Raw genomic sequence first — 56476 nt, 5'->3', positions numbered from 1 at the left:
CAGCACGACGTGCGTGCCGGCGCCGAGCAGCGCCGGCGAACGGCCCAGGCGGCGAACGCTGTAGACCGTACCCTCGGGAATACGCCGGACCGACACCGCCGCGAGAGCGAAGGCAACGAGGGTCGTGACGATGAGGGCGGTGGTCAACATGGCTGCTACATCAAGGTGTTATCGGTTATTCCTGTCGCACCGCGTAGCGAGACGCCGCATCGCGATGATCGGTGGGGTGTTAATTCTAATTTAACGGTGACCGTTAACGCCAGTTTTACCAAACCCCGATGTTCAGTTAGCGGTCGGGTTGGTCAAAACTTGAGCAGTGGGCAAATTCTGCTCACCGGTCCAAGGTTTTTCTCAGGGGAGCGACCGAGGGTGTCGCCGCGCAGCACACGCCAGCCCGCGGCCGTTTGACCCGTCCGGCGCGAATGATAATAATTATCAATCAGTCACCTGCCCGGCGCGTCCCATGAACATCCTCGGTTGTCTGGCGGCTTTCATCGCCATGGCGCTCGCCTATCTCTGCTCGCGCAACCAGCGGCTTCTCGCGCGCCCCATCGATCCCGCGGGGCGGATCGGAGCGGCCGCCTTCGCCGTCGTGGCGCTGGTCGCCTGGATCGCTGGCGAGACGTCGTTGCCGGGGATCTTCGCCGCGGCGACCGCCCTGATGTTCGGCGCCGTCGCGTTGCCCTATATCACCTGGCTGTTCCGCCCCGCCACCGCCCGGAAGACGCGCTGATGCTGGGCAAGACCTTCGCCGGCATCCTGCTCGGGCTGCCCCTGTCGATGGCCCTCATCTCCTTCGTCATCTGGGTGTGGCCGCATTCGAGCGAATCCGTCTTCATCCCGATGATGGTGGCGTTCTTTCCCCTGTGGATCGGCATCATGGCCGCCACCTATCTCTTCCGCAGCGGTGCCCGCGCCTGGGCCTGGCTCGCCGTGGCGAACGTGGCCGCGTTCGCCGCGCTGTTCCTCGCCAAGCACACGCTGCCCGGGCTCTGACCGATGAAAGCTTCCACCATCCGCACGTTCACCACCGTGCACACCTGGACGGGCCTCCTCGCCGGTTTCGCATTGTTCATCGCGTTCTACGCCGGCGCCCTGACGATGTTCCACGAAGAGATCGACGCGTGGGCGCTGCCGAAGGCCGAGATGGCGCGCGCGGACACGATGGATCGCGCGCACGCCATGCTCGCGGACATCGTCGCGAAGCATCCCGCCGCGGCCGAGCAGATCGGCGTCACCTACCCCGCCGACCACCCGTCGCACGAGGTCGCCGCCTACTGGATGGAAAAGAACGGCGACTGGAAGACGCAGTCGCTTGGCGAAGCCGCGCCGCGCGACTCGGAAGACCACGAGCACGGTCTCGCCGACTTCGTCTACGAACTGCACTACGACCTCGGCATCCCGGTGGTGGGCATCTACCTCATGGGCGTCGTCAGCATCGTCTACGGACTCGCGCTGCTCACGGGCCTGCTGATCCACCTGCCCAACCTGGCGCGCGAGCTGTTCGCGCTGCGCCCGGGCCACAACCTGAAACGCCTCTGGCAGGACGCGCACAACGTCATCGGCATCCTCAGCCTGCCTTTCCACATCGTCTTCGCCATCACGGGCGCGCTGCTGTGCCTCACCCTCGTGACGCTGGTCGCGTTCAACACGCTGACGTTCGACGGCAAGGTGATGGGCGCGTTCGAACGCATGACCAGCGCGCTGCCCGCGTCGCAAGGCAAGGGCGGTAGCGCGCCGATGCTCTCGCCGGCGGAACTCGGCGCGCGTGCGCGCCAGGCCGCGCTCGCCGCTGGCGCCGCGAATTTCGATCCCGACTACATGCGCTACATGCATTACGGTCAGCAGGGCGCCACCGCCGAAGTGCGCGGCACCTCCGCGAAGACCCTCGGCGAATACGGCGCCGTCGCGCTCGACGCCATCGACGGCCACGTGATCAACGTGCAGCTGACGGGCGCGCGCGACGCGAACCACGCGACGTATTCCGCGATCTTCGGCCTGCACTTCGGCACGTTCGGCAGCCTCTCGCTGCGCTGGCTTTACTTCCTGCTCGGCCTCGCGGGCGCGTTCCTGTTCTACTCGGGCAACCTGCTGTACATCGAGTCGCGCCGCAAACGGCGCAGCGCGGAACAGCCGATGAAGGTGCGCGCGATGGCCACCGCCACGGTCGGCGTGTGCATCGGCGCATGCTTCGCGATCTCGACGACGTTCCTCGGCAATCTCGTCGGTCCGCTGTTCGGCGCCGAACCGACCGCGATCGTGCAGCCGGTATGCTTCACCGCCTTCGCCGGCGCCATCGCGTGGACGTTCTGGCGGCGTCCCGCGAAAGCCGCGGTCGACCTGCTCTTCGCCACCGCCGCCGTGAGCGTGGCCGTCGGCGTGCTCGACGTGGTGGTCCACCACGACCGCCTGCTCCGCACGCTGGCCGAAGGCCGCTACACGGTGCTCGGCGTCGATCTCGTCGCCATCGCCACGGGCGCGGGCTTCGCCTGGCTCGGCGTCGCGACGCGCCGCCGTGCGGTCGATGGCGACCCATGCAGCGTATGGTCGTCGCGGCGCGAGCAGGCGAAGCAGCACACTCGCGAGCTGCAGGAAGCCTGATCCGTTCCTCATTGAGGGTTCGGCCCCATGGCAGGCAAATGGCTGCTTCTCGCGAGCACCCGTTCGTGCGCTCGTCAGAGTCTGCATGTAACGCCCGTTACGTGGTGCTGGCCATGGCAGGTATTTATTTGAGTGAAGGCATTGTGCAGGTCCCGCGCTGCGTCGCAGCATCCTGCTACGTACCACTCAAGCGCCTGTCTGCATTCGCGAAATTCCTGGTTCTCATCAAGTGGTCTGCAAGTTCGAGTGAGATAGTTCCGCATCGCAGCAAGCCCCTGTTTTCGAACGCTTTACAAGCTCCTGTGAAAACGTTTACGTTCCGCGCCGTCGAGACCCGGGAGGGGTCGCTTTCAAGGGCGTGTACTGGTGAGTGTGACGATCAAAGACGTCGCGAGGATGGCCAACGTGTCGGTGGCCTCGGTCTCGCGTGCGCTCAACGGACACAGCGGCGTGACCGCGGAAACGCAGAAGCGCATCCGCGAAGTGGCCGCCCGTCTTCGCTACGTGCCCCATAACGCCGCCCGCAGCCTCATCACCCGGCGGACCCAGACCATCGGCGCGCTGCTCCCGGATCTGCATGGCGCGTTCTTCTCCGAACTGATCCGCGGCATCGATCTCGCGGCGCGTGCCCGTGGGCTGTACCTGCTGGTGTCGAGCTCGCACGGCGACGCCACGGAGGCGGCCATCGCGCTGCGCGCGATGCAGGGCCGCGTGGACGGACTGCTGGTGATGTCGCCGCATGCCGACGAAGCGTTCCTCGACGAGAATCTTCCGCTGGTTCTCCCCACGGTGCTGATCAACAGCCACGTGCGTTCGGAGCGCCACGCCGCCCTCGACCTCGACGACTTCGGTGGCGCGTACGCGATGACGGAGCATCTGCTCTCGCTCGGCCGCAAGCGCATCGCCTTCATCAACGGCCCCGAAGTGAACCACGACGTGCAGGAGCGTTGCCGCGGCTATCGCGAAGCGATGGCCAAGGCCGGCCTCGCCGATCGCGCGGTGGTGCTTCCGGGCGACTTCACCGAGGAATCCGGTTATCACGCCGGCAAGCAGGCGCTGGCGATGGTGCCGCGCCCCGACGCGATCTTCGCCGCGAACGACATGATGGCCATCGGCTGCCTCTCCGCGCTTTCCGAAGCGCAGGTACGCACGCCCGCCGACATCGCGGTCGCCGGTTTCGACGACATCCCCATGGCGCGCTATGTCTCGCCGCCGCTCAGCACCGTCCGCGTGCGCATCGCCGAACTGGGCGAGTCGGCACTCGAACGTCTCGTCCGCATGATCGAAGCACCCGACGACGCGCCGCCCGAGCCGCGCACCGTCGTCGGCACCGAACTCGTCGTCCGCGCCTCGTGTGGCGGCAGCGACACGGTACGACGGCGGGCCTGATACCCGTCGGACACGCGGCTTGCCGGGCCGCGGACTGGATTCCCAGGACGGCGCTCGACAGGACTTCGCAGCATGCATCCGTTCCGCCATGCGGAAGGATGAGACATACGGGGCGAATGCTTCGACAAGAGTGGCGCCCGAGCCACCCCGAGAACGACAACAAGTTCGACCACCGTACGTTTCGTCCGTGGATCGGATCACACAACACACAGAAAGAGTTTGGGAGAGGGGAACAATGAAAGCCTCGATGCAGTTGAAGAAGAAGATCCTCGCGGGCGTCATCACCGCGACGGTCGCCGCCGCCGCGGTCGCGCCGTCCGCCTATGCGCAGACCGTCGTCGCCACCCTGCGCGGCAAGGCCACGCCGGGCGCGACCGTCACCGCGTTCAATCCGTCCACGGGTCTGTCGCGCAAGGCCACGGCCGGCGCCGATGGCATGTACACCATCAACGGCCTGCCGCCGGCGACCTATCAGGTCGATGCCGGCCCGGGTACGCAGCAGACGGTCACCCTGACGGTCGCCTCGACCGCCACGCTGAACCTTCCGGCCGCGGCCGCCGCCGGCGCCGCACCGGCCGACGCGTCCGCCGCGACGGCGATGGAAGGCGTCACGGTCAACGCGACCACCCTGACGGAAGTCCGCACGCCGGAAGTCGCGAAGACGATCTCGCTGCACCAGATCCAGACGATCCCGCAGGTCTCGCGCAACTTCCTCGAGTTCGCCGATACCGTGCCGGGCATGGTCTTCAGCGTCGACGCGCAGGGCCACACCTCGCTGCGCGGCGGTGCGCAGAACAACAGCTCGGTCAACGTCTTCATCGACGGCGTGGGCCAGAAGAGCTACGTGAAGGAGGGCGGCGTCGCCGGCCAGGTCAACAGCCAGGGCAACCCGTTCCCGCAGCTCGCCATCGGCGAGTACAAGGTCATCACGTCGAACTACAAGGCCGAGTACGACCAGGTCTCTTCGGCCGCGATCACGGCCGAGACCAAGTCCGGCACGAACGAGTTCCACGGCGAGACGTTCTACACGTACACCTCGGACAAGTACCGCAGCCGCACCGCGGCCGAGGAGGACGGCGAGAAGGCCCGTTCGTTCGAAAAGGAATACGGCTTCGCGCTCGGCGGTCCGATCATCAAGGACCAGATGCACTTCTTCGTGACGTTCGAGCAGAAGAAGTTCGACACGCCGATTACCGTGACCCCGGGTTCGAACGTGCCTGACCGCGCCATCGGCCTGCTCCCGGCCGCGGCGCAGTCCGAACTGGGCCCCGCGAACCTTCCGTTCGACGAGAAGCTGTACTTCGGCAAGATCGACTGGGAGTTCTCCGACCGCGACCGCATCGAGATCAGCACGCAGGTCCGCCGCGAAACGCAGGCCGACAACATCGGCGCCGGCCAGTCGCGTTCGCAGTCGATCACGACCGAGAACCACGATACCCGTGGCACGTTCCGCTGGCAGCATAGCGGCGACTGGTACTTCAACGAGTTCAAGGCGACCTACGAGAACTCGTCGAACGACCCGCTGCCTCTGAACTACGGCAACGGCTACAACTACCAGTGGCGCCCGAACAACGACGCCGCGATCATCGGCATCGGCGCCGCCTCGCCGCTTGCGACGCAGATCAAGGGCCAGGAAGGTCCGTCGATCCAGGACGACTTCACGTTCAACAACCTCACCTGGCACGGCGACCATGTCGTCAAGGTCGGCTACAAGTACAAGGAAGTCACCCTGCACGCCCAGGATGCCCAGGACACGAACCCGCAGTTCTTCTACAACGTCGACGATGGTGGCACGCAGCCCCTGCCGTACAAGGCGCAGTTCTCGAACCCGGTCCCCGGCCTGAACTCGGTCGCCGAGACGAAGAGCAAGCAGTACGGCGCGTACATCCAGGACGACTGGTCGGTCAACGACCACCTGATCCTCAATCTCGGCGTGCGCTGGGACAAGGAGAAGACGCCGTCGTACCTCGATTACGTGACGCCGCAGAACGTCATCGACGGCTTCAACTCGCTGGATCAGAACGCCCAGGCGCAGTTCCCGGGCCAGACGTACGCGCAGACGCTGGCGAAGGGCGGCATCAACTACCGCGACTACATCGGCACCGGCAACAATCGCCACGCGCAGAACCAGTGGGCGCCGCGCCTCGGCTTCTCCTACGACCTGTTCGCCGACGAAGAGCACGTGATCCACGGCGGCGCGGGCCGTTCGTACGATCGCAACCTGTACGACTACCTGCAGCTGGAGCAGACCAAGTCCGCGCTGCCGTACCAGGAGATCTTCTTCAACATCCCGAACCGTCCCTGCGAGGTCGGTCCGAACACGAACTGCGTCGCCTGGGATCCGGCGTACCTCAATGGCCTCCAGAACCTGCAGGCGCTCGTCGCCGGTTCGAACAAGGGCCAGGAGGTCGACATGCTCAACAACGACCTGAAGGCACCGTACTCGGACCAGTTCAGCATCGGCATGTCGAACAAGCTGGGAGACTGGAACACGGATGCCACGGTCACGCGCGTCCTGTCGTATGACGGCTTCGCGTTCACGCTGGGCAACCGCTATCCGGACGGCTCGTTCTTCCAGAACGGCACGCAGCCGTGGAACAACGGCATCCCGGGCTTCGGTTCGATGATCATCGGCAACAACGGCATCCGCACGCGTACCACGCAGGTGCTGCTGTCGGCCGACAAGCCGTACACCCGTGAGTCGGGCTGGAGCGCCAACTTCGCGTACACCTACAGCCGCGCGAAGCAGAATCGCGACATCAAGGAACACTACTCGTTCGACGAGCCGACGATCTTCGCCTATCCGTTCGTCACCTCGAACGCGGTGTCGAAGCATCGTTTCGTCGCCACCGGTTCGCTGGACGGTCCGTGGGGCTTCAGCTTCTCGGCGAAGCTGACGCTCGCCACCCCGCTGCCGTGGAACGGCACGGTGGGCTACGGCGGCGGCTATATCTTCCCGACCGGCGAGGCGAACCGTCCGATGGCGTTCACTCCGCCGGGCTCGAAGTTCCTGGTCGGCGGCAAGATCTGGGGCTATCGCGACATCGACGTGCAGGCCACGAAGGACTTCCTGATCAACGAGAACGACCAGACGAAGTTCTACATCCGCTTCGACGTGCTCAACGTGTTCAACTGGAAGAACTTCGTGGACTACACGACGAACTTCGGTACGAACGGCGTGCCGGCGATGGGTACGCCGGTCGTGTTCAACAAGAAGGGCAACATCCAGTTCGTGCCGCGCACAGCGCGCTTCACGGCTGGTTTCAAGTTCTAAACCGCGCCACGGCGCATCCGGTACGCATGGCCGGATGCGCTTCATTCGGCGCCCGCGATTCTCCCCGCGGGCGCCTTTCTTTGACGACGCCAGCGGTCATCATCCATGAGCCACGCCATCACGAACATCGTCGTCGTCGGAGGAGGCACCGCTGGCTGGATGGCAGCGTCGGCGCTGTCGCGCGTACTCAACCGCCAGGCGACCGTGCGGCTCGTGGAATCGGACGAGATCGGCATCGTCGGTGTCGGCGAGGCGACCGTTCCGCACATCAAGGCGTTCAACAACCTGCTGGGCATCAACGAAGCCGACTTCGTGGCGCGCACGCAGGGCACCTTCAAGCTCGGCATCCAGTTTCGTGACTGGGGCAGCCCGGGGGATTCGTACATCCATGGCTTCGGCGTCATGGGCCACGACATCGGCCTCACGCCGTTCCACCAGTATTGGCTCAAGGGCCGGCTGGCGGGCTGCGCCACCGACCTCATCGACTATTCGGTCAACACGGTCGCGGCGATCCGCGGCAAATTCATGCCGGCGCCGGTCGACGTGCCCGCCAGCAATCCGCTCGGTGGCATCGCCTACGCCTACCACTTCGACGCCGCCCTCTATGCGCGCTACCTGCGTGCGTACAGCGAAGCCCGCGGCGTGCGCCGCACCGAAGGCAGGATTCGCGACGTCGAACTCGATCCGGCGACGGGCCATGTCCGCGCCGTGCTCCTCGACGACGGCGAGCGCGTGGAAGGCGATCTCTTCATCGACTGCTCCGGCTTCCGTGGCCTGCTCATCGAAGGCGCCCTTAAGACCGGTTACGAGGAATGGACCCGCTGGCTGCCCTGCGACCGCGCGCTGGCCGTGCCGTGCGAGCGCGTGGAGGCGCCGACGCCGTATACGCGCTGCACCGCGCGCGAGGCCGGTTGGCAATGGCGCATCCCGCTGCAGCATCGCACCGGCAACGGCTACGTGTATTCGAGCCAGTACATCGGCGACGACGACGCCGCCGCGAAGCTGCTGGCGCGGCTCGACGGAAAGGCGCTCGCGGATCCGCGTCCGTTGCGATTCGTCACGGGCATGCGCAAGAAGTCGTGGAACCGCAACGTCGTCGCGCTCGGGCTCGCCAGCGGCTTCATGGAGCCGCTGGAGTCGACCAGCATCCACATGATCCAGGCGGGCATCTCGAAACTGCTCCAGCTGTTCCCTTCGAACGGCGTGATGGATCCGGTGCTCGCCGACCGTTTCAACGAGCAGACGCGCTTCGAGTGCGAACGCATCCGCGATTTCCTCGTGCTGCACTACAAGGCCACCACGCGCGACGACTCGCCGTTCTGGAATCACTGCCGCACGATGGAGATTCCGGATTCGCTGCAGGCGAACATCGACCTGTTCCGCCACAGCGGACGCTTCTTCCGCAACGGCGAGGAGATGTTCGGCGCCGTCAGCTGGATCCAGGTGATGATCGGCCAGGGGATCATGCCGACCGGCTACAACCCGCTGGTCGACCAGATGCCGGACGACGATCTTCCGAAGTTCCTCAACAGCGTGCGCGAGATCGTGTCGAAGAACGTCGATCTCATGCCTGCCCACCAGCAATTCATCGATCGCGAGTGCCGCGCCGCGGCGGAGGCCGTGTGAAGACGGCCACGGCGATTGCCTTGGGACCATCCGGCCCGTATGGTTCGGAGTTCACGCAAGGCCCTTCGGGGCCTTTATGCGACCCCGCGACGTAAACGTTTACGCAACAGGATTCACGATGCAAGCCAAGACCCTGAAACGCCTCTCCCTCGCCGTCGGCATCATGCTCGCCACCGTCGCCCCCTTCGCCGTGGCGCAGACCGAGGCGGCGAAGCCGAAGCACGCTAGCGCGTCCGCGATCCGCGACGTGCACACCGTGCCGCCGATGATCGCCGATCTGGAGAAGCGGACGTTCCAGTGGTTCTGGGACAGCGCGAATCCGTCGAACGGCCTGATTCCCGATCATTACCCCACCGATTCGTTCGCATCGATCGCCTCGGTCGGTTTCGGCCTGACCGCGTACGGCGTCGGCGTCGAGCGCGGCTACATCACGCGCGACCAGGCGATCGACCGCACGCTGGCCACGCTGCGCTTCTTCCGCGATGCGCCGCAGAACACCGACGAAGACGGCGCGACGGGCTACAAGGGTTTCTTCTATCACTTCCTCAACATGCAGACGGGCGCCCGCTTCGACCGCTGGGTCGAGGTGTCCACCGTCGACACGACGCTGTTGCTCGGCGGCATCCTCTTCGCGCAGAGCTACTACGACCGTGACACGGCGAAGGAAAAGGAGATCCGCGACATCGCCGACGAGATCTACCGTCGCGTGGACTGGACCTGGGCACAGACCCGCGCGCCGCTGATCAACATGGGCTGGACGCCGGGCGGCAAGGCGATTCCGCACGACTGGGAGGGCTACAACGAAGGCATGCTCGTCTACCTGCTCGCGCTCGGCTCGCCGACGCATCCGGTGGGCGACGATGCCTGGCGGGCCTGGACGAAGACGTACGACAAGACGTGGGGCGAGTTCCACGGCCAGACGTTCCTCAACTTCGCACCGCTGTTCGGTCACCAGTACAGCCACACGTTCGTCGATTTCCGCGGCATCCGCGATGCCTGGAGCAAGGCGCACGACCTCGATTACTTCGAGAACAGCCGCCGCGCGACGTACTCGCAGCAGGCCTACGCCGTCGCCAATCCGGGCGGCTGGAAGGGCTATGGCAAGAACGTCTGGGGCCTCACGGCCAGCAACGGCCCCGGCGGCCTGATCATCAAGCAGGGCGACCGCGAGCGCACGTACGCGGGCTACACGGCGCGCGGCGCCGGTCGCGATTACATCTCGGACGACGGCACCATCGTGCCGACCGCGGCCGGCGGCTCGATCGCGTTCGCGCCCGAGATCGTGATCCCGGCGCTGGAAGAAATGAAGAAGAAGTACGGTCAGTACATCTATACGAAGTACGGCTTCGTCGACGCGTTCAACCTGACGTTCGACACGAAGACCGACCTGCGCACGGGCCGCCTCGTGCCGGGCTTCGGCTGGGCCGATTCCGTGCACCTCGGCATCGACCAGGGCCCGATCGTGCTGATGATCGAGAACTACCGCAGCGAGTTCGTCTGGAACGTGATGAAGAAAAACCCGTACATCCGCAAGGGCCTCCAGCGCGCCGGCTTCACCGGCGGCTGGCTCGACGCCGACACGGCCGCGAACCTGTGGTGAAGCGTTTCGCCCGCACGCTTCGCTTCACGCTCGCGCTGGCGCTCGCCACCGCGGGCGTCGCCGGGTGCGCGAAGAAAGAAGAGGGCACGCGGACGCTGCAGTTCTGGACGATCGGCCGCGAGGGCGAGGCGGTGGCGAAGCTGCTGCCCGAGTTCGAGCGTGAGCATCCCGGCCTGCACGTCGAAGTGCAGCAGCTGCCGCTGACCGCCGCGCACCAGAAGCTGCTCACGGCGTACGCCGGCGATTCCACGCCGGACATCACCCAGCTCGGCAACACCTGGATTCCCGAGATGATGGCGCTCGGCGCGCTCGAGCCGCTGGATGCACGCGTGGCCGCGTCGAAGGTCGTGGATCCGAAGGATTACTTCGCGGCGATCTGGGCCACCAACGTGATCGACGGGCGGCTCTACGGCGTGCCCTGGTACGTCGACACGCGCCTGCTGTTCTACCGGAAGGATCTCCTGGCGAAGGTCGGTTACGACCACCCGCCGCGCGACTGGGCCGAATGGCGCGCCATGATGGCGAAGCTCTCGCAGCCGCCGGGCAAGGCCTATGGCGTGCTGCTGCCCACCAACGAGTTCGAGCAGCTGCTCGCCCTCGCGCTGCAGTCGGACGACCCGCTGCTGCGCGACGACGGACGCTACGGCAACTTCCGCAGCCCCGGGTTCAAGAAGGCGCTCGCGTTCTACGTGTCGCTGTTCAAGGACCAGCAGGCTCCGATGATGACGAACGTCGGCATCGGCAATCCGTGGGCGGCCTTCGGCCAGGGCTTCTTCGCGTTCTATCTCTCCGGCCCGTGGAACATCGGCGAATTCCGCCAGCGGCTGCCGAAGGAGCAGCAGGGCGACTGGGGCACCACGCCGCTGCCGGGTCCGACGGGCCCGGGCGCTTCCAACGCCGGCGGTTCGAGCCTCGTGATCTTCCGCCGCTCGCAGCACAAGGACGACGCCTGGGCGCTGGTCGAATTTCTCTCGCGCCCGGCGGTCCAGGCGCGCTTCTACGAGATCCTCGGCGACATGCCGCCGCGCCGCTCGTCGTGGGAGATTCCCGCGCTGAAGAACGACGACAAGACCGCCGCGTTCCGCGACCAGCTCGAGCGCGTGAAGCCGACGCCGCCTGTCGCCGAGTGGGAGCGCATCGTCACCGAGATGCAGCTCGTCGCCGCGCAGGCCGCGCATGGCGACCTCACCATCGACCAGGCCGCGGAAGAGATTGACCGCCGGGCCGACCGCCTGCTGGAAAAACGCCGCTGGATGCTCGACCACGGCAAGAAGGCCACGCCATGACCACCTCCCGCGCCGCCTGGCTGTTCATCACGCCAGCGCTGATCATCCTCGGCCTGTTCTTCCTGCTGCCCGTCGTGGCGGCGCTGGTGCTCTCGGTCACCGACTACGACCTCTACGCGCTGGCGGACATCCGCAACCTGCGCTTCGTGGCACTGGAGAATTACTGGACGCTGCTGCAGCGTCCGCTGTTCTGGTCGGCGCTCGGGCATACCGTGTATTTCGTGGTCGTGGGCGTGCCGCTGTCGCTGATGGCCTCGCTGGGCGCGGCCATGTTGCTGAACTCCCCGCTCGCTCGCTTCAAACCGTTTTTCCGCACCGCGCTGTTCGCGCCCGTGGTCACCACGGTCGTGGCCGTGGCCGTCATCTGGCGCTACCTGTTCAACACGAAGTACGGCCTCGTGAACTACGTGTTCGATGCGATCGGCATCCCCACCGTGGACTGGCTCGGCGACCCGAACTGGGCGATGCCGACGATCATCCTCTTCGCCGTGTGGAAGAACTTCGGTTACAACATGATCATCTTCATGGCCGGGCTGCAGGCGATCCCGGGCGACCTCTACGAAGCCGCGCGCATCGACGGTGCGTCGGCGTTCGCGCAGTTCCGCCACATCACGCTGCCGATGCTGAAGCCCACGATGGTCATGGTCAGCATCCTCACGGTGTCCGGCTATTTCCAGCTGTTCGCCGAGCCCTACGTCATGACCGAGGGCGGCCCGCTGCAGAGCACGACCTCGGTGCTGTACCTGATGTACGAAGAAGGCTTCAAATGGTGGAACCTCGGCTCGGCCTCGGCCGTGGCCTTCATCCTGTTCGTCATCATGTTCGTGGTGACCGCCGCGATGCTTCGCCTGTCGAAGCGGGGAGAGCCGGCATGAGCCCGCGTGTCGCCAAGGCGCTGATCAACGGCCTGCTCATCGGCGCGGCCGTCATCGCGATCGCGCCGCTGCTGTACATGGTGTCGGTCTCGTTCATGCCGCAGGGCCAGGCCAGCTCGCTGCCGCCCCCCGTGCTGCCGAAGAACGCGACGCTCGACAACTACCGCCAGCTGTTCATGAACGCGGGCATGGGGCGCTATCTTTTCAACAGCCTGCTGATCTCGACGGCCATCACGCTGATCTCGCTCGCGTTCAACCTGATGGCGGGCTACGCGTTCGCCAAGCTGGAGTTCAGAGGACGCCAGCGCATCTTCCAGGTGCTGCTGGGTGCGCTGGTGATTCCCGCGCAGGTCGCGATGCTGCCGCTGTTCCTGCTGTTGAAGTACATGGGCCTGGTGAACACGTATGGCGCGGTGATCGTGCCCGCGCTCGCCACGATCTTCGGCATCTTCCTCGTGCGCCAGTACGCCAGCGGCATTCCGGACGACCTGATGGAGGCGGCACGCATCGACGGCGCCGGCGAGTTCCGCATCTTCGCCACGATCGTGATGCCGTTGCTGAAGCCGATCATGGTGACGTTGGCGATCTTCACGTTCCTCGCCGCGTGGAACGACTTCATGTGGCCGCTGATCGCGCTGACCGGACAGGAGCACTACACGCTGCCCATCGCGCTGGCATCGCTGTCGCGCGAACACGTGCAGGACAGCGAGCTGATGATGGCGGGTTCCGTCGTCACCATCCTCCCGGTGCTGGTGCTGTTCCTCGCGCTGCAACGCTATTACCTCGAAGGACTGCTGCTGGGCAGCGTGAAGGGCTGAGCATGCGATCGACGCTTTTCTTCCTGCACGCGCTACTGCTGTTCGCAGGCGTCGCGGGCGCCACCGACCTCGACACCTTCGACACGGCCGCTGGCTGGAAGGCCACGCATACCGACGACGTGAGCGCGTCGCTGCGCGCGGTTCCGGGCAAGACCGGGCAGGCCATCTGCCTCGCTTACGACCTCAACGGCGTATCGGGCGCCGCGTCGATCCGCAGGACACTGCCCATCGATTTCCCGGGCGGCTTCGCGCTGAGCTTCGACGTTCGCGGGCACATGCCGCCCAACACGCTGCAACTGAAGTTCATCGACGACAGCGGCGACAACGTGTGGTGGCTGCAGAAGCCGTCGTTCATGCCGACCGACGCCTGGCAGACCATCGATGCGACCAGCCGTCAGGTGGAGTACGCGTGGGGCCCGATCAAGGACCGCACGCTGCGGCATACGCGCGAGGTGGAGTTCGTCATTTACAAGGAGGCGCCGGTGGCGTCGGGTGGGGTGGCGCACGAATGGGCCGGTGCAGCGAGCACCCGTTCGCGCGCGAGCGCGCTCCCACCCGAGGGCAACCGAGGCGAGGTGTGCTTCGACAACCTGCGCATCGTGCCGCGCCCGCCGGAGGCCGTGCCGGTGCAGCCACCGACGCCGAACGCGGTCTTCGAAGGCCGGGCGAAGGCGGTCCGCCGTGGCCTCTATCCGCGCGGTTTCTCGGGCGAGCAATCGTACTGGACGATCGTGGGCGTCGACGGCGGCAGCCGCGACTCCGCGCTGATCTCCGAAGACGGCGCGGTCGAAGTGACGCGCGGTGGCTTCTCCATCGAGCCGTTCCTGATCGAGCGCGGCAAGCTCGTCACGTGGGCCGATGTCACGACGACGCAGTCGCTGCGCGACCGCTACCTGCCGATCCCGTCGGTGCGCTGGCAGGCCGGCACGCTGTCGCTGACCACGACCGCCTTCGCCCAGGGAAAGGCAGGCGCTTCGCAACTCGTGGTCGGCTATCGCGTCGCCAACGACGGCGACGCGGCGCGCGATGTGACACTCGCGCTGGCGGCTCGTCCTTTCCAGGTCAACCCGCCGACGCAATTCCTCAACGCGCCGGGCGGCATCAGCCGCATCGACGACCTCGCCTTCGACGGCAAGGCGCTGACGGTGAACGGATCGCGCAAGCTGCTGCCGCTCCAGCGCACCACCGCGTTCGTCGCCAGCGCGAACGAACCACGGACGCTGAGCGAGCGCCTCGACGCCGGCGAGCGGCCGACGACGACGTCGTTGCACGACGCCAGCGGTTTCGCGCAGGGCGCGCTGCTCTACGACGTGCGCGTTCCCGCGCACGGTCATGTCGATCTTGGTGTCGTCGTGCCAGTGAATCCCGCCGACGCGGTGGCGATACCGGCCGATGCCGGGCGCTGGATCGCCACGCATGCCGATGCGGTGGCTTCCGCGTGGCGCGAGAAGCTGGATCGTGTATCCGTGACGGTGCCCGCCGTGGCGCAGCCCATCGTCGACACGATGAAGAGCGGCGTGGCGCAGATCCTGATGTCGCGTGACGGTCCGGCGCTGCAGCCAGGCACGCGTTCGTACTCGCGCACCTGGGTGCGCGACGGCGCGATGATGCTGGAGGGCCTGCTGCGCACAGGCCACGAGGATGTCGCGCGCGACTTCATCACCTGGTACGCGCCGCATCAGTTCTCCAACGGCAAGGTGCCGTGCTGTGTCGACGCGCGCGGTTCGGATCCCGTGCCCGAGAACGACAGTCACGGCGAGCTGATCTTCAGCGTCGCCGAGCTGTGGCGGTATACGCACGACCGCGCCACGCTCGCCTCGCTCTATCCGCATGTTCGCAGGGCGGTCGCGTACATGGAGACGCTGCGCGCGAGCGAGCGCCAGCCCTCGCGCCTCGACGGTCCGGATCGCGCGCTCTACGGCCTGATGCCGGCTTCGATCAGTCACGAAGGCTATTCGGCGAAGCCGATGCATTCGTACTGGGACGACTTCTGGGCGTTGAAGGGTTACGACGATGCGGTTCAGCTCGCGCAGGTGCTGGGCGAGCAGGGCGACGCCTCCGCTTTTGGCGGATCGCGCGATCAGTTCCGCGCCGACGTGCACGCGTCGATCGCCGCGGCGGTGAAGGCGAAGGGCATCGATTTCATCCCCGGCTCGGCCGAGCTCGGCGATTTCGACGCGACCTCGACGACGATCGCGCTCTCGCCGGGCGACGAGCAGTCGCGCCTGCCGAAGGCGCTCGTCGATGCGACGTTCGAGAAGTACTGGCAGGGGTTCGTCGCTCGCCGCGACGGCAAGACCGCCTGGAAGGATTACACCCCGTACGAGCTGCGGACCATCGCGAGCTTCATTCGTCTTGGGTGGCGCGATCGCCTCGACCAGCTCGTCGCGTTCTTCTTCGCCGACCGCCGCCCGGCGGCGTGGAACCAGTGGGCGGAAGTGGTGGGGCGCGATCCCCGGGAGCCGCGCTTCGTCGGCGACATGCCGCATGCGTGGATCGCTTCGGATTACGTCCGGTCCGCGCTCGACATGTTCGCGTACGACCGCGCGCAGGATGGCGCCATCGTCGTGGCGGCTGGCGTGCAGCCCGACTGGCTCGCGGGCGAAGGTGTCGCCATCCGCGACCTGCGCACGCCGTATGGACGCTTCGGTTACACGCTGAAGGCCGTGAATGGGAAGGCGGTGCTGACGATCACGCAGCCGGTGAAGGCGCCGGGGGGTGTCGTGCTGTCGCTGCCGTCGGGCGAGGTGAGGGTGCCGGAAGGCGAGAGGTCGGTCAGAGCGGCGCTCTGACCTAGGCACACAGCTTCACCGGCTTCGGGCCCGCTGCCGCGGGATCGCCGATGCGATCGGCTCCCACCGGCATTTAGGTCACGCTGCTACCAGAGGGTGGGAGCCGATCGTATCGGCGATGGGTGCTCGCACGAAGGCCTGACGGCCCGGCCCCTACCGGCATTCGGTTGACGCTGCTACCGGAGGGTGGGAGCCGATCGCACCGGCGAATCAGTGCGTGGCCACGCGCGTCCGTAGCAGCGCGTCCACGGCCTGCTGCCATTCCGCCGAGCCCGGCGCCGCCTGCGGAGCCTCCTGTCCCAGCTTCCGATTCACCGCGGCGCTCCACTCCGCCGTCCCCGGCTGCGGACCATGCCCGTCGTCGCTGACCGCCAGGGTCTTGTCCACCCACGCAAGCCACTCGGCCGATCCCAACGCGGGATTGGCCGGGGCGGTCTTGCCCGGCGCGGGCGAGGCGGCCGTCGTCGCGGCGGCGGGGGCCGCGTCCGACACCGGGGCGGTCGGCTCCGAATGCGTGCAGGCCGCGATGATGAAGGCGGTCGCGAGGGGGACGATCGTGAGCAGGAGGCGCATGGCCAATGAAATCCTTGCGAATGCGTAGGCCTGCGATGCTACGAAGCCCACCCAGACCCTTCCCTAAACGGCGTAGGGAACTTCCTACCTTCGTTCAGCTTCGGGCGGCGACCTCGTCGATGTGGCGCAGCAGGTCGGCCGGATCCTCGAAGACACGGTAGGCACCCGCGCGCTCGAGTTCGTTCTCCCCATAGCCGCCCGAGAGCAGGCCGATGCCCAGGGCGCGGGCGCGCTGCGCGGCCAGCATGTCCCAGATCGCGTCGCCGATGACCATGGCGTCGCGAATGTCGGTGCCGAGCCGCTCCGCGGCCGTCACGAAGAGGTCCGGGTCGGGCTTGGCATGGCGGACCTGGTCCCGGGTCACCACCGGCACCTTGTTCGGATCGACGCCGAGGGCGGCGATGTTGTGCGCCGCGGTCTCCATGCGCCCCGACGTGGCGATCGCCCAGGGGATGTTCGCGTCGGTGAGCCATTTCAGCAGCGCGACCGCGCCGGGCAACGGCTTCACGGCGCCCGCTTCCGCGAGGCGTCCGTACGCCGCGGCGTGGTTGCGGCGCAGGCGGTCGATGCGCTCCGGCGTGATCTCGGTGTTCGTCTCGCGGAGCAGGATGTCGGTGAACAGGCCACCGCTCATCCCGATCTTGCGATGGATCCGCCACACGGAAAGGTCGATGCCCTCCATGTCGAGCGACTCTTTCCATGCGAGGACGTGCTGGTAGACGCTGTCGACGAGCGTGCCGTCGAGATCGAAGAGGAACGCATGTTTTTGTCTGGACATGCCGTTCAGGTTACGCGCCGGGTGGCGCGAGTGGCAACCTCGCGATCAACGTCAGAACTTGCCCGCGCGGAAATCCGCGATCGCCTCGTGGATCTGCGCCGGTGTGTTCATCACGAACGGGCCGTAGCGGGCGACGGGCTCCTTCAGCGGTCGGCCGGCGACGAACAGCACGCGGCTGTGGCCATCGGCGACGAATTCCACCTTCGGGCCTCTCGACAGCACCGCGAGCTCGCTGCGCGCGACGGCTTCGCCACCGATGCGCACCGCCTGGCCTTCGAACACGTACGCGAACGCGCTGTGGTCTTCCGGGACCTCCAGTTCGAACCGCGCACCGGGCTCGAGCGAGATGTCGAGGTACACCGGCGCCGTGCTGATGCCGCTGACCGGACCCGTCTCGCCGGCCAGTTCACCGGCCACGATGCGCACCGTGACGCCGGCGGCGGGATGCACGACGGGAATCGCGGACGGCGCGATGTCCTGGTAACGCGGCTCGACCATCTTGTCGGCGGCCGGCAGGTTCACCCACAGCTGGAAGCCCCACATCAGGCCCTCTTCCTGCTGCGGCATCTCGGAATGCAGGATGCCGCGGCCGGCGGTCATCCACTGCACGCTGCCCGGACCGAGATCGCCCGTGTTGCCGTGGTTGTCGCCGTGACGCATGCGCCCGGCAAGCATGTACGTCACGGTTTCGAAACCGCGATGTGGATGCTCCGGGAAACCTTCGATGTAGTCGCCTGCCTGATCGGAGCGGAATTCGTCGAGCAGGAGGAACGGATCCAGCATGTCGAGGGCAGGCTGGCCGATCACGCGCTTGAGCTTCACGCCCGCGCCGTCGGCGGTGTCCATGCCGGTGACGCGGCGGACGATGTGACGATGAGTGGTCATGGTGGGCTCCGTGGTATGCGCCCAAGATGCCGCTTTCGCCGCCGCCAGAGAAGCTCCCGCCGGTGAACGATGCGTTTCCGCCCTATGCGGCGAGCCGGTGCGGGCGACGCCGTGGCGTCAATGCACCCAATGGCCCGACCGCTGTCTCGGCGGGCCGTCCTCGCCTTCGACGCGCGGACGCGCCAGCGCCTTGAGTTCGTCCTCGTTCGGCGGATTCTCTCGCCAGTAGTTGCCGACCTGGTTGAGCACTTCCGGCAGCTGCCCGAGGCATTCGTCGTATTCGTCGTCGGTGAGCTTCTCGAACTCGGCGTCGGCCTGGAGCACGCCTTCGTCGACCGCGAGCGCCATGATCGGGCCGAGCAGCTGCATCAGGCCCGGATCCTCGGCCAGCCGGGTTTCCCACAGGCCGGCACGCATGTCGATGCCACGGCTGAAACCCTCGCACCAGCCGGCGGCCGACAGCAGCGGGCCTTCCTCGGTATCGATCTCGCCGAGGATCGGCTCGTAGGCGTCGACGTCCAGTTCCGCGCTGATCGAATCGTTGAGCTTGGCGAGCAGGGCGAGCACGCGGTTGCCCTCGTCCTCGTCGTCGAACGCGTCATGCAGCACTTCGTGCAGCCATTCCTCGGGCTTGACCTCGAGCGGGCCGATCGCGATCGCCGACAGGAGCCCATGCACGCCGTCGAGCATGAGGGCGCCGTCACCGCCATGCGCGCGCAGGAAGGTATCGAGTTCTTCGAGTTCCCTGTCGTCGAGGGAGCTCGGCCATTCGGACTTCGGTGTATTCAAAGGTTCAACTCCAGCGCGACGGGCGCGTGGTCGGACGGCTGTTCCCACTTGCGCGGCGCCTTGTCGATGATGGACGACGTCGCCACGGATTTGAGCGCATCGCTGATCAAGATGAGGTCGATCCGCAGGCCCATGTTGCGGCGGAACGCCGCCTGGCGGTAGTCCCACCAGCTGAAAAGGCCGGCATCTTCGGTGAAAAGCCGGAAACTGTCATGAAGGCCGACATCCAGCAGGGCCTGCAGCGCCGCGCGCTCCGGCGGGGAGCAGAAGATGTCCTCGCCCCAGGCCACCGGGTCGTAGACGTCGCGGTCGTCGCGGCAGATGTTGAAGTCGCCCAGCACCACGAGCTTCTCGTGACGTGCCCGCTCCTGTTCGAGGAAGTCGCGGACCTTCGCCAGCCAGTGCAGCTTGTACGTGTACTTCTCGTCGCCCAGCGCCTTGCCGTTGACGACGTAGAGGTTCACCACGCGGATGTCCCCGACCGTGGCGGCGAGGATGCGCCGCTGCGGATCGTCCAGGCCCTCGATGTCGGTGACGGCATCGGTGGGCTCGTCCTTCGCCAGGATGGCCACGCCGTTATAGGTCTTCTGCCCGGAATACACCGAGCGGTAACCCATGGCGGCGATCTCGTCGACGGGGAATTTGTCGTCGGTGAGCTTGGTTTCCTGCAGCGCGACGATGTCGGGCTTCGCCTCCGTGAGCCACTGCTGCAGGTGGGGGAGGCGAACCTTGAGGGAATTGACGTTCCACGACGCGATCTTCATCGCGCCATTGTAAAGGAAGCCGCGCGGCTTGCCGGGGCCGCGCGGCGGTGCCTCAGGCGAGGCCGTAGCTCTTGAGCAGGGCGTCGGGCTCCGGGCCGCGACCACGGAACGCCGTGAACGAGGCCAGCGCCGGACGCGTCGCGCCCACCGCCAGCACCTCGCGACGGAAGCGCTCGCCCGTCGCGCGGTCCAGCACGCCGGCTTCCTCGAACGCCTCGAAGGCGTCGGCCGAGAGAACCTCGGCCCAGAGGTAGCTGTAGTAACCGGCCGAATAACCGCCTGCGAAGATGTGCGTGAACGCATGCGGGAAACGCTGCCAGGCCGGCGGATGCATCACGGCCACCTCGTGGCGGACCTGCTCGAGCACGTCGAGCGGACGGGCTCCGCGCTCCGGGTCGTACTCCAGGTGCAGGCGGAAGTCGAAGAGACCGAACTCGAGCTGGCGGACGAGGAACAGGCCGGCGTGGAAGTGACGCGCGGCGACCATGCGGTCGTAGAGATCGTCGGGCAGCGGCTCGCCGGTTTCGTAATGCCGTGCGAATTCGCGCAGGGCCTGGCGGTCCCACGCGAAGTTCTCCATGAACTGGCTGGGCAGCTCCACCGCGTCCCATTCCACGCCATCGATGCCACCGACGGACGGGATGTCGACCTCGGTCAGCATGTGATGCAGGCCGTGCCCGAACTCGTGGAACAGCGTCAGCACGTCGTCGTGCGTGAGCAACGCCGGCGTGTCCGCGGTCGGCGGGGGGAAGTTGCAGGTGAGGAACGCGATCGGCAGCTGGAGGTGCTCGCCGTCGCGGAATCGCGAGGCGCACACGTCCATCCAGGCGCCGCCGCGCTTGCCCGAGCGGGCGTACATATCGAGGTAGGCACCGGCGAAGACGCTGCCATCGGCGTTGACGACGTCGTAGTACTTCACGTCCTTGTGCCAGGTGTCGACGTCGTCGCGCGGCACGAAGCGCACGCCGTACAGGCGCTCGACCACCATGAACAGGCCGTCGATCGCCGCGGATGCCGGGAAATACGGCTTGATCTGCTCCTCGTCGAGCGCGTACTTCTGCTGGCGCAGGCGCTCCGCGGCGAAACCGACGTCCCAGGGCTCCAGGTTGTCGATCTTCAGCTGCTCACTGGCGAAATGGCGCAGCTCTTCCAGTTCCTTCTTCGCCACGGGCTTCGCGCGCGCGGCGAGGTCGCGCAGGAAGTCGAGCACCACCTGGGGCGAGGCCGCCATCTTGGTCGCCAGCGATTCCTCGGCGGCGTTGGCGAAGCCGAGCAGCTGCGCGGCCTCGTGGCGAAGCGCCACGATCTGCTCGATCCGCTCGCTGTTGTCGAACTTGCCCTTGTCGGGGCCCTGGTCGGAAGCGCGCGTCTGGTAGGCGTAGTAGACGGCCTCGCGCAGCTCGCGCTTCTCGGCGTAGGTCAGCACGGCCTGGACACTGGGCTGCTTGAGCGTGACCAGATACCCGTCCAGCTTCATCTCGCGCGCGTATTCGCGCAGCACGGCGCGGCCGGAGGCGGGGATGCCGGCGAGGTCGCGCTCGTCGGTGATGTGCATGTGCCACGCCTCGGAGGCATCGAGCACGGCGTTCGAGAACTCGGTCGTCAGCTTGGACAGCGCCACGCCGATCTCGCGGAAGCGCGTGCGGGCCGGTTCGTCGAGCGCCACGCCCGAGAGCCGGAAATCGCGCAGCGCGTGCTCGACCGCCGCGCGGCCGGCGATCGGAAGCCCGGAGAAATCCGGGCGGTCGGCCACGGCCTGGACGGCCGCGTAGAGCTCGCGGTTCTGTCCGACCTCGATCCCATGGTCGGTGAGCTTTTCTTCCGCGGCGCCGTGCGCCTTGCGCAGGGCCGGCGTATCGGCCACCGAGTGCAGGTGGCTGACCGGCGACCAGGCATGGGACAGCGTCTGATCGAGCCGCTCCTGGGCCAGGATCACATGGTCGAAGTCGCGGACGGCGTCCGGCGCGGCGATCGCGTCGATGGCGGCACGCTGTTCGGCGATCAGCGCGTCGATGGCAGGCTCGACGTGTTCCGGACGGATGGCCGAGAACGCGGGCAGGCCGTTGGGGTCGAGAAGAGGGTTCGTGCTGGTGTCCATCGCGGATCTCCTGTCAGGCGGTCAGCGTGGTGTCCCGGGCCGCCCAAATCAAGCGGCGGTGTGTCATGGGGCCGTTGGAGCGGACCTCCCACAGCATCGCGGCCAGGTCCGCTCCTACCGGCGGGCGTCAGGCGAGGTAATCGTCCTTGAGCCGCACGTAGTTCGCCGCGGAGTAGTAGAGCTGCTCCACCTGCGCGTCCGAGAGCACCCGGACCATCTTCGCCGGGTTGCCAAGCCACAGCTCGCGCTCGCCGACCACCTTGCCGGGCGGAATCAGCGCTCCCGCGCCCACGAAGCCGTTCTTCTTCACCACCGCGCCGTCGAGCACCGTGGCGTGCATGCCGATGAGGCAGCCATCCTCGATCGTGCAGGCGTGGATCACCGCGCCGTGCCCGATGGTGACGTCCTCGCCGATGAGGGTCGGGAAGCCGCCGGGCGTGTACGGGCCGTCGTGGGTGACGTGGATGATCGCGCCATCCTGCAGATTGCTGCGGGCGCCGATGCGGATGTGGTGGACGTCGCCGCGGGCGACGGCGCCGGGCCAGATCGACGCGTCGTCGCCCAGCTCGACGTCACCGATGACGGTCGCGGCCGGATCCACGTAAACGCGGGCGCCGAGGCGCGGGAGGATGCCCTTGAAGGGTCGGATGGAGTGGGTCATGGCGCCTAGTGTAAACGCCGGCGCCATGACCCCGGCGTTTACTGGAACGACCCGCCGACGATGCGGCCTTCGGCGTCGAGCTTCGGGAAATAGCGGCTGTTGTTCTGGCGCATCTCGCGCGTCGTCATCATGTCCGGGGTGACCAGGAGGACGTCGGGATAGGCGGCATGGAACTGCTCGGGCGTCGGCTTCGTGGCGATGAAGGCGTCGAAGGCCTTCATGTCGGTGACGAATCCGGAGACGGGCTTCGGCTGGCCGGCCGGCGCGGTCTGGCAGGCGCTGAGGGTGGCGATGCCGAGGCCGGCGGCGAGGAAGAGTCGGATGTGGCGGTTCATGGGTGAGGCTCCTTGCCCTGGGGTTGGGCCGCTATCGTAGCGTGATCCGGTGGGAGCGGACCCGGCCGCGACAGCTTCTCGCCCCGAGGCAACCGGCCCTGTTGCGGATCGCGGGCCGCTCCCGGGACAGCTACCCGTTGCGGCGGCGGATCTGCTCGGCCTTCGCCTCGTCCTCGGCCGTGACGACCTGCTGCTGCGCATCGAGCTTGGCGCCGAGAATGATCAAGGTGTAGTTGGTCGGGTCGAAGTCGCGCAGAAGCGCGATTTCCCGGCGTGCCTCTTCGAGCTCGCGGCGGTTGATCAGCCGTTCGATCTCCTGCGACGCGAAAGGCAGCGTCTCGCGAAGGGCGTCGAGCGCCGTGGCGTTCTCCGGCTCCAGCTGCACGACGCTGAGGTAGTACTCGTACGCGTTGTTACCCTGCGGGGCGACGAGGCGACCCTCGCGCGTGGCGTCTCGCGCCAGCCCCAGGAGGATGTCGACACCCGATTGCCCGGCGTCGGAGGACGACGGGCTCGACGTCGTGGCGACGGCGGTTTCCGTGCCGGGATGACGGACACGCAGCGTGGCGTACGCGGCGACGGCGGCGAGCGCGACGACGAGGCCGCCGACGAGGATGACCGCGCGGCGGGGAAGCGCGGCGTTGATTGGGTTGGACATGCATGGATCCGGGGGAACGACCCGCGACCAGGCCAGCCCCCTGTCGGCAGGCCCCGGCGGGCGCGCCATCTTCCCGCCCGATTGTTGCAGTTCCGTGGCGTACTCACGGCGGACCATACGGAGACGCATGGCATGATGGATCACATATTCGAGCGATGCCCCTGCGTTTGGACGTCCAGATGTGACCCGCGTCCCGTTACGCGCGTGCGGCGACGGTTAGCTTTGCCGCACTGATAGCCCGGCGACGGCGTTGGAATCCGCACGGGATTCCGCACGGGGGGAAAGCCTGCGGCAGGGAACTCGGTGGGCAAACATCACTCACGCATAGGGAGCCATCACGATGTCACGCAGGTACCACACCTGGCTCGCGCTCGCGGGCCTGACGACGGGCTGCGCCCTGTCGTTACCGTCCGCCGCGACGGATCTGCAGCAGGCGACGCGATCCCTGCAACCCAAAGCCGTCGCGCGCGTCACGGGTCGCGTCGAGAGCGTATCGACGTTCGCGCTCCCCGGCACCGCGCCCACATCGGCCCTGGCGAAGCACGACGCCGGCGCGATCGCGCCGGCGCAGACGATCGACAACCTCACCCTGCTGCTCAAACGCGACGACGACACGGAGAAGGCGTTCCGCACGTTCCTCGCCGCGCAGAAGAATCCGGCCTCGCCCGAGTTCCACCACTGGCTCACCGCGAAGGAGCTCGGCGAGCGCTTCGGCCCCGCGCCGCAGGACGTCGAAAGCGTGCAGCAGTGGCTGCGCTCGCAGGGCCTGACCATCGCGCGGGTGTCGAGCGACCGGATGCGCATCGAGTTCTCCGGTCCGGCCGCGTCGGTGTCGAAGGCCTTCGGCACGGAGTTGCGCCATTACGACGTGGACGGCCAGCGTCACTTCGCGGCCAACAGCGCGACGCGGGTCCCGGCGGCGTTGTCGACGGTGGTGCAGGGCGTGACGCTGCACGACTTCTTTCCGACGGCGCAGCATACGAAGGTCGGCACGAGTACCTTCGACGCGAAGGCAGGCAAGTGGTCCGGCGCACAGACGGAAAGCCCGTCCTTCACGGTGCCGCCGGGGACGGCGAATCCGCACGTCTCGTACAACCTCGTTCCCGCGGACTTCGCGCAGGTGTACAACGTGAAGCCGCTATGGGAACGCTCGCAGCCGCTGCGCGGCGCCGGCCAGACCATCGCCGTGCTCGGCCGTTCGGACGTGCAGCCGCAGGATGTCGCCAGCTTCCGCAAGGCGTTCCTCCCGCCCGATGCGCAGGGCCGCTTCAGCATCCTCCATCCCACCTGGCGCGGTGAAGCGTGCAAGGCGCCGGGCCTGGCCGGCGACGAGGCCGAAGCCGCGCTCGACGTGCAGTGGGCCGGCGCGGCCGCGCCCGACGCCGACATCGTCCTCGCCACGTGCGCCGATGAGGGCGCCACGTTCGGCGCGTTCCAGGCGGCATCGCGCCTGCTCGAGCCCGGTCCCTACGGCGAGCTGCCGCCGCCCGTCTGGAACCTGAGCTATGGCTCGTGCGAGTCCGCCGATCCGTCCAACGCGTTCCTTGCCGACGTGCTCTGGTCGTCGGCTGCGGCCGAAGGCGTGACGGTCTTCGTGGCCTCCGGCGACGCCGGCTCCACCGCGTGCGACCAGGGCGCGCTGTTCTGGTCGACCTCGGGTGCCGCGGTCAACGGCCTGGCGTCGTCGCCGTCCGCGGTCGCGGTGGGCGGTACCGACTTCGACGATCTCGGCCAGCAGTCGCGGTACTGGACGTCGTCCAACCTCCCGTATTACCAGTCCGCCATCGGCTACATCCCGGAGATGACCTGGAACAACACGTGCGCCAGCAGCCATCTCTACACGCTGCTCGGCTACGAGGACGGCGTGACGGCATGCAACGACGAGTACGGCCCCGGCGCCAGCTACACCCTCGTCGCGGGCGCCGGTGGCGGCGCCAGCATCACGCACGGGCAGCCCGTCGCGCAGATCGGCATCGCCGGATCGACGAACCACGCGTCGCGCACGCTGCCCGACGTCTCGCTGTTCGCGGGCAATGGCCTGTACGGCCATGCGCTCGTGTTCTGCATGTCCGACGCCGCCAACGGTGGCACGGGCTGCAACTTCGGCAAACCCAACGCGGTGTTCGCGAACTCGGCAGGCGGTACGTCGTTCGCCGCGCCGGCCATGGCGGGTGTGCAGGCGCTGATCAACCAGGCCTCGGGCGGCCGCAACGGCAACATGCTGCCGGCGCTGTACGGCGTCGCCGCACGCCAGTACGGCACGGTCGGGTCGCCGAACGCGGACGTGCTGCGCGCGTGCAATTCCAGCAGCGGCGCCACGATCGGCGCGGAGTGCGTGTTCAACAACGTGACCGAAGGCGACATCGTGCAGCCGTGCGGTGCCGGATCGCCGAACTGCGACACGGGCCGCAAGCTCAACAACGTCGTCGGCATCGTGCGCGCCGGCGACCCGACGACCAATACGCTGGTACCCGCATGGCAGGCCAACGTCGGTTACAGCATGGCGACCGGCCTGGGCACCATCAACGCCGCGAACCTCGTCGACGCGGTGGTGGACTGGAATGCTCCCGCTCGCCGCGCTTATACGGCACCGGCGGACTACCTCGCCCTGAACCAGCTCTTCACCGGCGATGGTTACAGCGACTTCGCCTACGTCGATCCGACGCGACACGTGCTGCACTCCGTGGCGATGAAAGGCGCGGTCAGCCTGTTCGACGAGGGCCAGACGCTCTCGGCGGACCTCGACATCGTGACCTATGGCGACGTCGTTCCAGGCCTCAACGCGCTTTCGCTGCATTCGGGCGAACTGCTGCTGGTGGGCAGCGACAACCGCCTGCACGTCTGGGTGTCGGCGGCCACCGGCGGCTACTTCACGTTCACGGTGGCCGACCCGATTCCGGACAACTACCGCCTGCTCGGCGTCGGCGTCCATGACCCCAGCGGCGTGCAGAAGCTGATCTGGTACGACACGAAGACGTCCCGGATCGCGTGGTGGGCGCTCGATCTCGATCCGGCCACCCAGAACGACATCATCGTGGTCGGCAAGTCGTGGCCGGTCGACGGCATCGCGGGCGCGACGCCGACCCTCGCCGACGTGAACGGCGACGGCTATACCGACCTCGTCTGGACGGCGACGAACCGGACCGGCGTGGCGCTGTGGATCTCCAACCAGCACGGTGGATTCTCGAAGCGCGCGCTGGGCGACCGTGCCGCCGGCGACACGCTCTACGGCGTCGGCGACATCGACGGCAACGGCACCACCGACCTGATCTGGACGAACGCGACCAGCGGCCAGCTGTCGTGGTGGACGATGGATGGCTTCCGCATCGCCGGGCGCGGCTCGGAAGCGATACCGGCCGGTCTGTCGATCGCCGGCATCGGCGACTACGACGGCGACGGGCGTGCCGACATCCTGTGGCGAGACGCCGAAGACCGCATCGTCCAGTGGCAGCGCACGAAGACGGGCTTCGCATCGTTCCGTGTCGCCGACGCCTATGGCGAGCCGCTCGTCATCGGCAAGGACGCGACGATCCCCGCCAACCGCTTCCAGGGCGGCCGCCGCGTGACGCCGGCGCTGTAACCGACGCCGACCCGATGGTAGGAGCGCGCCCTGCGCGCGACATCTTTTCGCGAAGAGCCACAGGGCCAGTTGCGCCCGGCCTCAAAAGATGTCGCGCGCAGGGCGCGCTCCTACTAGCCATCATGGGCCCGGGCGGTGCCTAATGCCCTCACCTTCCAGGAAGAGGTGCACGCCATGGTTCTGCTGCTCGCCCTGCTCATCGGTATCGTCGCCGGTCTACGTGCGCTCATGGCGCCCGCGGCGGTCGCATTCGCGGCGCGCTTCGGCGGCCTCGCGCTCACCGGCACGCCACTGGCCTTCATGGGCTACGCGTGGACACCGTGGATCATCGGCGTCCTCGCCCTCGGCGAACTCGTCACCGACCAGCTACCGACGACGCCCAGCCGCAAGGTACCGGTCCAGTTCGGTGCCCGCCTCGTCACCGGCGGACTGAGCGGCGCCTGCATCGGCGCGGCGCACGGCATGCTCGTCGGCGGACTCGTCGCGGGCGTGGTCGGTGCGGCGATCGGCACCTGGGGCGGCGCGGCCCTGCGCGCGAAGATGGCCGCCGCGTTCCGCAAGGACGCTCCCGCCGCCATCATCGAGGACATCGTGGCGATCGTGCTGGCGATCGCCGTGGTCACGGCGGCCTGACCGCGACGAACGCCCGTTGGAGCGCACCTGGGCGCGATGGGTGCCTGCCGCGAGCACCCATCGCGCCCAGGTGCGCTCCTACATGGCGGATGGACGTCTAGGCATCCATTCGAAGATTGGCTACAGTCGGGTCTACCCGTCCCGGGAGCCCCCCCGTGATCGACTTCAATGCCATCGCCCTGGTCTTTTCCGTTTACGTCGTCGGTGTCGTGATTCCCGGCCCGAACTTCGTCGGGATCGCGCACCGCGCCGCGTCGGGTACGACGCGCGAGGCGCTTGCGATGGTGGGTGGCACGGTGCTCGTGAACCTGTTCTGGGCGAGCTGCGCGATCCTCGGTATCGGCGTCGTGTTCGCCACGCTCCCCTGGATCGCGCTCGCGGTGAAGATCGTCGGCGCCTCCTATCTCATCTGGTTCGGCGGACGCCTCATCGCCAACGCGCGCCATGCCGGTGCGGATAGCCCCGCACGCGGCGGTCCGGGTGGTGTGGCTCGTGCGTTCCGGGCGGGCATCGTCACCAATATCGGCAATCCGAAGGCGATGGCGTTCTACGCCGCCATCTTCTCGGCGGCCGCGCCACGGCACGTTTCGTTGCCCACCTTTCTTTGCATGCTCGGCGTCGTCGCCGTCGTGGCCTCGCTCTGGTACGGCTTCGTCGCCGTGGTCTTCTCCACGCCTGCCGTCGCCGCGCGCTACCGCCGCGGCAAGGCCTGGATCGATCGCGTGTGCGGCGCGGTCATCGTTTCACTGGGGGTGCGCCAGCTGCTGGTGCGCTGACACGAGCCGGTCATCGGGCCGGCGCACGCTCCCTCGGAAAGGAGGAACCCGATGCGTTACACGAGCCGTTGTCTCCACGCCGCGCTGATGGTCGCCCTGGCGGGCTGCGCAGCCACGCCGACGCCCGTCGCCGTCGCGCCACGCGTCGCACCCATCGCCGTTTCATGCACCGAGGCATCGCTCAGCGACGCGCCCTGCATGGCCATGGCGAAGGAGAAATGCGCCGCGCCGGCGGTGGACACGATCCACCTCGTGCTCGCGACACCGGAAGGCCCCGGTACCAACGCACGCTACGACTACGAAGCGACGTATGCGTGTCCGAGGAGCGTGGCGATGTAGGAGGCGCGGGGCGCGCTCCTACACGGGGCTCGCGGACGTGGCGCGTTCCAGGCGGGTGATCCAGGCCAGCGCGTGATCGCGGTCCGGGCCGCACATCGATGCCTCCGGCCGCAGGCCGCCGCAGACCTTCGGCCGCTCGGGGCGGCCGAAGATCGCGCAGCGGTTGTCGTCGGTGAGTTGCACGCAACGCACGCCGGCCGGCTTGCCGTGGGGCATGCCGGGGATCGCCGAACTGATCGACGGGGCGATGCAGCAGGCCCCGCAACCGGCGCGGCAGGCGAGGCTCATCAGAAGCGCTGACGCAGCTGCGCGTAGACCGGATCGGTGTCCGGGCGCTGACCGTGCCAGCGCTCGAAGGCGTCGGCCGCCTGTTCGACGAGCATGCCCAGGCCGTCGCGGAACCAGTCGGGGCGGACGCCCGCCGCGACGGCCCAGCCCTTGAAGCCGGCGGCCGCCGCGCCGTAGCAGAGGTCGTAGGCCGTGGAATGGTCCTGCACGATGGACATCGGCAGGTCGAAGTCGCCGCCGGTGACGCCGATGGAGGTGGCATTGACCACGAGGTCGAAACACTCGCCTTCCAGGCCGTCCCAGTAACGGGTGTGGCAACGCGCCGGTTCGCCGATGGCGTCGGCGATCTCGTCGGCGCGCTCGGGCGTGCGGTTGACGATCGTCAGCGTCTTCACCCCGGCGTCCATCAACGCCCAGGCAACGGCCTTCGCCGCGCCGCCGGCGCCGAGGAGCAGGGCGTCGTGGCCGCGCAGGTCGAAACCGTGGCGCTCGGTGATGTCGCGGACGAAGCCGCTGCCGTCGGTGTTGTGTGCCTGGATGCCGCCGCCGACCAGCGGCGTGAGCGTGTTCGCGGCGCCGGCGCGGGTGGCCGCGTCCGTCCGGGCGCTGGCCAGCGCGAAGGCGGCGTTCTTGTGCGGCAGGGTGACGTTGGCGCCGAGGCCGCCTTCGCGGAAGAAGCCGCGTACCGCGGCGTCGAAGTCGGCGGGCGCGGCGTCGATGGTCTCGTAGCTCAGGCGTATACCGAGCTGCTCGGCGAACGCCTGATGGATTTCCGGGGACAGCGAATGCGCGATCGGGTGACCGAACACGGCGAAACGGTGCGCTTCAGCGCTCATGGACTCTCCTGGCACGGCGCCGGACACGCCGCCCGGCGTCACGGATTCTAATGCGGCTGACGGTCCGCGCGTTCAGTGTGCGGCGCGTCGGGTAAAGCGCCGGTCAACAGTCGCGACTCCTGAGACGGGCGCGCGCGAGGCTAGGCCCATCGACACGTCCGCCGGGAGTCCGCCATGAACGACACGCTTTCGCCGCGCCGCCTTCGCGCCCTCATCGCCATGGCCTGGCTGGCCGCCGGCGCGCTGCTGCTCCTGCTCACCCCGTTGACCGGCCACAGCGAGAGCCTGGGCTGGACGCCGGCGTTCTGGCTGCTGCTAGCCCCGGCGAGCATCCTGGTGGCGATGAAGCCGGGCCTGCCGATGTCGTTGCTGGCCGCGCTGTTCCTGTGGGAGCGGCCCCGGCCGCGACAGCTTTTCGCGAAGCGCAACAGGCTCTGACACGGGCCCGCGAACGGCTGTCGCGCCCAGGGACGCTCCCACAACGCTCGGATCAGCTCGATGTCACGTCTGGATGCCCAGCCGCTTCAGCTCCAGCCGGCGGAGGAACTCCTGCATGATCCGCAGGTACAGGTCCTCGCCGAGGTAGGCATCCTCGACGCCCGCGTCGATCGACGGGTTGTCGTTGACTTCGATCACCACCGGGCGATCGCCGACCTGCTTGAGGTCGACGCCGTAGAGGCCGTCGCCGATCGTCTGCGTGGCCTTGAGCGCCAGCTTCACCACTTCGGAAGGGGCGTCACGGACGGGCACGGTGCGGAAGCCGCCGGATTTGGCCGTGCCCTTGGCGCCGTGGTTGTAGATCTGCCAGTGGCCACGCGACATGTAGTACTGGCACGCGTAGAGCGGCTCGTGGTTGAGCACGCCGATGCGCCAGTCGAACTCGGTGTACAGGTATTCCTGCGCGATCAGCAGCGCGCTGTGCGAGAACAGTTCGCCGGCCGCCTTCTCGAGCGCCTCGCGGGTTTCCACCTTGACGACGCCGCGCGAGAACGAGCCGTCGGGAATCTTCAGCACGATGGGCAGGCCCAGGCGCTCGGGCAGGTCGCGCAGGCGCTTCGCGTCGTCGCGGTAGAGGATCTCCGTGATCGGCGTGGCGAGCTTGCGCGCGACCATGAGGTCGTTCAGGAAGATCTTGTTGGTGCAGCGAAGGATCGACGTGGGGTCGTCCATCACCACCATGCCTTCCTTCTCGGCGCGATGCGCGAAGCGGTACGTGTGGTTGTCGCTGGCGGTCGTTTCGCGGATGAACAGGCCGTCGTATTCGGCCAGGCGCTGGTAGTCGTTGCGTCCGATCGGATCGACTTCCATGCCCAGGTGCTTGCCGGCTTCGATGAAGTGCTTCAGCGCCTTCTTGTTCGATGGCGGCATGGCCTCGTTCGGATCGACGAGCATCGCGAGATCGTAACGGAAACGGCGTCGCGCGCGCGGCTTGCGCCAGATCTTCCGCGAGAACTTCTCGAGGGCCTGCGCGAAGGCGTCCTCCTGCGCATCGTCCAGCGTGTGCAGCCCCACGGCCTTGATCGCCGACACCTGCCATACGCGGTCGCGCTCGAACTCGATGCGCATCAGCGGGCACGGGAACATGTCGAAGACCTGCCTCGCAAGATCCTGCAGATCGGGCAGCGCGGTCTCGCCGAAATAGACGAGCACGCCGAAGTCGGTGGTGTCGCGTCCGCCGGCCGGCAGGAAATTCGACAGCTTCTGGTTGAGGTCGTCGATGTCCAGTCCGTAGAGCGAGCGACGGCGCAGGTCGTTCACCGTGCGCACCGACGGGATCACCTTGTGCCCGCGCGCCTCGGCGAGCAGCGACACGTAGTAACCCGTGCCCAGGTACTTGTAGCTGCGGCAGAGGTTGATGACGTGGGTGCGTTCGTCGTCGCCGCCGACCGGCTGGCGGAGGTAATCCATGGCGCTGACGACATCGGCGGACGGGTAGTACGAGCCCCAGTCCGAGGCTTTCTCCACGACGATGACGAGCCGGCTCATGAGACCTCGTTCGATGGCGAACCTGTCGTTTCGACTCCGCCCGGAGCCGTTCGTTTCGCCGGTGCGCAGTGTGTGCCTTCCTCCGCGACACGCACAAGCGCCATCGGTGCCGGATTCATGAAAAAGTCATTGATCCTCGCGGGCCCGGGGTCTACAGTGCCGCGCTTCCCCCGGCCCCAGCGGCCGTCGATGCCTTTCCCTCGCGCCGGAGTCCGATCAAGCGCATGCGTCCAGCCCCGGTCACCGCAGCGGTGCGCGTACGTCGCGCCGAAGTGAGCGATCTCGACGATCTTGTCGCCCTCGAGGAATCGAGTTTCGCGCAGGATCGCCTGAGCCGCGCCCAGTATCGCAAGCATCTCGACAGCGAAAGCGCGACGGTGCTCGTCGCCAGCGCGAACCACCGGCGGTTCCTCGGCACGGCGGTCGTGTTCTTCCGCAAGGGCACCACCGTGGCGCGCCTTTATTCGATCGCGACGAAACCCGAGGCCCAGGGCAAGGGCGTCGGTTCCGCACTGATCGAGGCGGCCGAGGATGCCGGGCGCGCGCGCGGATGCCGAGCCCTGCGCCTCGAGGTGCGCAAGGACAATGCGGTGGCGATCCGCCTCTACGAGCGGCTCGGTTACGCGCGCATCGGCGAATACGCGAACTACTACGCCGATGGCGCGGATGCCTTCCGCTTCGAGAAGCTGCTTTGACGGGAGGCAGGGCTATACTGCGGGTCGTTTCCGGGGAACCGCCCATGCGCCGACTCATCCTCCCGCTTGCCCTCGCATCCACGCTCGCCGCGCTGTCCGGCTGTGGCCAGAAAGGTCCGCTGTTCATGCCGCCCCCGCCGCCGGCGTCGGCCACCGCGGCGCCCGCCGCGCACCCGGCCGCGAGCTCGACGTCCCTCGCGCCGCCGCCGGCCAGCACGGCCCGCACGCCGTTCAACTCCGTGATCCATCAGTAAGCCGCCATGCCGTCTCGCTTCACCAAGATGCATGGAATCGGCAACGACTTCGTCATCGTGGACTGGCGCGAGGACGCGCCGCGCGTGCCCAACGCCGCGCGCGTGGCGGCGCTCGCCGATCGTCACACCGGCATCGGCTTCGATCAGCTGATCAGCATCGAGCCGGCCCGCGACCCATCCTGCGCGTTCTATTACGGCATCTGGAACGCCGATGGTTCGCCCTCGGGGCAGTGCGGTAACGGCGTGCGCTGCGTCGCCGCCTGGTTGTTCCGCGACGGCGCCATCGAGCGCGACACCGATGTCCGACTCGAAAGCCCGTCGGGCCCCGTCGTCGTGCGCGTGCTCGACGAGAACCGCGTCGTCGTCGACATGGGCGAACCCGATTTCGATCCGGCGCACGTCCCGCTGGACCGTCCGGCGCACGCCACCTATACGGTGTCGGTCGATGGCGAGGACGTCTCGTTCGGCGCCGTCTCGATGGGCAACCCGCACGGCGTCGTCTTCGTCGACGATGTCGCCGATCCGCGTGTCGACCGCCTGGGACCCTTGCTCACCGCCCACCCGGTGTTCCCGCAGGGCGCCAACATCGGCTTCGCGCAGCGCCTGGGCCCCGACCTGATCCGCCTCCGCGTGCACGAGCGCGGCAGCGGCTGGACCCAGGCCTGTGGCACCGGCGCCTGCGCCGCCGCCGCGGTGGCCCAGTCGCTCGGCCTGGCGACGCCGGTCGTGGGCGTCGAACTGCCCGGCGGCACGCTCACGATCGAATGGCACGGTCCCGGCCACACCCTCTGGATGACGGGCCCCGCGGCCTTCGTCTTCGAAGGCGAAGTGTGACGTTCACGCCCGAACGCGGCACACTGCCCGGCAACGCAGATCGCACCACCCGAGGAACCGAGCCATGACCGATACCGCGATCGACGGCGATATCAAGCCAGCCACCGTGGCGTCGTACCTGCGCCGGCATCCGGCGTTCCTCGCGGACTACCCCGACCTCGCGAACGACCTCGTGCTGCCGAGCGCGAACGGCCCGGCCGCGTCGCTCGCCGTGCATCAGCTGCGCGGCCTGCGCGAGAAGAACGCCGAGCTCGAATCGCGCCTGCGCGAGCTCACGGCGGTGGCCGGCGACAACGAGAAGCTCATGCGTCGCGTCCACGGGCTCATGCTCGCCCTGCTCGGCTCGCGCGACATCGAGGAGACGGTGCGTAACGTCGTGCGCCGGCTCACCGAGGATTTCCAGTCGGAGCGGATCCGCCTGATCTTCTTCGGCGACCTCGCCGGCCTGCCGGACGAACCCTGGCTCCTGCGCGAGCCGCACGGGGTTTCCGGCCTGCCCGAATTCGCTTCCTTCCTGGAGCACGGCGATCCGGTCGCGGGCCGCCTCGCTCCCGACAAGCTGCACCGCCTGTTCGGCGACGCCGCGCCGGACGTCCGGTCGGCGGCGCTGATGCGCATCGGCCCCGACGCGATCCTCGCGATCGGCAGCGCCGACGCCGACCGGTTCCATCCGGGCATGGGCACGCTGTTCCTGGACATGATCTCGACGACCGTCGGCTCGGCGATCGAACGGGCGCGGAAGGTGGCGTGACCCCGCGCGCGTCCGTTGAGGCCTTCCTCGGCCATTTCGCGGCCGAGCGAGCGCCTTCGGCGCATACGCTGGCCGCGTACAGGCGCGATCTCGAGAAGCTGCTTGCCTTCATGGACTCCGAGGGGCTCGCCAGCTTCGACGACCTGAGCCCGGACCGCCTGCGCACGATGATTGCGCGCCTGCACCGGCCGCCGCCGGGCCGGAAAGGCGCGGACACCCGGGCTCTCGAACCGAACAGCATCCAGCGTCTGCTCTCCGCCTGCCGCACCCTGTTCCGCTACCTTACGCGCGAAGGACGGCTCGCCCACGATCCGGCGGCGGGCGTCCGCGGGCCGAAGGTGCGCCGGAAGCTGCCGCAGGTGCTCGACGCCGACGAGGCCAAGGAACTGGTCGAGACGAACCTCGGCGGGACGCTCGCCCCGCGCGACACGGCGATGATGGAGCTGTTCTATTCCAGCGGGCTGCGCCTCTCGGAGCTCTGCGGCCTGCGCTGGGGCGACCTCGACCTCGATGGCGGCCAGGTCCGCGTCCTGGGCAAGGGCAACAAGGAACGGATCCTGCCCGTCGGCCGCTTCGCCGTGGCCGCGCTCCGGGCGCTGGCCGCGCTCGGCGGCGCGGGGCACGATCAGGCCGTCTTCAAGGGCCGCGGCGGGGCGCCCATCGGTGCCCGGGCCGTGCAGCTGCGGCTCGCGAAGCTGTCGAGCGGCCAGGCCAAGCGCGTCCACCCGCACATGCTCCGGCACACCTTCGCCAGCCACATGCTGGAATCCTCGGGCGATCTGCGCTCGGTGCAGGAGCTGCTCGGCCACGCCGACATCGCCACGACCCAGATCTACACGCACCTCGACTTCCAGCACCTGGCGAAGGTGTACGACGCCGCGCATCCGAGGGCGAAGCGGAAATAGGAGCTGGGAGACGGGAAGTGGGGGCGCCGTTCGCGGCGATCGTTCGAGGGGGCCGGCCACTTCACCCCGGCGACAACGCGCCCGGGCGGTTCACGCACCCTCGGGCGCTCGCCGGAGCGCACCCCCACTTCCCATCTCCCACCCCCAACCGTCCCTCCCTTTGGTTCACCCGCACCCATCCCCACCTAACCTGTTCCCCAAATGGAACGAGAGCCCCCCCATGGAACCGATGCATGCCACGACCATCGTCTGCGTCCGCCGCGACGGCAAGGTCGTCATCGGCAGTGACGGACAGGTCACCCTCGGCAATACCGTGATGAAGGCCAATGCCCGCAAGGTGCGCCGCCTTGGCAAGGGCGATGTCCTGGCCGGATTCGCCGGCGCGACGGCCGACGCCTTCACCCTGTTCGAGCTGTTCGAGGAGAAGCTGGTCAAGCACGGCGGCAACCTCACCCGCTCGGCCGTCGAAATGGCCAAGGAATGGCGTACGGACCGCCGCCTGGGCCGCCTCGAGGCCATGCTGGCCGTGGCCGACAAGGAAGCGTCCCTGCTGATTTCGGGCAACGGCGACGTGCTGGAGCCGGAGCACGGGCTGATCGCGATCGGCTCGGGCGGCCCCTACGCCCAGTCGGCTGCGCTCGCCCTGATGGAGAACACCGACCTCGATGCGCGCACGATCGTGGAAAAAGCGCTGAAGATCGCCGGCGATATCTGCATCTACACCAATCACAACTATTCGATCGAAGAGCTCTGAGCCGATGTCTGAACTCACTCCCCGCGAGATCGTCAACGAACTCGACCGCTACATCATCGGGCAGCATGACGCCAAGCGCGCCGTGGCCATCGCGTTGCGCAACCGCTGGCGCCGCATGCAGCTGGACCCGGCGATGCGCGACGAGGTCACGCCGAAGAACATCCTCATGATCGGCCCCACCGGCGTGGGCAAGACCGAGATCGCCCGCCGCCTCGCCACGCTGGCGAACGCGCCGTTCGTGAAGGTCGAAGCCACGAAGTTCACCGAAGTGGGCTACGTCGGCAAGGATGTGGAGTCGATCATCCGCGATCTGGCCGATGTCTCCTACAAACTCGTTCGCGAGCACGCCAAGAGCCGGGTCCGCAGCCAGGCCGAGGACGCGGCCGAGGACCGCCTGCTCGACGCGCTCTTGCCGCGCCGCCAGGCCAGCGGCTGGGACGACACCGGTAGCGGCGCGCCCGCCATCGACAGCGACACCCGCCAGAAGCTGCGCAAGCAGCTGCGCGAGGGCGCCCTCGACGATCGCGAGATCGAGCTCGACTTCGCCATGAACGTCGGCGTGGAGATCATGACGCCGCCGGGCATGGAGGAGATGAGCCAGCAGCTGGGCAAGATGTTCCAGAACCTCGGCGGGCAGAAGTCCCAGCGCCGCAAGATGACGATCCGGCAGGCCCGGCCCATGCTGGTCGAGGAAGAGGCCGGCAAGCTCCTCAACGACGAGGAACTGCGGGCGCGCGCCGTCGACAGCGCGGAGCAGAACGGCATCGTCTTCATCGACGAGATCGACAAGGTCGCCCAGCGTTCGGAGTGGGGCGGCGCCGGTGTGAGCCGCGAGGGCGTGCAGCGCGACCTGCTGCCGCTGGTGGAAGGCTCCACGGTGTCCACGAAGTACGGTCCCATCAAGACCGACCACATCCTGTTCATCGCCTCGGGCGCTTTCTCCCTGGCGAAACCGTCCGACCTGATCCCCGAGCTGCAGGGTCGCCTGCCGATCCGCGTCGAGCTGAGCGCGCTGTCGGTGGACGACTTCAAGCGCATCCTCCGCGAGCCGAACAACGCCCTGACCAAGCAATATGTTGCGCTGCTCAATACGGAGGGGGTGACGCTGGAGTTCACCGAGTCGGGCATCGACCGCCTCGCCGACGTGGCCTTCCAGGTCAACGAGCGCACCGAAAACATCGGCGCGCGCCGCCTGCACACCGTCATGGAGCGGCTCCTGGAGCGCATCTCCTTCGAAGCGGCGGACAAATCCGGCGAAAAATACGACATCGACGCCGATTACGTCGACAAAAACCTGTCGTCGCTGGTCAAGGACGAGGATCTGAGCCGTTACATCCTCTGAACACCGGGATGGGCCCCCTCTGCTAAACTATTGAACGATATGGGCAAGGTAATTCAACTTAAAACGAGCGGTCAGCGAGCCAGCCTGCGCGAAGCGCAGGAAAGCGGTCAGCTGGTGCGTCTGTGGCGCGACGAACTCGAGCACGGCAGCTTCTGCGGCTACGTCGGCGGAGTGGGTCGCGAGTTCTTCCTGCTGTGGGTCGTCGGTGACGGCGTGAGCTATGACGGCATGTACGTCATGCGGCATCGCGACATCTCCGAATTCGAGGCGCCGGACAAACATGCCGGCTTCCTCGAGAAGGCGCTCGCGCTGAAGGGCATCCACCCGACGCCGCCCGCCGACTTCCCGCTCGACGACATCAATCAGGTCGTCCAGGCGGCGGCCGCGCATGCGCCGGTGATCGGCGTGCACGTCGACAGCGAAGACGAAGCCGAGGTCTGTTACATCGGCCGCGTCGTCAGCGTGGAAGAGGAAGGCTTCAACATGCAGGAGATCACTCCCGACGCGGAATGGCTGCGCGAGCCGTCGTTCTTCTCGTGGGACGAGATCTCCACCATCAGCATGGAAGACGCCTACGCCACGGCCCTTCTGGCGGTCGCGGGCGATCCGCCGCCGCTGGAGCAGGGCTCGGGCGACGGCTTCGGCCGCGCGCATTAATCCTCGAACGTAGGGGCGCCCCCGCGCGCTCCTGCGATCCATTGCTTCCCGCGCCAAGACCTCCGGCCCCATGCCCCGTCCCACCGATATCGTCCTGCACTCCGCCTCGCGCGTCCTCGAAGTGACGTTCGACAACGGCGAGCGCTTCCGCCTTCCGTGCGAATACCTCCGGGTCAACTCCCCCAGCGCCGAAGTGCAGGGGCATGGTCCCGGCCAGAAGGTACTGGTGCACGGCAAGCGCGACGTGAACATCACCGCCCTCGATCCCACCGGCCACTACGGCGTGCTGATCCACTTCGACGACGGCCACGCCAGCGGCATCTTCGGCTGGGACATGCTCCATGCCATGGGGCGCAACTACGAAACGTCGTGGGCCGCCTACCTGGCCGAGCTCGAATCGAAAGGTCTCTCCCGCTAGTGGAAAGCACGCGCATGAAAGCTTCGTGCGCGAGCAGGGCGTATATTTGCCCGCCACCCACATCCACCAGCGAACGACGGATGTCCCGCAAGCCCGTTCCGGAGCCAGAGCAGCATGACGCGAATCGTCGTCGTCGGTAGCATCAACATGGACCTGGTCACCCTTGCGCCGCGTTTCCCCGGCCCGGGCGAAACGCTGACCGGCGACCGCTTCCTCACCATTCCCGGCGGCAAGGGCGCGAACCAGGCGGTCGCCGCCGCGCGTCTCGGCGCCACCGTGTCGATGGTCGGCTGCATCGGCGACGACGCCTTCGGCGACCAGCTCTACGACGGCCTCGTCGCCGAAGGAATCGACGTCACGCACGTCGCCCGCATCGACGGGATCGGCAGCGGCACCGCCTCGATCACGGTGGCCGGCGGCGAGAACACCATCGTCGTCGTGCCCGCGGCCAACGGCCGCGTCACGCCGGCGCAGGTCGAAGCCGCCCGCGCGATCATCCGCGAGGCCGACGCGGTGCTGGTGCAGCTGGAGATCCCGCTCGACGCGGTCGAGGCCACGCTGCGCGTCGCGGAAGAAGAAAGCACACCCGTCATTCTCAATCCCGCGCCCGCGCAGCGCCTGCCGGTCGAGTGGCTCGCGCGCGTGCGCTTCCTGACGCCGAACGAGCACGAGCTGGCGCTGGTGCTGGGCGCCGGCGACGACGTCGACTTCCGCGAACTCATGCGCCGCGCTCCCTGCCCGGTCGTGCTGACGCGCGGATCGGACGGCGCCTGGTTCCGCGACGGTGACGACGAGCCGCGGCACCAGCCGGGCTTCCGCGTGGAAGCCGTGGACAGCACCGGCGCGGGAGACACGTTCAACGCCGCGCTCGCGGTGTACCTCGCCGAGGGACTCGACGTCGCCGTCCGCAAGGCCTGCGCCACCGCCGCGATCGCCGTATCGCGACTCGGCGCCCAGGGCGGCATGCCGCGCGCCGACGAAGTGACGGCTTTCCTGGAGACACATGCATGAGACGCACCGGGCTGCTGCACGCCGAACTCAACCGCGTGATCGCGGCCATGGGACACACCGACACGCTGGTGATCGGCGACGTCGGACTGCCGGTGCCGCCCGGCGTGCCGTGCATCGACCTCGCCGTGCTGCCAGGCACGCCCTCGTTCGCCGCGGTGTTCGATGCGATCTACGCCGAACTCGCGGTGGAACGGGCGACGCTCGCGCACGAGATCCACGGCTTCAACAAGGCGCTGGAGTCACTCGCGGACCGGCTGCGGGCGGATGGCGTGGGTGTCGACGAAGTCTCGCACGACGACTTCAAGCGCCTCTGCGCCCGCGCGGTGGCGGTGGTGCGTACCGGTGAGACCTCGCCTTACTCGAACATCATCCTGCACGCCGGCGTGACCTTCTGATGAGCACGCCACTCGTCACGATGCGGGACATCCACAAGGCCTTCGGGCCGGTGAAGGTGCTCGAAGGCGTCGACTTCGAGCTGCTGCCCGGTGAAGTGCATGCCCTGATGGGCGAGAACGGCGCCGGCAAGTCCACGCTGATGAAGATCCTCACGGGGATCTACGCGCCGGACTCCGGTACCGTCGAAGTGGACGGCAAGGCCGTATCCATCACGACACCCGCGGATGCCGAGAAGTACGGCATCGCGATCATCCATCAGGAACTGAACCTGATCCCCGCGCTCTCCATCGCGGACAACCTCTTCCTCGGCCGCGAGATCCAGCGCTTCGGCCTGCTCGACCACCGCGCGATGACGAAGCGCGCGCTGGAGTGGCTGGCGCGCGTCGGCATGGAGCGCCTCGATCCCACGACGAAGATCGAACGCCTCTCCGTCGGCCAGCAGCAGATGGTGGAGATCGCCCGCGCGCTCGGCCAGAACGCGCGCGTGCTGATCATGGACGAGCCGACCGCGGCGCTGACGGAGCACGAGACCAACGTGCTCTTCAAGCTGATCCGCGACCTGCGCGACCAGGGCACCGGCATCGTCTACGTGTCGCATCGCATGGAAGAGATCTTCGCGCTATGTGACCGCATCTCGATCCTGCGCGACGGCAAGTTCGTGGGCACGCGTCCCGTCCCGGGACTCGCCTTCGACGAGGTGGTGAAGATGATGGTCGGGCGCACGCTCGACGCGCGCTTCCCCACGCGCACGCCGAACATCGGCGCGGTGCGGCTGAAGGTCGATCACGTCACTGGCGGCATCGTGCAGGACGTCAGCTTCGAGCTGCACGCCGGCGAAGTCCTCGGCGTCGCCGGCCTGCTCGGTGCGGGCCGCACCGAGATGGCGCGACTGCTCTTCGGACTCGACAAGCTGGAACACGGCACGGTCACGCTCGACGGCAAGGTCATCACGCCGAAGTCGCCCAGCGAAGCGATTCATTCCGGTTTCGGTTTCGTCACCGAGGATCGCAAGGCGCAGGGTCTCGTGCTCGACATGAGCCTGCGCGAGAACGTCAGCCTGCCGCGCGTCCCCGCGCATGCCGGCCTGATCGACCGCCCGGGCGAGAAGAAACAGACGCGCGGCCTCATCGACGCGCTGAAGATACGCACGCGCGACATGGAGCTCGACGTCCGCGCGCTGTCCGGCGGCAACCAGCAGAAGGTCGTGCTGGCCAAGTGGCTGGCGCTCAAGCCGCGCGTGCTCATCCTCGACGAGCCCACGCGCGGCGTCGACGTCGGCGGCAAGGCCGAGATCTACCACATCATCAACCAACTCGCGGAGCAGGGCGTGGCCATCCTCATGATTTCCTCGGAGCTGCCGGAGGTCCTCGCCATGAGCGACCGCATCCTGGTGATGCACGAAGGTCGTGCGACCGGACTGCTCGAAGCCCACGGCGCCACCCAGGAAGCCGTGATGACCGCCGCGACCGGAGGCAAGTGACATGACGCTCCAACTCAACTGGAGCCGCGCCGCGACGCTCCTGCAACGCCTCGGTTCGGTCATCGGCCTGATCCTGCTGTTCATCGTGCTGTCGGTGATGAGCCCGGACTTCCTGACCACGGGCAACCTGCTCACCGTGCTTCGCCAGGTGTCGATCAACGCGCTGATCGCCTTCGGCATGACGTTCGTGATCCTTTCCGGCGGCATCGACCTCTCCGTCGGCGCGATCCTCGCGCTGACGGGCGCCGTCACCGCGGGCCTGATGGCGGCGGGACACGGCATCGTGCTCGCCGCGGGCGCCGGCCTGCTGCTCGGCCTCGTGCTCGGCATCATCAACGGCGCGCTGGTGTCGTGGGGCAAGGTGGCACCCTTCATCGCCACGCTCGGCACGCTCACGCTGCTGCGCGGCGTGACGCTGTCGTACACGCAGGGCAGTCCGATCCCCGTGACGAACGGCAGCTTCGCGCTGCTCGGCGGCGGTTACGTCGCGAACCTCGTTCCGCTGCCGGTGATCTGGATGTTCATCGCCTTCGTCGTCTGCGGCTTCCTGCTGCGCGGCACGGTGTTCGGCCGCCACGTCGTCGCCATCGGCGGCAACGAGGAAGCCGCGCGCCTGTCCGGCGTGCGCATCGCGCCGATGAAGCTGGCGATCTACGGACTGTCGGGCCTGCTCTCCGCCTTCGCCGGTGTCGTGCTGACCTCGCGCCTCTATTCGGCGCAGGCCACGGCCGGCGCCGGCTACGAGCTCGACGCGATCGCCGCGGTCGTGCTGGGCGGTACCAGCCTCGCGGGCGGCCGCGGCTGGCTCTTCGGCACGCTCGTCGGCGCGCTGCTCATCGGCTTCCTGAACAACGGCCTGAACCTGCTGGGCGTAAGCTCGTTCTATCAGCAGATCGTCAAGGGTATCGTCATCCTGATCGCCGTCCTGCTGGACCGGCGGCAGTAATCCCACGAGGACACACCATGCGTAAACTCACTTTCCTCGCCGCCGCCGCGGCCACGCTCCTCGCCGCCTGCTCGCAGCAGGGTCCGGGCGAATCCGCTCCCGCGACCGCCGGCACGGCCGGTGGCGCCGCGTCGTCCGGTACGCCGGTCGTCGGTCTGGCGCTGTCGACGCAGAACAACCCGTTCTTCGTCGAGCTCAAGGACGGCGCGCAGAAGGCCGCCAAGGACGCCGGCGTGCAGCTCGTCGTCGTCGACGCGCAGGACGATCCGGCCCGCCAGATCTCCAGCGTGGAAGACCTGATCCAGAAGCGTGTGTCGGTCATCCTCCTCAACCCGACCGATTCGTCCGCGCTCGCCGGCGCGGTGCAGTCCGCGCAGCGCGCGAACATTCCCGTGATCACGCTCGACCGCGGCGTCGACGGCGCCGAAGTCGCCTCGCACATCGCGTCCGACAACGTCGCCGGCGGCAAGATGGCGGCCGACTTCCTCGCCAAGGCGCTCGGCGGCAAGGGCAACATCATCGAGCTGCAGGGCGTGGCCGGCACCTCGGCGGCGCGCGAGCGCGGCAAGGGCTTCGACGACGAAGTCGCCACCACGGGCATGAAGATCGTCGCGCAGCAGCCGGCGAACTTCGATCGTGCGCAGGGCCTTTCGGTGAGCGAGAACCTGCTCCAGGGCAACCCGGATGTCCAGGCGATCTTCGCGCAGAACGACGAGATGGCCCTCGGCGCGGTGCAGGCCCTGGCCGGCAAGAACAAGAAGGTGCTCGTCGTCGGCTTCGACGGCACGCCGGACGGCAAGACGGCCGTGGCGAACGGCACGCTCGCCGCCACCGTGGCGCAGCAGCCGGAAGAGATCGGCAAGCTCGGCGTCGACACGGCGAAGAAGCTCATCGATAAGCAGCCGGTCGAGAAGTCGATCGCTGTGCCGCTGAAGCTCCTGACGAAGGAATAACGACTCGGCCTTCCGACGCGTCGATCGCCGATACGATCGGCTCCCACCCCTTCGGTAGCAACGCGGCTACTGGAAGGGTGGGAGCCGATCGCATCGGCGATCGATCAGTCCTGCGGCCCCGGCGCGATCACTTCGCGCTGCCCGTTGATGCCCATCGACGACACGAGCCCCGCGGCTTCCATCGCCTCGACGAGGCGCGCCGCGCGGTTGTAGCCGATGCGGAACTGGCGTTGCACGAACGAGATCGACGCGCGGCGCGAGCGCAGCACGAACGCGGCCGCCTCGTCGTAGAGCGGATCGAGTTCCGCGTCGATGCCCTCGTCGCCCGGTTCGCCCTCGACGGCTTCGCCCGGCGGCCCGGCGAGGATCTCGTCCTTGTAATCCGGTTCGCCGAACTGCTTCAGCCACGCCACGATGCGGTGCACTTCCTCGTCGGCGACGAACGCGCCGTGGATGCGCTGCGGGTAACCCGTACCCGGCGGCAGGAACAGCATGTCGCCCTGGCCGAGCAGGCTCTCGGCGCCCATCTGGTCGAGGATGGTGCGCGAGTCGATCTTCGACGAGACCTGGAACGCGACACGCGTCGGGATGTTCGCCTTGATCAGACCCGTGATGACGTCGACGGAGGGACGCTGCGTCGCGAGGATGAGGTGGATGCCCGCGGCGCGCGCCTTCTGCGCGAGGCGTGCGATCAGCTCTTCGATCTTCTTGCCCGCGACCATCATGAGGTCGGCGAGTTCGTCGATGACGACGACGATCATCGGCAGCGTGTCGAGATGCTCCGGCACTTCCGGATGCGCGGGGAACGGATTGAACAGCGGCTTGCCCGCGGCGCGCGCTTCGCGGACCTTCTGGTTGTAGCCGGCGAGGTTGCGCACGCGCAGGTCGGACATGACCTTGTAGCGGTTCTCCATCTCCGCGACGCACCAGTTGAGCGCGTTCGCGGCGAGCTTCATGTCGGTGACCACGGGCGCCAGCAGATGCGGAATGCCTTCGTACACCGAAAGCTCCAGCATCTTCGGGTCGATCATGATCATGCGGACGTCTTCGGGCGTCGCCTTGTAGAGCATCGAGAGGATCATCGCGTTCACCGCGACGGACTTGCCCGAGCCCGTCGTGCCCGCGACCAGCATGTGCGGCGCCTTCGCCAGATCGGCCACCACCGGCTCACCCGTGATGCCCTTGCCCATGGCGAGCGTCAGCAGCGAATCGGAATCGCGATACTCGTGCGAGTCGAGGATCTCCGAGAGCGCGATCATCTGGCGCTGCTCGTTCGGCAGCTCGAGGCCCATGCAGGTCTTGCCGGGAATCGTCTCGACCACGCGGATGGACGAGCGGCCGAGTCCGCGCGCCAGGTCCTTCATCAGCGCGACGATCTGGTTGCCGCGCACGCCGACGGCCGGCTCGACCTCGTAGCGCGTGATGACCGGGCCCGCCGAGGCACCGACGACCTGCACCGGCACCTTGAACTCGCGCAGACGCTGCTCGATGAGTTCGCCGGTCTCGGCGAGTTCGGCATCGGAGATGATCGCGAGCGCGTCGTGACGTGCGCCGGCCAGCAGGGACACCGGCGGCAGCGTCGCCGCGTTCGGGTTGCCCGCGCGCAAGGGGCGCACCGGCGTCAGCGTGACCGTGCGCGGCGGTTCGACGACCGATTCGTCGTTCGCCGCGATCGCGAAGCGCGAAACGGGTTTCACCGGGGGCGGCGGGGGAACGGCAGGCGTCTCGTCGGCGGGCGCCACGATGTCGATCGGCGGCGGCAGATCGGGCACCGTCAGCGATTCTCGCGGCGCGACGTCCACGTCGGCGGCGACAGCGTTCGTGGCGACCGGTCGGTTCGCGGCCGGCGACATGGCCATGGCCGGCCGTGGACCGACGCCTGCCATCGGGGGCGCGACGGGCGGTGCCACCGCCGGCTCGGTCGGCGTCGACGCACGCGGCGCCAGCCACGGTTCGCGGATCACCGTGTCGGGGCGCGCGCGATGACGCGGCGGCACGGGCGTCGTCACCGACGGACGGACCGCGGGCGTCGCGGGTTCGTTGCGCGGCGCTTCGGTGCGCATGGCGACGGCGGAAGCGGCGGGGCGCTTCGCGGGCGCCTTTTCGCGCGGCCGGCGCCGAGCAGGCGCGCGGTCTGCCCGACGCACGGCGGCGGCGGGGCGGCGCCCCGTCACGCGGCTTGCGGAGCGTGAGAACAGGCGACGCGTGCCTTCGATGGCCAGCGCGCCGATCGGTTCGAGCAGGCCGTTCGTCCGTGCAAGGAACGACGACCACGACACGCCGAGGTACCACGGCAGCGCCACGGCGAACACGACGATCGCCGTGAGCGTGGTCGCGGCGCCGCCCGGGAACGCGGTGAAGACACCCGCGAGCCAACGACACACGGCGGCACCGACGGTCGGATCATCGGTGTAGTGGGAGACGACCAGTCCTTCGAGCGTCGCGCTCGACAACAGCACGAGGACGAAGCCCGCCCAGAAGCGAATCGCGCCCGGGCCCATCGTCGGCGGGCGGCGCCGGCGAACGAGCGCGGCGGCGAGGCGCCAGAACAGGGGAAGCAACCAGAGGGTGGACAGCCCGAAGGCGGCGAACACGAAAGAAAGCATGCCGAACCGCGAGAACCTAGCGAGTCCGACAGTTTACCGCGCATTCGTGCGCGGCGAAGCAGAACATGCCGCTAAGCGGCTGTTGGCGTTCACAACGCACCCTACCGCTGTAGAAGCGGACCTGGCCGCGACGCTCTTCGCGAATCGCGGCCAGTTCCGCTCCTACGACGCGTGGACGATCACCCGCGATAGCGCGGCGCCACGTCCTTGCGCGAGAGATTCGGGCCCATCACGAGGCGCGAATACTCGTACGCCTTGTACTGGTTCTCGTCCTGCAGCGGCGGGATGGTGACCACTTCGCCACGGTCGTAACCGAGCAGCGCGGCGTCGACGAGATCGTGGGTGTCCATGACCATGCCCGGAAGCAGCGCGTCGACGTCCTTGCCCGACTTCTCCCAGATCTCAGAACGGGTCGCGCCCGGCAGCACGGCCTGCACACGGACGTTCTTCGTCGGCAGCTTCGCGGCGAGGCTCAGGCTCAGGTTGAGGAGGTGGGCCTTGGAGCCGCTGTAGACACCGTCGAACGCTTCCGGCGCGAACGCCAGAACCGAGGCGATGTTGATGATGCCGCCTTTGTCGCGGGCGACGAACGCTTTCGCGGCCGCACCCGTCAGCAGGGTCGGCGCGAGGATGTTGACCGTCACGATGCGCTCGAGGTTCTCGCTGCCGTTCTCGAGCAGGCTGCCGTCGAGCGAGATGCCGGCGTTGTTGACCAGCAGGGTGATCGACGCGTCTTCCGCGAGGCGACGCTCGACGGCGGCGATGTCGGCGCGGTCGCTCAGGTCGGCGCGGAGCACTTCGACCTTGCGGCCGGTGCGGTCGTGGATCTTCTTCGCGACGGACTCGAGGCGGTCGACGCGACGCGCGGCCAGGATCAGGTCGTAACCGCGGTCGGCCAGACGCTCCGCGTAGAGCTCGCCGATGCCCGACGAAGCGCCGGTGACGAGGGCCGTGCCTTTGGTTTCAGTGCTCATGGGGTGACTCCGTATGGTGAGTTGCAAAGTGATATCTACTACGTTGCCATACGATAGTGACTCGACTATCATAATGCAATGGACATCGACAGACTTTCTTCGGGCACCTGCGCCATCTCCCGCGGTCTCGCTCTGGTGGGAGACGCGTGGAGCGCGCTCATCCTTCGCGACGCCAGTCGCGGCATGACCCAGTTCGATCAGTTCCGCACCAGCCTGGGCATCGCGCCGAACATCCTGTCCCGTCGATTGAAGGCCCTCACCGAAGCCGGTGTATTGGAGAAGCGCCGCTACAGCGAGCGCCCCCCGCGCGACGAGTACGTCCTCACGGACGCCGGGCGCGACTTCATCCCCGTCCTCGCCGCCATGGGCGAATGGGGTCGTCGTTACAACGGAGGCGGACAGGCGCTGTCGCAGCTCGTCGACGAGTCGACGGGCGAGCCGGTGCGCGCGCTCGTGGTCGACGAAGCGTCGGGGCGGCCGTTGCGCGAGGTTCCGATGCGCCTCGTCATGCCCGACGAGGGCGCCTGATTTCCTTCAGGCACAGCGCGGCACGTCGAACAGGTGTCGCGGGTCGCCGTCGCGCGAGGCGACGATCGGATGCTGGGCACCCGTGAACCAGTGTTGCGCCGGCCACCAGCGGGCCACCGCCGGATGCGTGGTCGGCTCCACGGCCTGGCCGGGCTCCGGCACCAGGACATCCACGCCGCGGCAACGCGCGGCGGCGAGGATCCGTTCGGGCGGCTCGGTCCACGCGTGGTGGGCGAGCTTGATGAGTCCCCAGTGCACGGGAATCAGCGTGCGACCACGCACCTGTTCGTGCACGAGCAAGGCCTGCTCCGGACCGAGGTGCCAGTCGGGCCACTGAGGATCGTACTGGCCAGACTCGATCAGCGTGACGTCGAACGGGCCGAAGGCGGTGCCGACATCCGCGAACGTGGCATTGAGGCCGGTGTCGCCGGAATAGAACGCGCGATGCGCCGGCCCGACGATCGCATAGCCCGTCCACAGGGTCTGATCGCTCTGCGCTGCAAGACGTCCGGACGCATGACGGGACGGCGTCGACACCACGCGTACGCCGCCGACGGTGGTTTCCTGCCACCAGTCGAGTTCGGTGATGCGATCCTGGGGCACGCCCCAGCGAAGAAGGTGAGCGCCGATACCCAGCGGCACGATGAAGCGGACACCGCGCGCATTCAGCGCCTGGATGGAGGCGCGGTCCAGGTGATCGTAGTGGTCGTGCGAGATCACCACCGCGTCGACACGCGGCAGATGGTCGATCGGCACGGGCGGTTCGTACCAGCGTTTCGGACCGAGCCAGGGGAAGGGCGATGCGCGCTCGCTCCACAAGGGATCGACGACGATGTTCACGCCGTCGATTTCGAGCAGCATCGAGGAGTGACCGAACCATGTGACGCGCAGGCCGCTCGCGGGCGGCGTGGCGTACAGCGCCGACGAATCCTTCGTGGGTACCGGCGCATCGGGCTCTTCGCCCGGCGCGGACTCGAAGATCTGCAGGATGCCACCCTTGAGGTTGCTGTACATCGGCAACGGGTTGGCGAACCGATCGCCGTGCCATTGCGGCGAGGCGTGGTACCGGCTCACGTTGTCGCCGTCGGGGCGTTTGCCGATGTTCGGCCATGCCGATGCGGCCGCGAACGCGAGGAAGGCCACCAGCACGGCGGCGAGCAGGGCGAGGATGCGGAGGAAGCGCTTCACGCGTCGACGATAGCGTTTCGCACCGGGCAAGTCATCGCTCCCACCCGAGCCAGCGACATCGCTAACTTCGGGTGGGAGCGCGCTTGCGCGCGAACGGTATGACCCGGGGCATCAACCCTTCGGCATCGTCGCCATGTCGATCACGAAGCGGTAGCGCACGTCGTTCTTCACCAGGCGCTCGTAGGTTTCGTTGATCGAGGCCATGTCGACCATCTCGATGTCCGACACGATGTTGTGCTTGGCGCAGAAATCCATCATCTCCTGCGTCTCGGCCATGCCGCCGATGGCGGAGCCGGCGATCGTGCGGCGCGGGAGCATCAGGCTGCCGCCGGCGAACGCGTCGATCGGCGTGAGGGCACCGACCAGCACCATCGTGCCGTCGAGCTTAAGGAGCGCGACGTACGGCGCGACATCATGCGACACCGGAATGGTGTTGAGCAGGAAGTCGAAGCTCGCCGCTTCCTTCGCCATCGCGTCGGCGTCCTTCGACACCAGCACGGCGTCGGCGCCGAGGCGCTTCGCGTCCGCACCCTTGGCTTCCGAGGTGGTGATCATCGTGACGTGCGCGCCCATCGCCTTGGCGAACTTCACGCCCATGTGGCCGAGACCGCCGAGGCCGATGATGCCGACCTTCTGGCCCTTGCCGACCTTCCAGTGACGCAGCGGCGAGTACGTGGTGATGCCCGCGCACAGCAGCGGTGCGGTCGCCTTGAGGTCGAGCTTCTCGGAGATCTTCACCACGAAGCGCTCCTCGACCACGATGTCGGTCGAATAGCCGCCCTGCGTCGGCGTGGTCTTGTCCTGCTCGGTGCCGTTGTAGGTGAAGCTGGTATGGACCAGGCAATACTGCTCGAGGTCCTTCTTGCACGACTCGCACTCGCGGCACGAGTCGACCATGCAGCCGACGCCAGCATAGTCGCCGACCTTGAGCTTCTTCACCGCGGAGCCGACGGCCTTCACGCGGCCGACGATCTCGTGGCCCGGAACCATGGGGAACGTGGAATTGCCCCAGTCGCCCTTGGCCTGGTGGAGGTCGGAGTGGCAGACGCCGCTGTAGAGGATTTCGATGTGGACGTCGTGCGCGCCGACATCGCGGCGGCTGATCTTGAACGGCGCGAGCGGCTTCGTCGCGTCCGTGGCGGCATACGCATGGACTTCGAACATGGGGAGTCTCCTCTGCTAAGGCCGGGAACAATAACGCTCAACAATCCCGCCCGCCAACGGGGATTTTGCGATGAATCGTTGAGGTATCCTTGATAATCATGCGACCGGACAACCTCTCCCATCTCGCCGCCTTCGCTGCCGTGGCCCGCCACGCGAGCTTTCGCAAGGCTGGCGCGGAGCTGACGCTCACCACCTCGGCGATCAGCTACGCGATCCGCAGTCTGGAAGAACGGCTCGGCGTCGTCTTGTTTCATCGCACGACGCGGAGCGTGTCGCTGACCGAGGCGGGCCAGCGGCTCCTCGAGCGGCTGGAGCCCGCGCTGTTCGACGTCGGCGAGGCGCTGGAGGAAATGAACAATTTCCGCGCCACCCCCGCGGGCACCCTGCGCGTGAACATGCCCCGCGTCGCGGCCCAGCTGCTCATGCCGGCGCTGTTACCGCGCTTCCTCGCGCGCTACCCGGACATCCATTTCGAGGCCGTCGACAACGACGGGCTCATCGACATCGTGGCATCCGGCTTCGACGCGGGCATCCGCTTCCACGAGCACGTGCCCGAGGACATGATCGCAGTGCCGATGGGGGGACAGCAGCAGGGTGCGTGCGTCGCCTCGCCGGACCACATCGCGAAGCACGGCGTGCCCCTGCATCCGAACGACCTGTTCCAGCACGACTGCATCCGCTTCCGCTTTCCCAGCGGGCGGCTCTACAAATGGGAATTCGAGCAAGGACCGAAGAAGCTCGAGCTCGACGTCCGCGGTCGGGTCACCTTCGGCGACCTGCGCCTGGCGCTCGACGCGGCCATGGCCGGCATCGGCTACACGCTCGTGCTGGAAGATCAGGTGACCGAGCTGGTCGCCGCGGGCCGACTGGTCAGGGTGCTCGAGGACTGGTGTCCGCCGTATCCCGGGTTCGTCCTCTATTACCCGAGGCAGAGGCGTGTCACCTCGGCGCTACGGGCGTTCATCGAGTTCGTGCGCGACGAAGACGCGGCGTAGCCGTCCGTAGGAGCGGACCTGGCCGCGATGGGGGTTGCCGCGAGCACCCCATCGCGGCCAGGTCCGCTCCAACAGACGTGGCACGTAAGCCATGACGGGCGTATCCTGATTCCATGCTGCGCCGCACCACGGCCGCGCCCCACCTTCCCGAGTCCCGCCATGTCAGCACACGCCCCCGCGCCCGCCACGGGTCTGCCGCCTGTTCGCGCCCCCCATGTCGGCCTGGTCATCCTGGCCCTGGCCATCGGTGGCTTCGCCATCGGCACGACCGAATTCGCCTCCATGAGCATGCTGCCCCTGTTCGCGCAGGGCCTCGGCATCGACGCGCCGACCGCTGGTCATGCGATCAGCGCCTATGCCCTCGGCGTCGTGGTCGGCGCGCCGATCATGACGGTGCTCGGAGCGCGCGTGCCTCGCCGCCGCCTGCTCATCGTCCTGATGGCGATGTTCACCGTGTTCAACGGCCTGACCGGCCTGTCGCCGAACTACCACTGGATGCTGGTGTTCCGCTTCCTCGCCGGCCTGCCGCACGGCGCGTACTTCGGCGTCGCGGCGCTCGTGGCGTCGTCGCTGGTGCCGCCGAACCGGCGCACGCGCGCGGTCGGCCAGATGTTCCTGGGACTCACGTTCGCCACCGTCGTCGGCGTGCCGCTGGCGAGCTGGCTGGGCCAGGCCGTCGGCTGGCGCTGGGCGTTCGCGCTCGTGGCCGTGCTCGGTGTCGCCACGATGACCGCGGTGGCGATCTACGCGCCGGAAGTGCCGGCGGACAAGGACGCCAGCCCGCTGCGCGAACTCGGCGCGCTGAAGCGTTCGCAAGTCTGGCTCACGCTCGCCATCGGCGCGATCGGCTTCGGCGGGATGTTCGCGGTGTACACGTACCTCGCGGACATCCTGATCGCCGTGACGCACATGCCGCTGCACACCGTGCCCTGGATCATCGGCATCTTCGGTGTCGGCCTCACCGCGGGCAACATGGTCGTCCCGGCGTTCGCCGATCGCGCGCTCATGCCGACCGCCGGCGGACTGCTCCTCTGGAGCATGGTGATGCTCGCGCTGTTTCCCTTCGCCGCGGGCAACGTCTGGACGCTCGGCCTCGATGTCTTCTTCATCGGCATCGGCGGTGCGCTCGGCACGGTGTTGCAGACGCGCCTGATGGACGTGGCCGGCGATGCGCAGGGCCTGGCCGCGTCGCTCAACCATTCCGCGTTCAACACGGCGAACGCACTCGGACCCTTCCTGGGTGGCCTCGCGATCGCGCACGGTTACGGCTGGACGTCGCCCGGCTGGGTCGGCGCGCTGCTCGCCATCGGCGGTCTCGTCATCTGGGCCGCGTCGATGGCGGCCGAGCGGCGCCGTCCGGCGCTGGTCGCCGAAACCTGCGTCTGACGCGGTCCGGCAGAACGCGGCATACGTAGGAGCGCGCCCTGCGCGCGACAGCTTTTCGCGCGGAGCGCCAGGGCCTGTTGCGCATGGCCCCAAAACATGTCGCGCGCAGGGCGCGCTCCTACCGGACTCGCGTCCGTTATTTACCGATACAGAACGAACTGAAGATCGCGCCGAGCAGGTCGTCCGACGAATAGGTACCGGTCGGGCACACGGCATGCGTAGGAGCGCGCCCTGCGCGCGACAGCCTTTCGCGCGGAGCGCCAGGGCCTGTTGCGCATGGTCCCAAAACATGTCGCGCGCAGGGCGCGCTCCTACCGGACTCGCGTCCGTTATTTACCGATACAGAACGAACTGAAGATCGCGCCGAGCAGGTCGTCCGACGAGTAGGCGCCGGTCACTTCGCCGAGCGCCTGCTGCGCGTGCCGCAGCTCCTCGGCGGCGAGTTCGCCGGCGTGGCTGCCATGCAGCGCGTCCGCCGTGCGTTCCAGATGATCGCGCACCTGTTCGAGCGCCACGACGTGGCGCCGCCGCGCGCTGAAGGCGCCATCGCCCGCACCCGCCGTGGCGAGATCGCGCAGGATCGCACGCAAGGCATCGAGACCGTCGCCCGTTCGCGCCGAAAGCCATAACGTGTCGTGGCCATCGCGCTCCGCGCGATGCGCCGTGGCCTGCGCGAGATCGATCTTGTTGATCACGACGATGCGGTTCGCCTGCGCGGGCGTGCCTTCGAAGAAGGCGAGATCGTCGCGTGCGTGCGCTTCGTCGGTGACGAGCAGCGCGACGTCGCAGCGTTCGAGTTGCGCACGGGCACGACGGATACCTTCCCGTTCGACCACATCATCGGAATCGCGCAGTCCCGCCGTATCCGCGAGTTCGAGCGTCGCACCGTCGATCGTGACCGTTTCGCGCAGCACGTCGCGCGTGGTGCCCGCGATGTCGGTGACGATCGCGCGCTCCTGACCCGCGAGCGCGTTGAGCAGGCTCGATTTACCGGCGTTTGGGCGGCCGACGATGGCGACGGCGATGCCGTCGTTCAAGCGAACTCCGCGACGGGTTTCCACGAGCAAGGCGTCGAGGTTCGCGCATAGCGTGGCGAGGTTCGCACCGATGACGGGGTCGGCGAGGAAGTCGATTTCCTCCTCGGGAAAATCGATGGCGGCTTCGATATGCACGCGCAGGGCGATGAGCTCGGCGAGCAGCTCGTCCACGCGCGCGGAGAACACGCCTTCCATCGAACGCAACGCGGCGCGCGCGCCGGCCTCCGAGGTCGCCGCGACGACATCGGCCACGGCCTCGGCCTGGGCGAGATCGAGCTTGCCGTTGAGGAACGCCCGCTCGGTGAATTCGCCGGGACGCGCGAGGCGCGCGCCGAGGACGATCGCACGACGGAGCAGGGCGTCGAGCAGCACCGCGCTGCCGTGCCCCTGCAGTTCGAGCACGTGCTCGCCCGTGTACGAATGCGGACCGGGAAAGTAGAGGAGGATGCCGCGGTCGATCAGTTCGCCGTCGCCATCGCGGAACGCCGCGAAGTGCGCATGTCGCGGCGTCGGGTCGCGACCGAGGAACGCGCGCGCGATGTCGCCCGCTTTCGGGCCCGAGATGCGCACGGCCCCGACACCGGCCGCGCCGGCGCCGGTGGCGATGGCCGCGATGGTGTCGTCGTGTGTCATCGGCGAGGTTCCAAAGCGAAGCGGCGCGTCTTTCGACGCGCCGCCCGGTGTTTAAGCCGTCTTGGCCTTGATGTCGGCCCGATCGACGCTGCGGTTGATCCACCACTGCTGGAGCAGGCTGGTGGCACCGTTGACCGTCCAGTAGAGCACCAGGCCGGACGGGAAGAAGGCGAAGAAGACACCGAAGATCAGCGGCATCACCTTCATCATCTTGGCCTGGGTCGGATCCATGCCGGCGGTCGGCATCATGCGCTGCGTGAGCAGCGTGACCAGGAAGTAGAGCACCGGCAGCACGTAGAACGGATCCGGTGCCGAGAGATCGTGGATCCAGCCGAAGAACGGCGCCTGGCGCAGTTCGATCGATTCCGACAGCACGCGGAGCAGTCCGATGAAGATCGGGAAGGTGATCAGGATGGGCAGGCAGCCCGCCATCGGATTCACCTTCTCCTTCTTGTAAAGCTCCATCATGGCCTGCTGCATCTTCATGCGATCGTCGCCATAGCGCTCCTTGAGCGCCTGGACGCGAGGCTGAAGCTTGCGCATGCGCGCGCCCGAACGGAACTGCGCGTCGGTGAGCTTGAACAGCGCGGCCTTGATCAGCAGCACGAGCAGGATGATCGCGACGCCCCAGTTGCCGCTGATCGCATGCAGCTGCGAGAGCAACCAGTGCAGCGGCTGCGCGATGATCGTGAGCCAGCCGTAGTTGGCCGTGAGCTCGAGGCCGGGCGCGATGACGTCGAGCGTGCCCTGGAGCTTCGGACCGACATAGAGGCGCGCGACGCTGTCGGCGGCCTGGCCGGGCGCGACCGAGATCGACGGACCGAACGCGCGCACGAGGTAGCGCGGCGTCGTGGAATTCGGATCGATGATCGTGCTGCTGTACGTGACGCTCTGGTCCGCCGGCGGAATCCACGCGACGAAGAAGTAATGCTGCTGCATGCTCACCCAGCCGCCGGTGATCTGGCGGTTGACCGGCTTCTTGGCGAAGTCCGTGAACGGGAGCGATTCGAACTTGTTCTCCGGGCTGTACCACGCGGCGCCGAAGAAGCTGTGCTGGGCCGGGTCGGTATAGGCCTTGAACCAGTTGACCTTCTCGGCCGGCACGCGCTGCAGCTGCTGGTAGGCGTTGCCCGTCCAGGCGACGCCCGAACCGTTCTCGACGCGCTGGTCGAGATCGACGACGTAGTCGGTGCGCTTGAGCGTGTAACGCTTCGTCACCTTCACGCCCGAGGGGTCGGTCCAGACCATGTCGAGGCTGACCGACTTCTCGCCATCGGCGAGCACGGCCTCGGTCTTCTCGGCGCGGAAGAGGGCGCGATGGTCGGGCGCGGCGCCCGTGTTGCTGACGAGGCCATCCTGCGCGGCGAAGTAGTGCTGCGCGCTGTCGTCGAGCAGCCGCGCCGGCGGCGGCGTCGGGTTTTTCTTGGTCGCCGGTTCGGCCGGGTAGGCGAGGAGCTCCGAGCGGACGATGCTGCCACCGCGCGTGTCGATCGTCAGGCGGAGGACGTCGTTCGACAGCGTGACCAGTTCGGCCTTGCCTTCGACCGGCGCCGTGCCTTCGTTCGGCACGCTCGCCGGAGCGGCGGCGCCTGGCACGCTGGTATCGGCGTTCGGCTTGGCGGCATCGGTCTGCGCGGCGGGCGTCGGGGCGGCCGGCTGGGGGCCGTAATCCTTCTCCCATTCGGTCCACAGCAGGTACGCCACGAACATGAGCGCGAAGAAGAGAAGCGTGCGCGTTTGATTCATTGCTTAGGCCAGATCCGAATGGCGCCCCGGCGCGGGACCGGGAAAGGCGGGAAGGTCGATGAGGTCAACGCGCGATTGTGCCGTCGGCACCGTCGCGCTTCAACGGCCGGATGCGGCGCAGAAGGGCGTCGAGCTCCGCCAGGAGCGTCGCGCCGGTCTCGTTCACCGCGCTGTCGCGGGCCATGACCAGGATGTCGACCGGCGGCAGGGCGGGGCGGGCACGACGAAATGCCTCACGCGCGAGTCGCTTGATCCGGTTCCGGTCGACGGCACGCTTGGAGCAACGCTTGGAGATCGCCAGGCCGAGCCGGGCGGTACCGCCGTCGTTGTTTCCGAAGCGCAAAAGAAAACAGCGGCCGCCGAGGCGACCGCTGACTGTTCGCAGGGCTGCGAAGTCGGCGGCGCGGCGTATCCGCGCATCGCGCGGCATGGCTGCGGCACGCACGACCGGCGAACCGCTTACGGGATCAGACGCTTGCGGCCCTTGGCGCGGCGGGCGTTGAGGATCTTGCGACCGTCGGCGGTGGCCATGCGGGCACGGAAGCCGTGCGTGCGGGCACGCTTGAGCTTGCTGGGCTGGTAA

The 56476-nt window shown here is 67.8% G+C and carries 54 protein-coding genes (2 of these 54 cut by a window edge); 33 read left to right on the top strand and 21 right to left on the bottom strand.

Annotated features, from left to right (window positions below; all coding sequences use genetic code 11):
- On the bottom strand, nt 1-150 hold the beginning of the coding sequence (locus BMY69_RS01390; protein ID WP_090057979.1) for an SPFH domain-containing protein. Its footprint begins 285 nt before the window's first position; only the first 150 of its 435 coding nucleotides appear in the window; the start codon lies at nt 148-150; its stop codon lies off the left edge, out of view.
- A gap of 313 nt (nt 151-463) precedes the next feature.
- On the opposite strand from BMY69_RS01390, the gene BMY69_RS01385 reads away from it, so the two are divergent.
- The 11 genes from BMY69_RS01385 to BMY69_RS01335 all read left to right on the top strand — a co-directional run bounded on the left by BMY69_RS01385 (nt 464) and on the right by BMY69_RS01335 (nt 16261).
- Nucleotides 464-733 carry a hypothetical protein gene (locus BMY69_RS01385; RefSeq protein WP_090175071.1) on the top strand — a complete coding sequence of 90 codons (270 nt, stop codon included), beginning with the start codon at nt 464-466 and terminating at the stop codon, nt 731-733.
- A complete protein-coding gene (locus BMY69_RS01380) occupies nt 733-996 on the top strand; it encodes a hypothetical protein (RefSeq protein WP_090175070.1) in 264 nt (87 codons plus the stop codon). The genes BMY69_RS01385 and BMY69_RS01380 overlap by 1 nt, the downstream gene beginning before the upstream one ends.
- A 3-nt stretch (nt 997-999) precedes the next feature.
- Nucleotides 1000-2601 (top strand): PepSY-associated TM helix domain-containing protein, encoded by a 1602-nt coding sequence (locus tag BMY69_RS01375; protein ID WP_090175069.1) that lies wholly within the window; start codon nt 1000-1002, stop codon nt 2599-2601.
- A gap of 363 nt (nt 2602-2964) precedes the next feature.
- Nucleotides 2965-3990, top strand: coding sequence for a LacI family DNA-binding transcriptional regulator (locus BMY69_RS01370; protein ID WP_090175068.1), 1026 nt, complete (start codon nt 2965-2967; stop codon nt 3988-3990).
- 235 nt (nt 3991-4225) lie between these two features.
- A complete protein-coding gene (locus BMY69_RS01365; RefSeq protein ID WP_090057987.1) occupies nt 4226-7264 on the top strand; it encodes a TonB-dependent receptor in 3039 nt (1012 codons plus the stop codon).
- 105 nt (nt 7265-7369) lie between these two features.
- Entirely contained in the window at nt 7370-8890 is a 1521-nt protein-coding gene (locus tag BMY69_RS01360) for a tryptophan halogenase family protein (RefSeq protein WP_090175067.1), read from the top strand.
- 118 nt (nt 8891-9008) lie between these two features.
- A complete protein-coding gene (locus BMY69_RS01355) occupies nt 9009-10490 on the top strand; it encodes a glucoamylase family protein (protein ID WP_090175066.1) in 1482 nt (493 codons plus the stop codon).
- Nucleotides 10487-11776, top strand: a complete 1290-nt coding sequence (locus BMY69_RS01350) for a sugar ABC transporter substrate-binding protein (RefSeq protein WP_090175065.1) — start codon at nt 10487-10489, stop codon at nt 11774-11776. Before BMY69_RS01355 ends, BMY69_RS01350 begins: the two co-directional genes overlap by 4 nt.
- The gene (locus tag BMY69_RS01345) at nt 11773-12651 is read left to right on the top strand and encodes a carbohydrate ABC transporter permease (protein WP_090175064.1); all 879 of its coding nucleotides are present in this window, start codon (nt 11773-11775) and stop codon (nt 12649-12651) included. The genes BMY69_RS01350 and BMY69_RS01345 overlap by 4 nt, the downstream gene beginning before the upstream one ends.
- Nucleotides 12648-13469 (top strand): carbohydrate ABC transporter permease, encoded by an 822-nt coding sequence (locus BMY69_RS01340; protein ID WP_090057996.1) that lies wholly within the window; start codon nt 12648-12650, stop codon nt 13467-13469. The genes BMY69_RS01345 and BMY69_RS01340 overlap by 4 nt, the downstream gene beginning before the upstream one ends.
- Before the next feature lie 2 nt (nt 13470-13471).
- The gene (locus tag BMY69_RS01335) at nt 13472-16261 is read left to right on the top strand and encodes a discoidin domain-containing protein (RefSeq protein WP_090175063.1); all 2790 of its coding nucleotides are present in this window, start codon (nt 13472-13474) and stop codon (nt 16259-16261) included.
- A gap of 210 nt (nt 16262-16471) precedes the next feature.
- Here the strand turns inward: BMY69_RS01335 and BMY69_RS01330 are convergent, their stop codons facing one another.
- The 9 genes from BMY69_RS01330 to BMY69_RS01290 all read right to left on the bottom strand — a co-directional run bounded on the left by BMY69_RS01330 (nt 16472) and on the right by BMY69_RS01290 (nt 23802).
- Complete coding sequence (locus tag BMY69_RS01330; protein WP_090175062.1) at nt 16472-16834, bottom strand: hypothetical protein; 363 nt, start codon at nt 16832-16834, stop codon at nt 16472-16474.
- A 94-nt stretch (nt 16835-16928) separates the two neighbouring features.
- A complete protein-coding gene (locus tag BMY69_RS01325) occupies nt 16929-17612 on the bottom strand; it encodes an HAD family hydrolase (RefSeq protein ID WP_090058002.1) in 684 nt (227 codons plus the stop codon).
- Between the two features lie 51 nt (nt 17613-17663).
- A complete protein-coding gene (locus BMY69_RS01320; RefSeq protein WP_090175061.1) occupies nt 17664-18497 on the bottom strand; it encodes a pirin family protein in 834 nt (277 codons plus the stop codon).
- A gap of 117 nt (nt 18498-18614) precedes the next feature.
- Nucleotides 18615-19286: a YecA/YgfB family protein gene (locus tag BMY69_RS01315; protein WP_090175060.1), complete on the bottom strand. Its 672-nt coding sequence runs from the start codon at nt 19284-19286 to the stop codon at nt 18615-18617.
- A complete protein-coding gene (gene xth, locus BMY69_RS01310; protein ID WP_090175059.1) occupies nt 19283-20050 on the bottom strand; it encodes an exodeoxyribonuclease III in 768 nt (255 codons plus the stop codon). The genes BMY69_RS01315 and xth overlap by 4 nt, the downstream gene beginning before the upstream one ends.
- Nucleotides 20051-20102: 52 nt before the next feature.
- Nucleotides 20103-22148, bottom strand: a complete 2046-nt coding sequence (locus tag BMY69_RS01305; RefSeq protein WP_090175058.1) for a M3 family metallopeptidase — start codon at nt 22146-22148, stop codon at nt 20103-20105.
- 127 nt (nt 22149-22275) lie between these two features.
- Nucleotides 22276-22809 (bottom strand): gamma carbonic anhydrase family protein, encoded by a 534-nt coding sequence (locus tag BMY69_RS01300; RefSeq protein WP_090058010.1) that lies wholly within the window; start codon nt 22807-22809, stop codon nt 22276-22278.
- 38 nt (nt 22810-22847) lie between these two features.
- Complete coding sequence (locus BMY69_RS01295) at nt 22848-23144, bottom strand: hypothetical protein (protein ID WP_090175057.1); 297 nt, start codon at nt 23142-23144, stop codon at nt 22848-22850.
- Between the two features lie 130 nt (nt 23145-23274).
- Complete coding sequence (locus BMY69_RS01290) at nt 23275-23802, bottom strand: hypothetical protein (RefSeq protein WP_090175056.1); 528 nt, start codon at nt 23800-23802, stop codon at nt 23275-23277.
- Between the two features lie 340 nt (nt 23803-24142).
- Here BMY69_RS01290 and BMY69_RS01285 point away from each other — a divergent pair, with 340 nt between their 5' ends.
- The 4 genes from BMY69_RS01285 to BMY69_RS01270 all read left to right on the top strand — a co-directional run bounded on the left by BMY69_RS01285 (nt 24143) and on the right by BMY69_RS01270 (nt 29130).
- Nucleotides 24143-27382: a protease pro-enzyme activation domain-containing protein gene (locus BMY69_RS01285; RefSeq protein WP_090175055.1), complete on the top strand. Its 3240-nt coding sequence runs from the start codon at nt 24143-24145 to the stop codon at nt 27380-27382.
- A gap of 174 nt (nt 27383-27556) precedes the next feature.
- On the top strand, nt 27557-28015 hold the full coding sequence (locus BMY69_RS01280; RefSeq protein WP_090175054.1) for a DUF4126 domain-containing protein: 459 nt from the start codon (nt 27557-27559) through the stop codon (nt 28013-28015).
- Nucleotides 28016-28170: 155 nt separating this feature from the next.
- The gene (locus BMY69_RS01275; RefSeq protein WP_090175053.1) at nt 28171-28791 is read left to right on the top strand and encodes a LysE family translocator; all 621 of its coding nucleotides are present in this window, start codon (nt 28171-28173) and stop codon (nt 28789-28791) included.
- Between the two features lie 51 nt (nt 28792-28842).
- A complete protein-coding gene (locus tag BMY69_RS01270) occupies nt 28843-29130 on the top strand; it encodes a hypothetical protein (protein WP_090058022.1) in 288 nt (95 codons plus the stop codon).
- 18 nt (nt 29131-29148) lie between these two features.
- Here BMY69_RS01270 and BMY69_RS01265 read toward each other — a convergent pair whose 3' ends face one another.
- Both BMY69_RS01265 and aroE read right to left on the bottom strand, forming a co-directional pair.
- A complete protein-coding gene (locus tag BMY69_RS01265) occupies nt 29149-29418 on the bottom strand; it encodes a YkgJ family cysteine cluster protein (protein ID WP_090175052.1) in 270 nt (89 codons plus the stop codon).
- The gene (aroE, locus tag BMY69_RS01260) at nt 29418-30254 is read right to left on the bottom strand and encodes a shikimate dehydrogenase (RefSeq protein ID WP_090175051.1); all 837 of its coding nucleotides are present in this window, start codon (nt 30252-30254) and stop codon (nt 29418-29420) included. The genes BMY69_RS01265 and aroE overlap by 1 nt, the downstream gene beginning before the upstream one ends.
- Nucleotides 30255-30428: 174 nt before the next feature.
- On the opposite strand from aroE, the gene BMY69_RS01255 reads away from it, so the two are divergent.
- A complete protein-coding gene (locus tag BMY69_RS01255) occupies nt 30429-30692 on the top strand; it encodes a hypothetical protein (RefSeq protein ID WP_090175050.1) in 264 nt (87 codons plus the stop codon).
- Nucleotides 30693-30755: 63 nt separating this feature from the next.
- Here BMY69_RS01255 and BMY69_RS01250 read toward each other — a convergent pair whose 3' ends face one another.
- On the bottom strand, nt 30756-32240 hold the full coding sequence (locus BMY69_RS01250; RefSeq protein WP_090175049.1) for a RimK family protein: 1485 nt from the start codon (nt 32238-32240) through the stop codon (nt 30756-30758).
- Nucleotides 32241-32464: 224 nt separating this feature from the next.
- Here BMY69_RS01250 and BMY69_RS01245 point away from each other — a divergent pair, with 224 nt between their 5' ends.
- The 14 genes from BMY69_RS01245 to rbsB all read left to right on the top strand — a co-directional run bounded on the left by BMY69_RS01245 (nt 32465) and on the right by rbsB (nt 43636).
- Complete coding sequence (locus BMY69_RS01245; RefSeq protein ID WP_090058032.1) at nt 32465-32935, top strand: GNAT family N-acetyltransferase; 471 nt, start codon at nt 32465-32467, stop codon at nt 32933-32935.
- A 44-nt stretch (nt 32936-32979) separates the two neighbouring features.
- A complete protein-coding gene (locus BMY69_RS01240) occupies nt 32980-33189 on the top strand; it encodes an LPS translocon maturation chaperone LptM (protein ID WP_090175048.1) in 210 nt (69 codons plus the stop codon).
- Nucleotides 33190-33195: 6 nt separating this feature from the next.
- Nucleotides 33196-34023 (top strand): diaminopimelate epimerase, encoded by an 828-nt coding sequence (gene dapF / locus BMY69_RS01235; protein ID WP_090175047.1) that lies wholly within the window; start codon nt 33196-33198, stop codon nt 34021-34023.
- Nucleotides 34024-34087: 64 nt separating this feature from the next.
- Nucleotides 34088-34774, top strand: a complete 687-nt coding sequence (locus BMY69_RS01230; protein WP_090058040.1) for a DUF484 family protein — start codon at nt 34088-34090, stop codon at nt 34772-34774.
- Complete coding sequence (locus BMY69_RS01225) at nt 34771-35679, top strand: tyrosine recombinase XerC (protein WP_090175046.1); 909 nt, start codon at nt 34771-34773, stop codon at nt 35677-35679. Before BMY69_RS01230 ends, BMY69_RS01225 begins: the two co-directional genes overlap by 4 nt.
- Nucleotides 35680-35899: 220 nt before the next feature.
- Nucleotides 35900-36433, top strand: coding sequence for an ATP-dependent protease subunit HslV (gene hslV / locus BMY69_RS01220; protein ID WP_029213542.1), 534 nt, complete (start codon nt 35900-35902; stop codon nt 36431-36433).
- A gap of 4 nt (nt 36434-36437) precedes the next feature.
- Nucleotides 36438-37775, top strand: a complete 1338-nt coding sequence (gene hslU, locus BMY69_RS01215) for an ATP-dependent protease ATPase subunit HslU (RefSeq protein ID WP_090175045.1) — start codon at nt 36438-36440, stop codon at nt 37773-37775.
- A gap of 39 nt (nt 37776-37814) precedes the next feature.
- The gene (locus BMY69_RS01210) at nt 37815-38432 is read left to right on the top strand and encodes a hypothetical protein (protein WP_090058045.1); all 618 of its coding nucleotides are present in this window, start codon (nt 37815-37817) and stop codon (nt 38430-38432) included.
- 70 nt (nt 38433-38502) lie between these two features.
- Complete coding sequence (locus BMY69_RS01205; protein WP_090058048.1) at nt 38503-38850, top strand: gamma-butyrobetaine hydroxylase family protein; 348 nt, start codon at nt 38503-38505, stop codon at nt 38848-38850.
- A gap of 114 nt (nt 38851-38964) precedes the next feature.
- A complete protein-coding gene (gene rbsK / locus BMY69_RS01200) occupies nt 38965-39861 on the top strand; it encodes a ribokinase (protein WP_090175044.1) in 897 nt (298 codons plus the stop codon).
- On the top strand, nt 39858-40256 hold the full coding sequence (gene rbsD / locus BMY69_RS01195; protein WP_090175043.1) for a D-ribose pyranase: 399 nt from the start codon (nt 39858-39860) through the stop codon (nt 40254-40256). The genes rbsK and rbsD overlap by 4 nt, the downstream gene beginning before the upstream one ends.
- Nucleotides 40256-41737, top strand: a complete 1482-nt coding sequence (locus BMY69_RS01190; protein WP_090058055.1) for a sugar ABC transporter ATP-binding protein — start codon at nt 40256-40258, stop codon at nt 41735-41737. Before rbsD ends, BMY69_RS01190 begins: the two co-directional genes overlap by 1 nt.
- A 1-nt stretch (nt 41738) precedes the next feature.
- Complete coding sequence (locus BMY69_RS01185) at nt 41739-42683, top strand: ABC transporter permease subunit (RefSeq protein WP_090058057.1); 945 nt, start codon at nt 41739-41741, stop codon at nt 42681-42683.
- A gap of 17 nt (nt 42684-42700) precedes the next feature.
- Entirely contained in the window at nt 42701-43636 is a 936-nt protein-coding gene (gene rbsB / locus BMY69_RS01180; protein ID WP_090058059.1) for a ribose ABC transporter substrate-binding protein RbsB, read from the top strand.
- A gap of 104 nt (nt 43637-43740) precedes the next feature.
- Here the strand turns inward: rbsB and BMY69_RS01175 are convergent, their stop codons facing one another.
- Together BMY69_RS01175 and BMY69_RS01170 are read right to left on the bottom strand one after the other, a co-directional pair.
- Nucleotides 43741-46242, bottom strand: coding sequence for an FtsK/SpoIIIE family DNA translocase (locus BMY69_RS01175; RefSeq protein ID WP_090175042.1), 2502 nt, complete (start codon nt 46240-46242; stop codon nt 43741-43743).
- 179 nt (nt 46243-46421) lie between these two features.
- Nucleotides 46422-47216 (bottom strand): SDR family NAD(P)-dependent oxidoreductase, encoded by a 795-nt coding sequence (locus tag BMY69_RS01170; protein WP_090058063.1) that lies wholly within the window; start codon nt 47214-47216, stop codon nt 46422-46424.
- A gap of 78 nt (nt 47217-47294) precedes the next feature.
- Between BMY69_RS01170 and BMY69_RS01165 the strand changes: the two genes are divergently transcribed.
- Nucleotides 47295-47744, top strand: a complete 450-nt coding sequence (locus tag BMY69_RS01165) for a winged helix-turn-helix transcriptional regulator (RefSeq protein ID WP_090175041.1) — start codon at nt 47295-47297, stop codon at nt 47742-47744.
- A 6-nt stretch (nt 47745-47750) separates the two neighbouring features.
- On the opposite strand, the gene BMY69_RS01160 is transcribed toward BMY69_RS01165, so the two are convergent.
- Both BMY69_RS01160 and BMY69_RS01155 read right to left on the bottom strand, forming a co-directional pair.
- Nucleotides 47751-48932: an MBL fold metallo-hydrolase gene (locus tag BMY69_RS01160; RefSeq protein ID WP_177191042.1), complete on the bottom strand. Its 1182-nt coding sequence runs from the start codon at nt 48930-48932 to the stop codon at nt 47751-47753.
- A 111-nt stretch (nt 48933-49043) separates the two neighbouring features.
- Nucleotides 49044-50096, bottom strand: a complete 1053-nt coding sequence (locus tag BMY69_RS01155; protein ID WP_090175040.1) for an NAD(P)-dependent alcohol dehydrogenase — start codon at nt 50094-50096, stop codon at nt 49044-49046.
- Between the two features lie 98 nt (nt 50097-50194).
- Here BMY69_RS01155 and BMY69_RS01150 point away from each other — a divergent pair, with 98 nt between their 5' ends.
- Both BMY69_RS01150 and BMY69_RS01145 read left to right on the top strand, forming a co-directional pair.
- Entirely contained in the window at nt 50195-51091 is an 897-nt protein-coding gene (locus tag BMY69_RS01150; protein ID WP_090175039.1) for a LysR family transcriptional regulator, read from the top strand.
- 159 nt (nt 51092-51250) lie between these two features.
- Complete coding sequence (locus tag BMY69_RS01145; protein WP_090175038.1) at nt 51251-52477, top strand: MFS transporter; 1227 nt, start codon at nt 51251-51253, stop codon at nt 52475-52477.
- Nucleotides 52478-52806: 329 nt separating this feature from the next.
- Here the strand turns inward: BMY69_RS01145 and mnmE are convergent, their stop codons facing one another.
- The 4 genes from mnmE to rpmH all read right to left on the bottom strand — a co-directional run.
- The gene (gene mnmE / locus BMY69_RS01140; protein WP_090175037.1) at nt 52807-54147 is read right to left on the bottom strand and encodes a tRNA uridine-5-carboxymethylaminomethyl(34) synthesis GTPase MnmE; all 1341 of its coding nucleotides are present in this window, start codon (nt 54145-54147) and stop codon (nt 52807-52809) included.
- 51 nt (nt 54148-54198) lie between these two features.
- Nucleotides 54199-55893, bottom strand: coding sequence for a membrane protein insertase YidC (yidC, locus tag BMY69_RS01135; protein WP_090175036.1), 1695 nt, complete (start codon nt 55891-55893; stop codon nt 54199-54201).
- 64 nt (nt 55894-55957) lie between these two features.
- Complete coding sequence (rnpA, locus tag BMY69_RS01130; RefSeq protein ID WP_255364430.1) at nt 55958-56338, bottom strand: ribonuclease P protein component; 381 nt, start codon at nt 56336-56338, stop codon at nt 55958-55960.
- Nucleotides 56339-56352: 14 nt separating this feature from the next.
- Nucleotides 56353-56476, bottom strand: the 3' portion of a protein-coding gene (gene rpmH, locus BMY69_RS01125) for a 50S ribosomal protein L34 (RefSeq protein WP_045828244.1). 11 nt of this gene lie beyond the right edge of the window; 124 of the gene's 135 nt are visible here — the last part of the coding sequence; its start codon lies off the right edge, out of view; its stop codon occupies nt 56353-56355.

The organism is Luteibacter sp. UNC138MFCol5.1, assembly GCF_900110505.1.
Lineage (GTDB): Bacteria > Pseudomonadota > Gammaproteobacteria > Xanthomonadales > Rhodanobacteraceae > Luteibacter.
The sequence above is the reverse complement of the archived record's forward strand: the minus strand, read 5'-3'. Positions and strand labels throughout refer to the sequence as shown.

Bases quoted from the DNA above. Each gene is read 5' to 3' on its own strand.
- BMY69_RS01385 (WP_090175071.1), top strand. From the start codon at position 464: ATGAACATCCTCGGTTGTCTGGCGGCTTTCATCGCCATGGCGCTCGCC.
- BMY69_RS01380 (WP_090175070.1), top strand. From the start codon at position 733: ATGCTGGGCAAGACCTTCGCCGGCATCCTGCTCGGGCTGCCCCTGTCG.
- BMY69_RS01375 (WP_090175069.1), top strand. From the start codon at position 1,000: ATGAAAGCTTCCACCATCCGCACGTTCACCACCGTGCACACCTGGACG.
- BMY69_RS01365 (WP_090057987.1), top strand. From the start codon at position 4,226: ATGAAAGCCTCGATGCAGTTGAAGAAGAAGATCCTCGCGGGCGTCATC.
- BMY69_RS01360 (WP_090175067.1), top strand. From the start codon at position 7,370: ATGAGCCACGCCATCACGAACATCGTCGTCGTCGGAGGAGGCACCGCT.
- BMY69_RS01355 (WP_090175066.1), top strand. From the start codon at position 9,009: ATGCAAGCCAAGACCCTGAAACGCCTCTCCCTCGCCGTCGGCATCATG.
- BMY69_RS01345 (WP_090175064.1), top strand. From the start codon at position 11,773: ATGACCACCTCCCGCGCCGCCTGGCTGTTCATCACGCCAGCGCTGATC.
- BMY69_RS01340 (WP_090057996.1), top strand. From the start codon at position 12,648: ATGAGCCCGCGTGTCGCCAAGGCGCTGATCAACGGCCTGCTCATCGGC.
- BMY69_RS01335 (WP_090175063.1), top strand. From the start codon at position 13,472: ATGCGATCGACGCTTTTCTTCCTGCACGCGCTACTGCTGTTCGCAGGC.
- BMY69_RS01330 (WP_090175062.1), bottom strand. From the start codon at position 16,834: ATGCGCCTCCTGCTCACGATCGTCCCCCTCGCGACCGCCTTCATCATC.
- BMY69_RS01325 (WP_090058002.1), bottom strand. From the start codon at position 17,612: ATGTCCAGACAAAAACATGCGTTCCTCTTCGATCTCGACGGCACGCTC.
- BMY69_RS01320 (WP_090175061.1), bottom strand. From the start codon at position 18,497: ATGACCACTCATCGTCACATCGTCCGCCGCGTCACCGGCATGGACACC.
- xth (WP_090175059.1), bottom strand. From the start codon at position 20,050: ATGAAGATCGCGTCGTGGAACGTCAATTCCCTCAAGGTTCGCCTCCCC.
- BMY69_RS01305 (WP_090175058.1), bottom strand. From the start codon at position 22,148: ATGGACACCAGCACGAACCCTCTTCTCGACCCCAACGGCCTGCCCGCG.
- BMY69_RS01300 (WP_090058010.1), bottom strand. From the start codon at position 22,809: ATGACCCACTCCATCCGACCCTTCAAGGGCATCCTCCCGCGCCTCGGC.
- BMY69_RS01295 (WP_090175057.1), bottom strand. From the start codon at position 23,144: ATGAACCGCCACATCCGACTCTTCCTCGCCGCCGGCCTCGGCATCGCC.
- BMY69_RS01290 (WP_090175056.1), bottom strand. From the start codon at position 23,802: ATGTCCAACCCAATCAACGCCGCGCTTCCCCGCCGCGCGGTCATCCTC.
- BMY69_RS01285 (WP_090175055.1), top strand. From the start codon at position 24,143: ATGTCACGCAGGTACCACACCTGGCTCGCGCTCGCGGGCCTGACGACG.
- BMY69_RS01280 (WP_090175054.1), top strand. From the start codon at position 27,557: ATGGTTCTGCTGCTCGCCCTGCTCATCGGTATCGTCGCCGGTCTACGT.
- BMY69_RS01270 (WP_090058022.1), top strand. From the start codon at position 28,843: ATGCGTTACACGAGCCGTTGTCTCCACGCCGCGCTGATGGTCGCCCTG.
- BMY69_RS01265 (WP_090175052.1), bottom strand. From the start codon at position 29,418: ATGAGCCTCGCCTGCCGCGCCGGTTGCGGGGCCTGCTGCATCGCCCCG.
- aroE (WP_090175051.1), bottom strand. From the start codon at position 30,254: ATGAGCGCTGAAGCGCACCGTTTCGCCGTGTTCGGTCACCCGATCGCG.
- BMY69_RS01255 (WP_090175050.1), top strand. From the start codon at position 30,429: ATGAACGACACGCTTTCGCCGCGCCGCCTTCGCGCCCTCATCGCCATG.
- BMY69_RS01250 (WP_090175049.1), bottom strand. From the start codon at position 32,240: ATGAGCCGGCTCGTCATCGTCGTGGAGAAAGCCTCGGACTGGGGCTCG.
- BMY69_RS01245 (WP_090058032.1), top strand. From the start codon at position 32,465: ATGCGTCCAGCCCCGGTCACCGCAGCGGTGCGCGTACGTCGCGCCGAA.
- BMY69_RS01240 (WP_090175048.1), top strand. From the start codon at position 32,980: ATGCGCCGACTCATCCTCCCGCTTGCCCTCGCATCCACGCTCGCCGCG.
- dapF (WP_090175047.1), top strand. From the start codon at position 33,196: ATGCCGTCTCGCTTCACCAAGATGCATGGAATCGGCAACGACTTCGTC.
- BMY69_RS01230 (WP_090058040.1), top strand. From the start codon at position 34,088: ATGACCGATACCGCGATCGACGGCGATATCAAGCCAGCCACCGTGGCG.
- hslV (WP_029213542.1), top strand. From the start codon at position 35,900: ATGGAACCGATGCATGCCACGACCATCGTCTGCGTCCGCCGCGACGGC.
- hslU (WP_090175045.1), top strand. From the start codon at position 36,438: ATGTCTGAACTCACTCCCCGCGAGATCGTCAACGAACTCGACCGCTAC.
- BMY69_RS01210 (WP_090058045.1), top strand. From the start codon at position 37,815: ATGGGCAAGGTAATTCAACTTAAAACGAGCGGTCAGCGAGCCAGCCTG.
- BMY69_RS01205 (WP_090058048.1), top strand. From the start codon at position 38,503: ATGCCCCGTCCCACCGATATCGTCCTGCACTCCGCCTCGCGCGTCCTC.
- rbsK (WP_090175044.1), top strand. From the start codon at position 38,965: ATGACGCGAATCGTCGTCGTCGGTAGCATCAACATGGACCTGGTCACC.
- rbsD (WP_090175043.1), top strand. From the start codon at position 39,858: ATGAGACGCACCGGGCTGCTGCACGCCGAACTCAACCGCGTGATCGCG.
- BMY69_RS01190 (WP_090058055.1), top strand. From the start codon at position 40,256: ATGAGCACGCCACTCGTCACGATGCGGGACATCCACAAGGCCTTCGGG.
- BMY69_RS01185 (WP_090058057.1), top strand. From the start codon at position 41,739: ATGACGCTCCAACTCAACTGGAGCCGCGCCGCGACGCTCCTGCAACGC.
- rbsB (WP_090058059.1), top strand. From the start codon at position 42,701: ATGCGTAAACTCACTTTCCTCGCCGCCGCCGCGGCCACGCTCCTCGCC.
- BMY69_RS01175 (WP_090175042.1), bottom strand. From the start codon at position 46,242: ATGCTTTCTTTCGTGTTCGCCGCCTTCGGGCTGTCCACCCTCTGGTTG.
- BMY69_RS01170 (WP_090058063.1), bottom strand. From the start codon at position 47,216: ATGAGCACTGAAACCAAAGGCACGGCCCTCGTCACCGGCGCTTCGTCG.
- BMY69_RS01165 (WP_090175041.1), top strand. From the start codon at position 47,295: ATGGACATCGACAGACTTTCTTCGGGCACCTGCGCCATCTCCCGCGGT.
- BMY69_RS01155 (WP_090175040.1), bottom strand. From the start codon at position 50,096: ATGTTCGAAGTCCATGCGTATGCCGCCACGGACGCGACGAAGCCGCTC.
- BMY69_RS01150 (WP_090175039.1), top strand. From the start codon at position 50,195: ATGCGACCGGACAACCTCTCCCATCTCGCCGCCTTCGCTGCCGTGGCC.
- BMY69_RS01145 (WP_090175038.1), top strand. From the start codon at position 51,251: ATGTCAGCACACGCCCCCGCGCCCGCCACGGGTCTGCCGCCTGTTCGC.
- mnmE (WP_090175037.1), bottom strand. From the start codon at position 54,147: ATGACACACGACGACACCATCGCGGCCATCGCCACCGGCGCCGGCGCG.
- yidC (WP_090175036.1), bottom strand. From the start codon at position 55,893: ATGAATCAAACGCGCACGCTTCTCTTCTTCGCGCTCATGTTCGTGGCG.